45 protein-coding genes are annotated in these 57,629 nt (G+C 56.1%); 34 read left to right on the top strand and 11 right to left on the bottom strand.

Annotated features, from left to right (window positions below):
• The 4 genes from INF61_RS17780 to INF61_RS17765 form a co-directional block, all read left to right on the top strand.
• The coding region (locus INF61_RS17780) for an ABC transporter permease (protein WP_193547965.1) at positions 1-513 on the top strand (513 nt) is incomplete at its 5' end.
• Positions 510-1,415, top strand: a complete 906-nt coding sequence (locus tag INF61_RS17775; protein ID WP_015572358.1) for an ABC transporter permease — start codon at positions 510-512, stop codon at positions 1,413-1,415. The genes INF61_RS17780 and INF61_RS17775, both read left to right, overlap by 4 nt.
• Positions 1,387-2,247, top strand: a complete 861-nt coding sequence (locus tag INF61_RS17770) for an ABC transporter ATP-binding protein (protein ID WP_032104614.1) — start codon at positions 1,387-1,389, stop codon at positions 2,245-2,247. Before INF61_RS17775 ends, INF61_RS17770 begins: the two co-directional genes overlap by 29 nt.
• 9 nt (positions 2,248-2,256) lie before the next feature.
• The gene (locus tag INF61_RS17765) at positions 2,257-3,030 is read left to right on the top strand and encodes an ABC transporter ATP-binding protein (protein WP_045339123.1); all 774 of its coding nucleotides are present in this window, start codon (positions 2,257-2,259) and stop codon (positions 3,028-3,030) included.
• A 69-nt stretch (positions 3,031-3,099) separates the two neighbouring features.
• Here the strand turns inward: INF61_RS17765 and yegS are convergent, their stop codons facing one another.
• The 9 genes from yegS to yegD form a co-directional block, all read right to left on the bottom strand.
• Positions 3,100-3,999, bottom strand: coding sequence for a lipid kinase YegS (yegS, locus tag INF61_RS17760; protein ID WP_015572360.1), 900 nt, complete (start codon positions 3,997-3,999; stop codon positions 3,100-3,102).
• A gap of 248 nt (positions 4,000-4,247) precedes the next feature.
• Positions 4,248-5,609 carry a tRNA 5-hydroxyuridine modification protein YegQ gene (gene yegQ / locus INF61_RS17755; protein ID WP_017383261.1) on the bottom strand — a complete coding sequence of 454 codons (1,362 nt, stop codon included), beginning with the start codon at positions 5,607-5,609 and terminating at the stop codon, positions 4,248-4,250.
• Positions 5,610-5,781: 172 nt separating this feature from the next.
• Positions 5,782-6,504 carry a two-component system response regulator BaeR gene (gene baeR / locus INF61_RS17750; RefSeq protein ID WP_015572364.1) on the bottom strand — a complete coding sequence of 241 codons (723 nt, stop codon included), beginning with the start codon at positions 6,502-6,504 and terminating at the stop codon, positions 5,782-5,784.
• Positions 6,501-7,904, bottom strand: coding sequence for a two-component system sensor histidine kinase BaeS (baeS, locus tag INF61_RS17745; protein WP_015572365.1), 1,404 nt, complete (start codon positions 7,902-7,904; stop codon positions 6,501-6,503). Before baeS ends, baeR begins: the two co-directional genes overlap by 4 nt.
• Positions 7,901-9,316, bottom strand: coding sequence for an MFS transporter (locus INF61_RS17740; protein ID WP_015572366.1), 1,416 nt, complete (start codon positions 9,314-9,316; stop codon positions 7,901-7,903). The genes baeS and INF61_RS17740 overlap by 4 nt, the downstream gene beginning before the upstream one ends.
• Positions 9,317-12,394: a multidrug efflux RND transporter permease subunit MdtC gene (gene mdtC, locus INF61_RS17735; RefSeq protein WP_017693079.1), complete on the bottom strand. Its 3,078-nt coding sequence runs from the start codon at positions 12,392-12,394 to the stop codon at positions 9,317-9,319. It abuts the gene before it with no gap.
• Entirely contained in the window at positions 12,395-15,517 is a 3,123-nt protein-coding gene (locus INF61_RS17730; protein WP_193547964.1) for an MdtB/MuxB family multidrug efflux RND transporter permease subunit, read from the bottom strand.
• Complete coding sequence (locus INF61_RS17725; RefSeq protein ID WP_017693081.1) at positions 15,517-16,719, bottom strand: MdtA/MuxA family multidrug efflux RND transporter periplasmic adaptor subunit; 1,203 nt, start codon at positions 16,717-16,719, stop codon at positions 15,517-15,519. Before INF61_RS17725 ends, INF61_RS17730 begins: the two co-directional genes overlap by 1 nt.
• A 216-nt stretch (positions 16,720-16,935) precedes the next feature.
• Positions 16,936-18,288, bottom strand: a complete 1,353-nt coding sequence (yegD, locus tag INF61_RS17720) for a molecular chaperone (RefSeq protein WP_017383266.1) — start codon at positions 18,286-18,288, stop codon at positions 16,936-16,938.
• 130 nt (positions 18,289-18,418) lie between these two features.
• On the opposite strand from yegD, the gene alkA reads away from it, so the two are divergent.
• Positions 18,419-19,291, top strand: a complete 873-nt coding sequence (alkA, locus tag INF61_RS17715; protein ID WP_017693082.1) for a DNA-3-methyladenine glycosylase 2 — start codon at positions 18,419-18,421, stop codon at positions 19,289-19,291.
• Here the strand turns inward: alkA and INF61_RS17710 are convergent.
• Positions 19,256-22,585, bottom strand: a complete 3,330-nt coding sequence (locus INF61_RS17710) for a diguanylate cyclase (RefSeq protein ID WP_193547963.1) — start codon at positions 22,583-22,585, stop codon at positions 19,256-19,258. The genes alkA and INF61_RS17710 overlap by 36 nt on opposite strands.
• Before the next feature lie 342 nt (positions 22,586-22,927).
• On the opposite strand from INF61_RS17710, the gene udk reads away from it, so the two are divergent.
• From udk to asmA, 3 genes are all read left to right on the top strand, one after another.
• Complete coding sequence (gene udk / locus INF61_RS17705) at positions 22,928-23,569, top strand: uridine kinase (protein ID WP_000130320.1); 642 nt, start codon at positions 22,928-22,930, stop codon at positions 23,567-23,569.
• A gap of 91 nt (positions 23,570-23,660) precedes the next feature.
• Positions 23,661-24,242 carry a dCTP deaminase gene (gene dcd, locus INF61_RS17700; RefSeq protein WP_017383269.1) on the top strand — a complete coding sequence of 194 codons (582 nt, stop codon included), beginning with the start codon at positions 23,661-23,663 and terminating at the stop codon, positions 24,240-24,242.
• A gap of 23 nt (positions 24,243-24,265) precedes the next feature.
• The gene (gene asmA / locus INF61_RS17695; protein WP_039270418.1) at positions 24,266-26,116 is read left to right on the top strand and encodes an outer membrane assembly protein AsmA; all 1,851 of its coding nucleotides are present in this window, start codon (positions 24,266-24,268) and stop codon (positions 26,114-26,116) included.
• 90 nt (positions 26,117-26,206) lie between these two features.
• On the opposite strand, the gene INF61_RS17690 is transcribed toward asmA, so the two are convergent.
• Entirely contained in the window at positions 26,207-27,790 is a 1,584-nt protein-coding gene (locus tag INF61_RS17690) for a TerC family protein (protein ID WP_193547962.1), read from the bottom strand.
• Between the two features lie 693 nt (positions 27,791-28,483).
• On the opposite strand from INF61_RS17690, the gene INF61_RS17685 reads away from it, so the two are divergent.
• The 26 genes from INF61_RS17685 (at position 28,484) to INF61_RS17560 (ending at position 57,544) form a co-directional block, all read left to right on the top strand.
• Positions 28,484-29,620, top strand: a complete 1,137-nt coding sequence (locus tag INF61_RS17685; protein WP_003862079.1) for a polysaccharide export protein — start codon at positions 28,484-28,486, stop codon at positions 29,618-29,620.
• Positions 29,621-29,626: 6 nt separating this feature from the next.
• Complete coding sequence (gene wzb / locus INF61_RS17680; protein WP_003862078.1) at positions 29,627-30,070, top strand: low molecular weight protein-tyrosine-phosphatase Wzb; 444 nt, start codon at positions 29,627-29,629, stop codon at positions 30,068-30,070.
• A gap of 2 nt (positions 30,071-30,072) precedes the next feature.
• Positions 30,073-32,235 carry a tyrosine-protein kinase Wzc gene (gene wzc / locus INF61_RS17675; protein WP_015572374.1) on the top strand — a complete coding sequence of 721 codons (2,163 nt, stop codon included), beginning with the start codon at positions 30,073-30,075 and terminating at the stop codon, positions 32,233-32,235.
• Between the two features lie 109 nt (positions 32,236-32,344).
• Complete coding sequence (gene wcaA, locus INF61_RS17670; protein ID WP_017383272.1) at positions 32,345-33,187, top strand: colanic acid biosynthesis glycosyltransferase WcaA; 843 nt, start codon at positions 32,345-32,347, stop codon at positions 33,185-33,187.
• Positions 33,187-33,678, top strand: a complete 492-nt coding sequence (wcaB, locus tag INF61_RS17665; protein ID WP_003863505.1) for a colanic acid biosynthesis acetyltransferase WcaB — start codon at positions 33,187-33,189, stop codon at positions 33,676-33,678. Before wcaA ends, wcaB begins: the two co-directional genes overlap by 1 nt.
• Positions 33,675-34,892: a colanic acid biosynthesis glycosyltransferase WcaC gene (gene wcaC / locus INF61_RS17660; protein WP_017383273.1), complete on the top strand. Its 1,218-nt coding sequence runs from the start codon at positions 33,675-33,677 to the stop codon at positions 34,890-34,892. Before wcaB ends, wcaC begins: the two co-directional genes overlap by 4 nt.
• The gene (wcaD, locus tag INF61_RS17655; RefSeq protein WP_015572375.1) at positions 34,867-36,087 is read left to right on the top strand and encodes a colanic acid polymerase WcaD; all 1,221 of its coding nucleotides are present in this window, start codon (positions 34,867-34,869) and stop codon (positions 36,085-36,087) included. The genes wcaC and wcaD overlap by 26 nt, the downstream gene beginning before the upstream one ends.
• A gap of 16 nt (positions 36,088-36,103) precedes the next feature.
• Positions 36,104-36,850 carry a colanic acid biosynthesis glycosyltransferase WcaE gene (wcaE, locus tag INF61_RS17650; RefSeq protein ID WP_003863510.1) on the top strand — a complete coding sequence of 249 codons (747 nt, stop codon included), beginning with the start codon at positions 36,104-36,106 and terminating at the stop codon, positions 36,848-36,850.
• Between the two features lie 16 nt (positions 36,851-36,866).
• Positions 36,867-37,421, top strand: a complete 555-nt coding sequence (wcaF, locus tag INF61_RS17645) for a colanic acid biosynthesis acetyltransferase WcaF (protein WP_015572376.1) — start codon at positions 36,867-36,869, stop codon at positions 37,419-37,421.
• A gap of 21 nt (positions 37,422-37,442) precedes the next feature.
• Positions 37,443-38,564, top strand: a complete 1,122-nt coding sequence (gene gmd / locus INF61_RS17640) for a GDP-mannose 4,6-dehydratase (protein ID WP_003863514.1) — start codon at positions 37,443-37,445, stop codon at positions 38,562-38,564.
• A 2-nt stretch (positions 38,565-38,566) separates the two neighbouring features.
• Positions 38,567-39,532 carry a GDP-L-fucose synthase gene (locus tag INF61_RS17635; protein WP_032671736.1) on the top strand — a complete coding sequence of 322 codons (966 nt, stop codon included), beginning with the start codon at positions 38,567-38,569 and terminating at the stop codon, positions 39,530-39,532.
• A gap of 2 nt (positions 39,533-39,534) precedes the next feature.
• Complete coding sequence (locus tag INF61_RS17630; protein ID WP_193547966.1) at positions 39,535-40,014, top strand: GDP-mannose mannosyl hydrolase; 480 nt, start codon at positions 39,535-39,537, stop codon at positions 40,012-40,014.
• Positions 40,011-41,234 carry a colanic acid biosynthesis fucosyltransferase WcaI gene (gene wcaI, locus INF61_RS17625; RefSeq protein WP_022651482.1) on the top strand — a complete coding sequence of 408 codons (1,224 nt, stop codon included), beginning with the start codon at positions 40,011-40,013 and terminating at the stop codon, positions 41,232-41,234. The genes INF61_RS17630 and wcaI overlap by 4 nt, the downstream gene beginning before the upstream one ends.
• A gap of 3 nt (positions 41,235-41,237) precedes the next feature.
• Positions 41,238-42,674 (top strand): mannose-1-phosphate guanyltransferase, encoded by a 1,437-nt coding sequence (cpsB, locus tag INF61_RS17620; RefSeq protein ID WP_017693088.1) that lies wholly within the window; start codon positions 41,238-41,240, stop codon positions 42,672-42,674.
• Between the two features lie 109 nt (positions 42,675-42,783).
• Positions 42,784-44,154, top strand: a complete 1,371-nt coding sequence (cpsG, locus tag INF61_RS17615; protein ID WP_193547961.1) for a colanic acid biosynthesis phosphomannomutase CpsG — start codon at positions 42,784-42,786, stop codon at positions 44,152-44,154.
• A 114-nt stretch (positions 44,155-44,268) separates the two neighbouring features.
• A complete protein-coding gene (gene wcaJ, locus INF61_RS17610) occupies positions 44,269-45,663 on the top strand; it encodes an undecaprenyl-phosphate glucose phosphotransferase (protein WP_063151660.1) in 1,395 nt (464 codons plus the stop codon).
• A gap of 1 nt (position 45,664) precedes the next feature.
• Positions 45,665-47,143 (top strand): colanic acid undecaprenyl disphosphate flippase WzxC, encoded by a 1,479-nt coding sequence (wzxC, locus tag INF61_RS17605; protein WP_033487316.1) that lies wholly within the window; start codon positions 45,665-45,667, stop codon positions 47,141-47,143.
• 15 nt (positions 47,144-47,158) lie between these two features.
• Positions 47,159-48,439: a colanic acid biosynthesis pyruvyl transferase WcaK gene (gene wcaK, locus INF61_RS17600; RefSeq protein ID WP_006811234.1), complete on the top strand. Its 1,281-nt coding sequence runs from the start codon at positions 47,159-47,161 to the stop codon at positions 48,437-48,439.
• Positions 48,436-49,656 carry a colanic acid biosynthesis glycosyltransferase WcaL gene (gene wcaL, locus INF61_RS17595; protein ID WP_047726988.1) on the top strand — a complete coding sequence of 407 codons (1,221 nt, stop codon included), beginning with the start codon at positions 48,436-48,438 and terminating at the stop codon, positions 49,654-49,656. Before wcaK ends, wcaL begins: the two co-directional genes overlap by 4 nt.
• A 12-nt stretch (positions 49,657-49,668) precedes the next feature.
• On the top strand, positions 49,669-51,060 hold the full coding sequence (gene wcaM / locus INF61_RS17590; RefSeq protein WP_063848005.1) for a colanic acid biosynthesis protein WcaM: 1,392 nt from the start codon (positions 49,669-49,671) through the stop codon (positions 51,058-51,060).
• Positions 51,061-51,234: 174 nt separating this feature from the next.
• Complete coding sequence (galF, locus tag INF61_RS17585) at positions 51,235-52,131, top strand: GalU regulator GalF (RefSeq protein WP_017383282.1); 897 nt, start codon at positions 51,235-51,237, stop codon at positions 52,129-52,131.
• A gap of 358 nt (positions 52,132-52,489) precedes the next feature.
• Positions 52,490-53,563, top strand: a complete 1,074-nt coding sequence (rfbB, locus tag INF61_RS17580) for a dTDP-glucose 4,6-dehydratase (RefSeq protein ID WP_193547960.1) — start codon at positions 52,490-52,492, stop codon at positions 53,561-53,563.
• A 1-nt stretch (position 53,564) separates the two neighbouring features.
• Positions 53,565-54,431 (top strand): glucose-1-phosphate thymidylyltransferase RfbA, encoded by an 867-nt coding sequence (gene rfbA / locus INF61_RS17575; RefSeq protein WP_017383284.1) that lies wholly within the window; start codon positions 53,565-53,567, stop codon positions 54,429-54,431.
• A 6-nt stretch (positions 54,432-54,437) separates the two neighbouring features.
• Positions 54,438-55,865 (top strand): lipopolysaccharide biosynthesis protein, encoded by a 1,428-nt coding sequence (locus tag INF61_RS17570; RefSeq protein WP_193547959.1) that lies wholly within the window; start codon positions 54,438-54,440, stop codon positions 55,863-55,865.
• A 10-nt stretch (positions 55,866-55,875) separates the two neighbouring features.
• On the top strand, positions 55,876-56,976 hold the full coding sequence (gene vioA, locus INF61_RS17565; RefSeq protein WP_045308623.1) for a dTDP-4-amino-4,6-dideoxy-D-glucose aminotransferase VioA: 1,101 nt from the start codon (positions 55,876-55,878) through the stop codon (positions 56,974-56,976).
• Between the two features lies 1 nt (position 56,977).
• Positions 56,978-57,544, top strand: coding sequence for an acyltransferase (locus INF61_RS17560; RefSeq protein ID WP_193547958.1), 567 nt, complete (start codon positions 56,978-56,980; stop codon positions 57,542-57,544).
• Positions 57,545-57,629 lie beyond the last annotated feature (85 nt).

Raw genomic sequence — 57,629 nt, 5'->3', positions numbered from 1 at the left:
GGGCGTGTGGATCTCGGACTGGAGGGGGTAGTCCCACGCCGCACCGGACTGATGACGGTGGATGCGCTGCTGGCCGGGAACGGCGCGGTGTTCTGGAACGCCATTAACCATCTGGTTTTGCCCGCGTCGCTGCTTGGCTTCCACTCGCTGGCCTATATCAGCCGCATGACCCGCAGCTTCATGCTGGCGCAGCTGTCGCAGGAGTTCATTATCACTGCCCGGGTGAAGGGCTTAACTGAACGTCAGGTGATCTGGAATCACGCGTTTCGCAACATTCTCGTGCAGCTCCTGACGGTAGTGGCGCTGGCCTACGGCTCGCTGCTGGAGGGGGCGGTGCTGATTGAAACCGTCTTCTCCTGGCCGGGCTTCGGTTCGTATCTCACCGGCAGCCTGCTGCTCGGGGATATGAACGCGGTCATGGGCTGCGTGCTGCTGGTGGGGGTCATCTTCGTGATGCTGAACCTGCTCTCCGACATGCTGTATCAACTCTTTGACCCGAGGACGAAATCATGACCGTTTCTCTGGATTCGCCGCTGGGGACCGGGCCATCCGAACGCCGCCAGCGTATCAGACGCACGCTGGGCCGCGCCGCGGGCTTCGTCGGCAAGATGGCGCGCAATCCGCTCACCGCCATCGGCGGCGGGATTATCCTGCTGCTGCTGATTGTGGCGGCGTTTGCCCCGCTGATCGCGCCGTACAACCCGCTGGTGCAGGACCTCAATAACGCGCTGGTCGCCCCGAACGCACTGCACTGGTTCGGCACCGACGAGTTTGGCCGGGACATCTTCAGCCGGCTGGTGTACGGCGCGCGCATCACGCTCTACATCGTGCTGCTGGTCTCCGTGACCGTTGGCCCGCTGGGGCTGCTGCTGGGCGTGACCGCAGGCTACTTCGGCGGCAGGGTGGACGCGGTGCTGATGCGCGTCACCGATATCTTTATCTCCTTCCCGAGCCTGGTGCTGGCGCTGGCGTTTGTCGCGGCGCTCGGGCCGGGGCTGGAGCACGTGGTGATTGCGATTACGCTCACCGCCTGGCCGCCGATTGCCCGTCTGGCGCGCGCCGAAACTCTCTCTCTGCGCCAGGCCGATTTTATCTCCGCCGTGCGGCTTCAGGGTGCTTCCCCGGTGCGCGTACTGTGGCGTCACATCGTCCCGCTGTGCCTGCCGTCAGTGATTATCCGCATCACCATGAACATGGCGGGGATCATTCTCACCGCCGCCGGGCTGGGCTTTCTTGGCCTTGGCGCACAGCCGCCGGAGCCGGAGTGGGGAGCGATGATCTCCAGCGGTCGTACCTACATGATGGAGTGCTGGTGGGTGGTGACTATTCCGGGGCTGGCGATCCTGATCAACAGTCTGGCGTTCAACTTCTTAGGAGATGGCCTGCGTGACATCCTCGATCCTCGTAGCGAATAACCCGATGCTCGACGTGCGCGATCTCCACGTCGATTTTATCAACGGCGACGCGGTCACCCACGCGGTGCGCGGCGTCTCTTTCCAGCTCGGACGCGAAAAGCTGGCGATTGTCGGTGAATCCGGTTCCGGTAAATCCACCGTCGGGCGGGCGCTGCTACGCCTGCATCCGGCCAAAGCGCAGATCCGCGCCGCGCGGATGCAGTTTGGCGATGTCGATTTACAGGCCGTCAGCGAGGCGCAGATGCGCGGCATTCGCGGCAAGCGCATCTCAATGATCATGCAGGACCCGAAATACTCCCTTAACCCGGTGGTGTGCGTGGGCGACCAAATTGCCGAAGCCTGGCTGACCCATCATCCGGGGCGCAAGGCGGAAGCCAAAGCCAGAGTGCTGGAGATGCTCGACGTGGTGCGCATTCGCCAGCCGGAGCGGGTGTATCACCTCTGTCCGCACGAGATTTCCGGCGGGCAGGGGCAACGCATCATGATCGCCATGATGCTGATCGCCGATCCCGAGCTGGTCATTGCCGACGAGCCGACTTCGGCGCTGGACGTGTCGGTGCGTTTGCAGGTGCTGGGGTTACTGGATGACCTGGTGCAGTCCCGCGGTCTGGGGCTGATCTTTATCAGCCACGACATCAACCTGGTGCGCAGCTTCTGCGACCGGGTGCTGGTGATGTACGCCGGACGGGTGGTGGAGTCGATTGCCGCGAAGGATCTGCACAACGCCAGGCATCCCTACACCCAGGGGCTCATCAGCGCGCTACCGGAAATAAATCATCGCCGACCGACGCTGCCGGTATTACAGCGTCAGGCCAGCTGGCTCACCGAGTAAGGAGCAGAGATGATCGAGATACAACACCTTAACCTGACGTTTGGCGAGGGCGAGAAGCGTAATCAGGTGCTGGACGATGTGAATATCAGCGTGAGGGACGGCGAGATTTACGGCCTGGTGGGGGAGTCCGGTTCGGGCAAAACCACGGTGCTGAAATGCCTTGCCGGGCTGTTTACCCACTGGGAGGGCGAGCTGGCGATTAACGGCAAGCGGCTGGAAAAACGTATCAGCCCGGAACGCTGCCGCCGGGTGCAGATGGTATTTCAGGATCCGTACGGCTCTTTGCATCCGCGTCACACCATCGGCGATATTCTGGAAGAGCCGCTGCACATTCACCGCATAAAAAATCGGGAGCGGCGCGTTCACGCCCTGCTGGATAAAGTTGGGCTTAGCCGGGCGTTTCGCGATCGCTATCCGCACCAGCTTTCCGGCGGGCAGCGCCAGCGCGTGGCGATTGCCAGGGCGCTGATTCTGGAGCCGCAGGTGCTGCTGCTGGATGAACCTACCTCGGCGCTGGACGTCTCGGTGCAGGCGGAAATCCTCAACCTGCTGGCGGAACTTCAGCGTGAGTCGAACCTGACCTACCTGATGGTCACCCACGATCTGGGCGTGATTGCCCATCTGTGTCAGAAGGTGGCGGTAATGCAGTATGGCAAAATCCTTGAAAGCCTGACGGTGGACGAACTGGTCGCCGGGCAGGCCAAAACCGACTATACGCGGATGCTGGTCAATGCCTCACAGCAGTATTCCCGCGAGATGGCGCGGGAGGTGGCGGTGTATTAGGTAGCCGGGTGGCGACTACGCGATCGGTCCTGTAGGCCGGGTAAGGCGTAGCCGCCACCCGGCAAACCATCAGCGCAAGAGCTGACAATCCGGCGGTAATCGGCACTGCAACGCGCCCGGAACAACTTCGATGCGGAATTTCTCTCCGCTCAGCGGTTCGCCATCAAGGTTAAAGGTCATGCCGTGTGGGGCGATCACTTCAAACCACGCGGATTTCCCGGCGATGATATTGGGGCTCTCCTCTGGCTGCGTCAGCGTCGTAAACAGCGCGGGCAGCAGCCCGTCGCCAGTAAAAATGCGCAGCTGTAGCTGACCATCATTAATCAGGGCTTCCGGGCAAAGCTGCTGTCCGCCGCCTGCCTGACGTCCGTTGCCGATACCAATCACCAGCGCGTCGCCCTGCCAGTGGAAGTTCTCACCGTGGATTTCACAGCTGTCGGGCTTGAGGGTGTCCATGCGCATCAGGCCGTGAATGAGGTACGAGACGCCGCCCAGCGCGGCTTTCAGCTTCTCCGGCGTTTCGCTGGTGATCCGCGTGCCGAAACCGCCCGTTGCCATGTTGATAAAGCAGGTTCTTTCATTCACCTGCGCAATGTCGACGGCGGTCGCTTTCCCGAGGATAGCCAGTTGCAGCGCTTTGCCTAAATCCTCAGGTATGCCGGCGCTGGTGGCAAAATCATTGGCGGTACCGAGCGGTAAAATGCCCATCACCGGGCGATGTGCTGTGTTGAGGTCAATAAGCGCACCAGCGATCTCGTTGATTGTTCCGTCGCCGCCGCCTGAAATGATGGTCTCAGCGCCTAACCTGATGCCTTCGTCGATATAGCGTGCCGCATCGCCTTTTTCAAAGGTCACCCGCACGTGAATGCGCGCGCCATCTTCACGCAATTCGGTGATCGCCTGGCGCAACAGATCGTTGCCTGCACTTTTGCCATTGAGAATTAATAAACTGTCTGGATAGGATGCCATCCGGGTTGCTCCCTTTTTTAACTATAGAAAGAGTGTATCCCAGAGAAGGAAAAAGCGGGTAAGAACAGGATGAAAGGCAAAAAATAAGCCCGCGTAAGGGAGATTACGCAGGCTAAGGAGGTGGTTCCTGGTACAGCTAGCATTTATGGGTTATGTTTTTCAGCGGGGGGATAATACCCGTATTGAACGAAGCGGTATGTGATCCGATTCTAAGAATTATCCCGGCGTGAAAAAATCCCGTTGATTAACTATTTGCCGTGTGGATTTCGGGTATTTTCACCTTCAAAATTACGCATCAGCAGTGCAAACTCCAGCTCTACCTCTTCAGGAACCGGCAGCCAGACCACATGGCCGTCGCCAGGTGCGACCTCTATCGCCTCACCTTTTTTGTTTTCCAGGTGCTCGAGGCGGAAGTTCATGTTGCCCTGAGGCGTCATCAGCTCCAGGCTGTCGCCTTTAGTGAATTTGTTTTTTACGGCGACGGCGGCCAGCGGACCTTTACGTTCGCCGGTGAAGTCGCCTACAAACTGCTGGCGTTCGGAAATAGAGTAGCCATGCTCGTAGTTCTGGTAGTCGTCGTGGGTGTGACGACGCAGGAAACCTTCGGTATAGCCGCGATGCGCCAGACCTTCCAGCGTTTCCAGCAGGCTGGTGTCGAACGGTTTGCCGGCGGCGGCATCGTCGATGGCTTTGCGATACACCTGTGCGGTACGGGCGCAGTAGTAGTAAGACTTGGTGCGGCCTTCGATTTTCAGGGAGTGTACGCCCATCTGGGTTAAACGCTCGACGTGTGCGATGGCGCGCAGATCTTTGGAGTTCATGATGTAGGTGCCATGCTCGTCTTCGAAGGCGGTCATGTATTCGCCCGGACGTTTGGCTTCTTCGATCATAAACACGCTGTCGGTAGGCGCGCCGATACCCAGCGTTGGCTCAACGTTGGTGACCGGGATCGGCTCGTGTTTGTGCACGATATTGCCGATGTCATCTTCTTTGCCTTCCTGAACGTTATATTCCCAGCGGCAGGCGTTGGTGCAGGTGCCCTGGTTCGGGTCACGCTTGTTGATGTAGCCAGAGAGCAGGCAGCGGCCGGAGTAGGCCATGCACAGCGCGCCGTGAACGAAGATTTCGATCTCCATATCCGGCACCTGGGTGCGGATCTCTTCGATCTCTTCGAGGGACAGCTCGCGGGACAGAATGACGCGGGTCAGCCCCATCTGTTTCCAGAATTTCACCGTTGCCCAGTTGACGGCGTTAGCCTGCACCGAGAGGTGAATGTCCATCTCCGGGAAGTTCTCCCGAACCAGCATGATTAAACCCGGGTCCGACATGATCAGCGCGTCCGGCCCCATCTCCACGACCGGCTTCAGGTCGCGAATGAACGTTTTCAGCTTGGCGTTGTGCGGCGCGATGTTCACCACCACGTAGAATTTTTTGCCCAGGGCATGCGCTTCATTGATGCCGAGCTGAAGATTCTCGTGGTTGAATTCGTTGTTACGCACGCGCAGCGAGTAGCGCGGCTGGCCCGCGTAAACGGCGTCGGCACCATAGGCGAAAGCGTAACGCATATTTTGCAGCGTTCCCGCCGGGGAAAGGAGTTCCGGTTTAAACATGTTTGTTCTCGTTCTGATGACAGGTCAGATCCGCGTGCACCTGGTGCAGCGGTAAGGGGAGATCCCCCACTTTAAGGGCGGGCATTGTAGCGCTGCGGGGAAGAGAGGTAAAGCTTTGCCCCTCACCCTGCCCTCTCCCCTTTGGGGAGAGGGCAGGGTGAGGGAGGGTTATTCAGGCAATCCTGCACGCATCCGCTTCCCAGCGATAACCCACGCCGTACACCGCGCGAATAAACGACTGGTCGGCGTCCAGTGCCTCCAGCTTGCGGCGCAGGTTTTTGATGTGGCTGTCGATGGTGCGGTCGGTCACCACGCGGTAATCGTCATACAGATGGTTGAGCAACTGCTCGCGGGAAAACACTTTTCCCGGCTCGTGGGAGAGCGTTTTCAGCAGGCGGAACTCCGCTGGGGTAAGATCCAATAGTTTGCTGCGCCAGCTCGCCTGGAAGCGGCTTTCGTCGACGATCAGCGGGCTTTGCGCATCCAGCACCTGCAATTCACGCTGTGGCTTACAGCGGCGGAGGATGGTTTTCACCCGAGCGACCACCTCCCGCGGACTGTAAGGCTTGCAGATGTAATCGTCGGCGCCGATTTCGAGCCCCAGCAGACGGTCGATCTCTTCGATTTTGGCCGTCACCATCACGATGGGCACATCGGAGAAACGACGAATTTCCCGGCACAGGGTCAGGCCGTCGGTACCCGGCAGCATCAGATCCAGCAGGATCAGATCCGGCGGCGTCTGGCGCACGTAGGGCAGCACCTGGTCGCCGTGGCTGATAAGCGTTGGCGCGTAACTTGCGGCACGCAGATAGTCGATCAGCAGTTGCCCAAGTTTAGGCTCGTCTTCCACGATCAAAATACGCGGTGTGTTGTCGTCAATCGGTAACTCGGTCATGCTTCCCTCGATAAATCCCGTTCCAGAGGTAACTCTACTGTAATGCTAACCCCGCCAAAAGGCGAATGGGCGGCGCGGATGGTGCCGCCGTGGGCCTCCACAATGTTAACGCAAATCGCCAGCCCAAGGCCGGAACCGCCGCTGGCGCGGTTGCGTGAACCTTCGGTACGATAGAAGCGCTCGAACAGTTTTTCCAGCTGCGCATCTTTCACGCCAGGGGCGGAGTCCGCAAAGGTCAGGGCAAAGCGCCCGTTTTCCTGCCTGCCGGAGATATGCAGCGCGCCGCCGCCGTCGGTGTAGCGGAGGCTGTTCTCCAGCAGATTATTGAATAGCTGCATCAGGCGATCTCTGTCGCCAAATACCACCGCGCTGTCCGGCAGCGAAAGGTTGATTTTCAGGTCACGGCTGGCGAAGCGTTCGCGGAATGCGCCGGTCACGACTTCAAGGATATTGATCACGTCGACTGGGGCTTTCTGGTAGGCCAGGGCGCCTTCGTCGGACATGGAAAGCTGATGCAGATCGTCCACCAGCTTGGTCAGCGTGCCGACTTCCGCCTGAAGCGAGGCCACGGACTCGGGGGTGAACTGCCGCACGCCATCCTGAATCGCCTCCAGCTCGCCGCGCAGCACCGCCAGCGGGGTGCGCAGCTCGTGCGAAATGTCGGCCATAAAGTCGCGGCGCATCTGCTGGTTTTTTTCCAGCGTGCTGGCGAGCTGGTTGAAGTCCTGCGCCAGCTTGCCCAGTTCATCCTGGCTGCGGGTGTCCACGCGGGTCGAGAAATCACCCGCCGCCAGCTTGTGCGTGCCTTCCACCAGGCGCTTAACCGGCGCCAGCAGGCCGCGCGCCAGCGGGAAGGTGGCGAGCGCCGCAAGCAGGGTAGAAAGCGCGACAATCAGCCAGCTGGTCTGACGCTGCTGGCGGTCAAAGTTGATGTCGGTGTTGCGCGTCAGCCGCTCGACCGGCGAGGCGATAACCCAGCCCACCGTCGCGCCGTTCGAGGTGATGGCGCGCTTTGTACCGTCCGGCGGTACCGGAGAGCGTGGGCCAACGAGCACGCGCATCTCCTGATCTATCACCCAGAACTGGGTGCGCCAGCCGTGCGGCGGCATGCCCGGCCCCGGGCGGTCGTCGTCATTATCGTGCTCCAGCGAGCGCAGGATTTGAAACACAAAGCGATCGTTATTGCGCAGAAAACGCCAGTTACCGTGCAGGCTATACTGTTCGCCCAGCGCGTCGCTTAAGCCCTGTAGTCGCTGTTCGTTACCGTGCTTAATGTAGTCAATAAAGCCGCGCTCAAAGCTGACCCGCACCGCCCAGTGCATGGTAATCAGCAGAACGATACAGGTGGCGAAAATCGCCACAAAAAGCTTACCGGTGATCCCCGGACGCCAGAATTTCATGGTGCACTCCTTTTGCCGCGTCGGATCACGACGTTTTTGGTCGTGTCATTCGGTACTCTGACAAAGATAAAAGCGGGCAGGGCGATAATTACCGCCATGCTGAGGTAAGTGTATAAAAAGACCTGATGCGCGACGGGGGTGTCGGCGCTGAGATGGTGCTGCCCGTACATGCCGAGCAGCAATCCGGCGACCGTGACCCCCACGCTCATGGAGAGCTGCATGATCATCGACAGCAGGCTGTTACCACTGCTCGCCAGCTCGTCCGGCAGATCTTTCAGCGTCAGGGTGTTCATCGACGAGAAGCGCATGGAGTTGATGATCCCCTGGCAGAACAGCACCAGCGGCAGGATGTAGTACCAGCCCAGCAGCGCCACGGCCATAAACAGCAGGCAAACCAACGCCAGCCCGATCGTGGCGGTCACCAGCACCCGGCGATAGCCAAAGCGGTTCACCACCTGCACCACAATACGCTTCATCCCCATGCTGCCGAGCACCATCGGGATCATCATCAGCCCGGCGTGGAACGGCGAGAAGCCCATCCCAATCTGTAAAAACACCGGCGTCATAAACGGCAACATGCCGCTGCCGATGCGTCCGGCAAAGCTGCCGAAGAGACCAAGACGGTAGGTGGGATTTCTGAACAGATTCAGGCTGAACAGCGCGTTAGCGTTGCCTCTGGCATGCCACAGATACCAGAGAATCGCGGTGATCCCCAGCGCCACCAGCAGGGCGAGCGACAGGGAGGAGATCCCCAGCCCTTTTTGCCCGTCGAGGGCCAGGGTGAGCGTCGCCATGCCAGCCGCCAGCAGGATAAAGCCAACGAAATCAAAGCGCCGGGTCTGCATTTTATAGTTCGGCATCAGCGTCAGGGTGGCAATCGCGCCGATAATACCGACCGGCAGGTTGATCAGGAAGATCCAGTGCCAGGAGGCATACTCCACCAGAATACCGCCCAGCGCCGGGCCAAGCAGCGGGCCGACCTGACCGGGCAGGGTGACGAAGGTCATCGCCGCCATATACTGCGCGCGCGGAACAATTTTCATCACCGTTAACCGCCCGACGGGCACCATCATCGCGCCGCCGACGCCCTGTAGCACGCGCGCCATCACCAGCTGGTCGAGGGTATTGGCCTGGGCGCAAAACAGCGACCCGGTGGTAAACAGCACAATGGCGGTGAAGAAGATGTTTCGCACACCGACTTTATCCGCCAGCCAGCCGCTGGCGGGCAGCATCACGGCGACCGTCAGCACGTAGGCGACAATCACCATATGCATGTGCAGCGGGCTCTCCCCCAGGCTTTTCGCCATCGAGGGGAGGGCGGTGTTCACGATGGTCGTGTCCAGCGACTGCATAAAGAAGCCGAACGCGACGATCCACAATTGCCAGCGAACATTACTGGGTAGGTCGGTCATTTACTCGGTCACCGTGGTTCTCTTTTTACGCGAAAAACGCAGCCGCAGTCGGTCAAAGAACAGATAGACTACCGGCGTGGTGTAGAGCGTCAGCAGCTGGCTCATCACCAGGCCGCCGACAATCGTGATCCCCAGCGGCTGGCGCAGTTCAGAGCCGTCACCACCGGATATGACCAGCGGTAGCGCACCGAACAGCGCGGCCAGCGTGGTCATCATGATCGGGCGAAAACGCAGCAGACAGGCCTGGAATATCGCCTCGTCCGGCGTCAGGTTGCCGTTACGCTGGGCGTCCAGGGCAAAGTCGACCATCATAATCGCGTTTTTCTTCACAATACCTATTAATAGCATGATCCCGATGAGCGCGATTAGGCTGAACGGGGCACCGAACAGCTCCAGCGCCAGCAGCGCCCCCACGCCCGCAGAAGGCAGCGTGGAGAGAATGGTCAACGGGTGCACATAGCTTTCGTACAGCACGCCCAGCACGATATAAACCGTGGCAATAGCCGCCAGGATCAAAATGACCTGCGAGTTCATGGTGTCCTGGAACACCTGCGCCGTACCGGCAAAGCTGCCGCGCACGGAGGAGGGCACCCCGAGCTGGGTCATGGCGCGGTTGATGGCGTCGCTGGCCTCAGACAGCGACGAGCCGGTTGGCAGGTTAAACGACACGGTCGAGGCGGCGGAAAGCCCCTGGTGGTTCACCGACAGCGGCGCGTTCGACGGCTGCCAGCTGGCGAAGTACGACAGGGGGATCGCCTTGCCGTCATTATTGATCACAAACATCTTGTCCAGCGCGCTGATGTCCTGGGTGTAGCGCGGATCAACTTCCATCACCACCTTGTACTGGTTCATCGGCTGATAGATGGTGGAGACTTCACGCTGCCCGAAGGCGTTGTTAAGCAGGCTGTTGGCCGCTTCAACGTTAATGCCCAGGCGGGACATGGTTTCGCGATCGTAGGTGAGCGCCATCTCGGCGCCGTTATTCTGGCTGTCGGAGTTCACGTCCGCCAGCTGCGGCAGCGCGGCCAGCGCTTTACGGATCTTCGGCTCCCACTCGCGCAGGGCGGCTAAGTCATCTGAGAGCAGGGTGTACTGATAGCTGGCGTTAGCCTGTCGTCCGCCGACGCGGATATCCTGAACGGCCATCAAAAACAGATTTGCCCCCGGCTCTTTGGCAAGCTTCAGCCGCAGGCGGTCAATGATCTGCTGCGCCGTTTCGTGACGTTCACCGCGCGGCTTAAGGGTAATAAACATCATCCCGCTGTTAACGCGTGAGCCGCCGGTAAAGCCGGTGACGTTATCCACGGCCGGATCTTCCCGGATGATTTTCATAAAGTCTTGCAGTTTGCCCCGCATCGCCTGGAACGAAATACTCTGGTCCGCCTGAATACCGCCCATCAGCACGCCGGTATCCTGCTCCGGGAAGAAGGTTTTCGGGATGGTGATATACATCCAGACGTTGAGCACAATGGTGCCGATCAGCACCAGCCCGACAAGACGCGTGTGGTTCAGCACCCATTTCAGCGATTTGCCATAGCCTGACTGCATCGCCATCAGGACGCGGCCAAAGCCTTTCCTGCGCGGCTGCGAGTGAGGTTGGCTGCGCTTTAGCATCCAGCCGCACATCATCGGCGTCAGCGTCAGCGAAATCACCAGGGAGATACCGATGGCGACGGAAAGCGTGACGGCAAATTCGCGCAGCAGTCGCCCCGGCAGGCCGCCCATCAGCAGCAGCGGCAGGAACACCGCCACCAGCGACAGGCTCATGGACAGAACCGTGAAGCCCACTTCGCGCGTCCCCTGAAGCGCCGCCTGGAGCGGCTTCATGCCCGCTTCCAGATGGCGCGAGATATTCTCCAGCACCACGATGGCGTCATCCACTACAAACCCGGTGGCAATCGTCAGCGCCATCAGCGACAGGTTGTTAAGACTAAACCCACACAGGTACATGGCGGCAAAGGTGCCTATCAGCGATACCGGAACCGCCACCGCCGGGATCAGCGTTGCGCGCCCCGAGCGCAGGAACAGGAACACCACCAGGATCACCAGCGCGACGGAGATGATCAGCGTTTGCTCTACCTCCTCAAGCGAGGCGCGGATGGTAGGGGAGCGGTCCTGCGCAATCTGGAGGTCGATGGCCGCCGGAATCGTTTCCTGAAGCTCCGGCAGGCGCGCGCGGATGCTGTTCACCGTCTGGATGATGTTGGCTTCCGGCAGTTTGCGGATCATCAGCAAAATCGCCGGTTTGGCGTTGGTCATCCCGGCGTTACGCACGTCCTGCACCGAATCGGTGACGCTGGCGACGTCGCTCAGGCGCACCGCCGCACCGTTGTTGTAGTGAATAATCAACGGCTGATACTCGGCGGCGGTTTTCAGCTCATCGTTGGTCTGGATCTGCCAGCGGTGGCTGTTGTCCTCAATTGCGCCCTGCGGCTTACGCACGTTGGCGTTGCTGATGGCGGAACGCACGTCGTCCAGCGATACGCCCTGGTTAAACAGCGCCTGCGGATTCAGCCCCACGCGCACGGCGGGCAGAGAGCTGCCGCCGACGTCCACGTCGCCCACGCCGTCAATCTGGGCGATGGTTTGCGCCAGCTGGGTGGAGGCAAAATCATACAGCTCGCCCTGGGAGTAGGTCTCTGACGTGAGCGTCAGGATCATGATCGGCGCGTCGGACGGGTTAGCCTTGCGGTAGGTTGGACGGCTCGGCATGCCGCTTGGCAGCAGGCTTTGGGCGGCGTTTATCGCGGCCTGCACGTCACGCGCCGCGCCGTTGATGTCCCGGTCGAAGTTAAATTCCAGAATGATGCGGGTGCTGCCCAGCGAACTGCTGGAGGTCATCTCGTTAACCCCGGCAATTCGCCCAAGCGAGCGCTCAAGCGGCGTCGCCACTGATGACGCCATGGTCTCCGGCGAGGCACCCGGCAGCGAGGCGCTGACCATGATCACCGGGAAATCGACCTGCGGCAGCGGGGCCACCGGCAGCAGCCGGAAGCCCAGCACGCCGCACAGGGTAATAGCGACGGAGAGTAAAATCGTCGCCACCGGACGGTAAATGAAGAGGGCGAAAAACTTCACTTACGCCTCCTCTTCACGTTTCGGGAAGCGGTTTTTCGTCCACAGGGCCAGACGGTCAAACAGCAGGTAGATAACCGGCGTGGTAAACAGCGTCAGCACCTGGCTCACCAGCAGGCCGCCCACCATCCCGATGCCCAGCGGACGGCGCAGTTCGGCCCCCACGCCGGTGCTCAGCATCAGCGGCAGCGCGCCCAGCAGGGCGGCGAGGGTGGTCATCAGGATCGGACGAAAACGCAGCAGACAGGCCTGGTAAATGGCCTCGCGCGGCGCCATACCCTGCTCGCGCTCGGCGGCCAGCGCAAAGTCGATCATCATGATGGCGTTTTTCTTCACAATGCCGATAAGCAGGATGATGCCGATGATCGCAATGACGTCCAGCTCGCTCCCCGCCAGCATCAGCGCCAGCAGCGCCCCCACGCCCGCCGTCGGCAGGGTGGAGAGGATGGTGATCGGATGGATAAAGCTTTCATACAGCACGCCAAGCACGATATACATCGCCACCACCGCCGCGACAATCAGCCAGACGGTGCTGCCCAGCGCGGCCTGGAACGCCAGCGTACTGCCCTGGAACTGGGTCTGAATATCGGACGGGAAGCTGAGTTCTTTCTCCGCGCCCAGAATGGCCTCCACCGCTTCGCCCAGGGAATACCCGTCCGGCACGTTGAAGGAAATGGTGGTGGACGGGAACTGATCGAGATGGTTAATCGACAGTGGGGTGTGGCGCTCTTCCACGCTGGCAATGGCGCTGAGCGGCACAATCCCGCCGTCTTTGCTGGTCAGGCGCACCGTGTCCAGCGCGGCCAGCCCGGGCGTGTTTTCGGTGTTATGTTCCAGCACCACGCGATACTGGTTGGCCTGGGTATAGATGGTGGAGATCAGGCGCTGGCCAAAGGCGTTATACAGGGCGTTATCCACGTCGGACATGGTAATGCCCAGACGGCTGGCGGTGTCGCGGTTGACGTTCACGTACGCCGCCAGCCCTTTATCCTGCCAGTCGCTGCTGACGTCAGAAACCTGCGGCAGTGCTTTCAGCTTGTCCACCAGCTGCGGCACCCAGGTGCTCAGTGCCTCAAGCGAGGTGGCCTGGAGCGTAAACTGGTACTGCGTGCGGCTCACCTGCGTATCAATGGTTAAATCCTGGATCGGTTGCAGATACAGCTCAATGCCCGGCACGCGCGCCACCGCGCTTTGCAGGCGTTCAATCACCGCGTTAACGCGATCGTCGCGGTCATCGAGCGGTTTAAGGTTAATTTGCAGGCGCGCGCTGTTGAGCGACGGGTTGGTGCCGTCCACGCCCACGTAGGCAGTCAGGCTTTCCACGGCCGGATCTTTCATGATGATCTCAGACACCTGCTGCTGGCGCTGCGCCATGTTGGCGAAGGAGACCGTCTGCGGCGCCTGAAGCGTGCCCTGAATAATGCCGTTGTCCTGAATCGGGAAGAAGCCTTTCGGAATGAAAATCCACAGCATGACGCTGAGCGCCAGGGTGCCGAGCGCCACGCCGAGCGTTGCCCACGGATGGTTCAGCACTTTCGCCAGCACGCGGCCGTAGGCGGCGATAATGCGCTCGAACATCCGCTCGGAGGCGCGCGAGAAGCGGTTTTGCTTGCGCAAGGACTCGTGGCTCAGCATGCGGGCGCACATCATCGGCGTCAGCGTCAGCGACACCACGGCAGAGATCAGAATGGCGACCGCCAGCGTCACGGCAAACTCGCGGAACAGCCGCCCGACGATATCGCCCATAAACAGCAGCGGGATCAGCACCGCAATCAGCGAGAAGGTGAGCGAGATAATGGTAAAGCCGATCTCCCCCGCGCCCTTCAGCGCGGCGGCTAACGGCTTTTCACCTTTTTCGATATAGCGCGAGATGTTCTCGATTACCACGATGGCGTCGTCCACCACAAACCCGGTGGCGATGGTGAGCGCCATCAGCGTCAGGTTGTTAATCGAGAAGTCGAGGAACACCATCACCGCGAACGTTCCGACCAGCGAGAGCGGCACGGCGACGGCGGGAATGATGGTTGCCGGGACGTTGCGCAGGAACAGGTAGATGATCATCACCACCAGCGCAATCGCCAGCATCAGCTCGAACTGGGTGTCGGTCACTGACGCGCGAATATTCGTGGTGCGGTCAGAGAGCACTTTCACGCTGACCGATTTTGGCAGGCTTTCCACCAGCTGCGGCAGCATGGTGCGAATGCTGTCGGCGGTATCAATAATGTTCGCGCCCGGCTGGCGCTGAACGTTCATGACAATCGCCTGCTGCTTATTGGCCCACGCCCCGAGCCAGCTGTTTTCCGCGCCTTGTTCAACGGTTGCCACGTCGCCCAAACGGATCGGCGCGCCGTTCTGGTAGGCAATGATCAGCTGACGGTACTCATCGGCGGACTGCATCTGGTCGTTGGCGGAGAGCGTGACCGCGCGGGTCGGGCCGTCCAGCGAACCCTTCGCTGAGTTGACGTTGGCGCTGCTGATGGCGGTGCGAATGGTTTCGCTGGTTAACCCCAGCGCGGCAATGGCCTGGGCATTCAGTTTGACGCGCACGGCGGGGCGTTGACCGCCCGCCAGCGTCACCAGCCCCACGCCGGTCACCTGCGAAATCTTCTGCGCCACGCGGGTTTCAACCATGTCTTCCACCTGGGTCATCGGCATGGCGGAGGAGGTGACGGCAAGGGTCATGATCGGCGGATCCGCCGGGTTGACCTTGCTGTAAACCGGTGGATTCGGCAGGTCAGACGGCAGCAGGTTAGTGGCGGCATTAATCGCGGCCTGCACCTCCTGCTCAGCGACGTCCAGCGACAGCGTGAGCTGGAACTGAAGCGTGACGACCGAAGCGCCACCGGAGCTCTGGGAGGACATTTGCTTCAGGCCAGACATCTGGCCAAACTGACGCTCCAGCGGGGCGGTGATGGCGGACGTCACCACATCCGGACTGGCGCCCGGATAGAGGGTGACAACCTGAATGGTCGGGTAGTCCACTTCCGGCAGCGCCGACACGGGCAGCAAACGGTAGCCAATGATCCCGGCCAGCAGGATCGCCACCATCAACAGGGTCGTCGCAACCGGACGTAAGATAAACAGGCGTGATGGCCCACCTGTAGAGCTCGGCGGCAAGACCTGCATCAGGCTTTTGCTCCTGTATCCTGCGCTTCCACCACCTCGACCTGCGCCCCTTCGGTCAGACGGTCAATACCGTCGGTCACGACGCGGTCGCCAGCGGACAGCCCGGCGCTGATCACCACCGTCTGGCTGTCCTGGATGCCGGTTTTCACCAGGTGTTTGCTGACCTTGTTTTCGCTGTTCAGCACCCAGACAAAATTGCCTTCACTGCCCATTTGCAGGGCCGCCGTCGGGATCACCACCGCGTTTTCTTCGGTCGCGACCAGCATTCGCGCGTTGACGAACTGATTCGGGAACAGGGCATCGTCCTGATTGTTGAAGCGTGCTTTTAGCTTAATGGTGCCGGTGGTGGTGTCGATCTGGTTATCCAGGCTCAACAGCGAACCTTCGCTCAGCTTCTGCTTGTTGGTGCGATCCCAGGCTTCAACCACCAGCGCTTTTCCGGCCTTCTGCGCCTGTATCACCGTCGCAATGTCGCTTTCCGGCAGGGTAAAAACGAGATCGATAGGGTGCGTCTGGGTGATCACCACGATGCCCGTGGTATCGCCGCTGGAGATTTGGTTGCCGATATCAACCTGTTTCAGGCCTACGCGGCCGTCAATCGGCGCGGTGATCCGGCTCCAGTCGAGCTGGAGCTGGGCGCTGGCGACCGCGGCTTCGTCGGCCTTGATGGTGCCCTGAGATTCACTGACCAGAGACTGCTGGGTGTCCAGCTCCTGGCGCGACACGAGGTTGGTTTTTACCAGCTGCTGATAGCGGGCTAAATCGCGGCGGGCATTGGCGAGGGTGGCTTTGTCTTTCGCGAGCTGCCCCTGCGCCTGCGCCAGGGCAACCTTAAACTGGCTTGGATCGATTTCCGCCAGCAGATCGCCGGCTTTTACCTGCTGACCTTCCTGGAAATGGATGGCCATCAACTGACCGTCCACGCGGCTACGTACCGTCACGGTGTTGGCGGCGGTGATGGTTCCCAGCCCGGAGAGATAACGAGGCACCGCTTTATTCACCGCCGTTGCCGCCTGCACCGGTGCCAGCGCACCGCCGCGCATAGCGTGGCGCCCGCCGCCCGTTGAGCGTTGTGAGGGGCTATTAGCGCCAGCAGGTGCCGTGGAGTTCGCGGACTGGCTGTGCCAATACCAGGCGGCGGCCAGGACCACCACAATCAGACCAACGGCGATTGCCCAGCGGGATTTGTTACTGCCTTTCATCGTTATACGTTCTCATCCTGAAACTCTTTCGGGGAATGATACTAGTTTAGTCAGCTAACACAGCGAAAAAATGGAGGAAATATGGAAGACTGTCGGGAATTGTCTGAGTGTGGCGCAGCGGTTTCGCCTTCGCCGGGTGGCGCTGCGCTTACCCGGCCTACGGTTGGAGGATCTTGTAGGCCGGGTAAGGCGAAGCCGCCACCCGGCACAACCCCATTAGCTAAACACCACCTGCGCCCAGCGCGCCAGCCCTGCCGTAACGGAGCCAAAGTCATCGCCGCCGGCAATCGGGATCCCCGGCAGCTGTTCCGCCAGTGCTTTCTTGATCAGCGGCGAACGGGCGCTACCGCCAGTCAGGTAAATTACGTCCGGCTTCACGTTGCCGTTCTCAAGCGCCAGTTGCACCTGCTCCAGAATACGCTGAAGCGGCTGAGTCAGCGCCATTTCCAGCCCTTCCTGAGTGATAGCCGTAGCCAGATCGTCACTGATAAACGGCAGCGAAACCGCATGCTCTGGACGATCGGATAGGGCAATTTTGCTCTCTTCGGCGGTGCGCACCACGCGGTAGCTCAGGCGCTGACGCCACACCTTATACAGAAGTGCGACCTTCTCTGCATCCTGCGCATCACGCACCAGATCGTTGAGGAAACGGCCATTCGCGGTGCTGTAAAAATCACTCTGGGCAGGGACGTCGTTGATGGCAATCGCGTTCCACCACGGCAGGATCGGCAGGGCGATGCCTTTCTCGGTTTGACCGCCCATACCGAGCAGCGGCATCAGGCTCTTGAAGGCCAGGGCAATATCAAGATCGTTACCGCCCACGCGGCAGCCGCTGTGCCCCAGCAGACTATTTTCACGATCGCGACGGTGATGCCACTGGGGACCCATCAGCAGTAATGAACAGTCCGTCGTACCGCCGCCGATGTCCACCACCAGCACCCGTTTCTCTTCCGTCAGCGTGGCTTCAAAATCCAGCCCCGCCGCAACCGGCTCATACTGGAACACCACGTCACGGAAGCCTGCCCGGTGCGCTGCACGCTCAAGGATCCCCTGCGCCTGCTGGTTGGCTTCGTCGCCGCCCAGCCCCTGAAAGTTAATCGGACGGCCAATCACCGCCTGGGTGATGGCATCCGGCACCTGGGACTGCGCCTGATTGCGGATGTGCAGCATCATCGCGCAGACCAGATCTTCAAACATCGCCACCTGCTGCGGCTTCAGGCCGCTGGCGCCGAGGAAGGATTTCGGCGATTTAACGAAGTAGACCTCTTCCGGGTCTTCAATGTACTGCCCGAGGGAAGAGAGGCCGAACTGCACGCTGGACGGGGTAACGTCGATATCTTCCTCGCGGTTAAAGCTGACCGCACGGCGCAGCAGCGCCTGGGTCTCCGCCGCCGTGGCCGGAACCTGATGGTGGCGGAACAGCCACTCGCTCACCGCTTCACGCGTGGGCGCACAAAGCATTGACGGCAACAGCGTACTGCCGTTTTCCATTTTCAGGAGCTGCGGTTGTCCATTTTGCATTATCGCAACCGAGCAGTTTGCGGTGCCGTAGTCGAATCCAATAAACACAATAAATCCCCATGCCGGTGAGAAGGGGCGAGACTTTAGCGAAATGTCTGCCAGGCGACAACAGGAATATGAAAGCAAGGCGCAAGGCGATCTTTCGGTTTATGCTGAGGTAAATACAAAAGGAGAGACGATGTACACCCTGAACTGGCAACCGCCCTACGACTGGTCGTGGATGTTTGGCTTTCTTGCCGCGCGTGCGGTCACGGGGGTTGAGACCGTTACGGAGGATTACTACGAGCGCAGTTTTGGCTATGCCGGGCACCAGGGCGTTTTCCGGGTTACGCCAGACAGCGCAACCCCTACGCTGGCGGTGTCGCTCAGCCCTGGCCTGATCCCGGTGGCGGATATCTGCCTCGACCGCATCTCCCGCCTGTTTGACCTCGATTGCGACCCGCTGCACATTGCGCAGACTCTCGGCGAGCTCGGCGCGGCGCGGCCGGGCTTACGTTTGCCCGGCGCGATGGATGCATACGAGCAGGGCGTGCGCGCCATTCTCGGGCAACTGGTGAGCGTGGCGATGGCGGCAAAACTGGCGTCACGGGTGGTGGCGCTGTGCGGTGAACCCATTGAGGATGCGCCGGGCTATCTCTGCTTTCCTCCGCCAGAGGTGCTGGCCGCGGCAGATCCGCTGGCGTTGAAAGCCCTCGGGATGCCGCTCAGGCGTGCGGAGTCGTTGATTCATCTGGCGCAGTCGGTGGTGGACGGTGAATTCCCGCTGTTCCCGCCTGCGAACGTTGAGGCCGGGATGAAGGCGCTACAGCAGCGCCCCGGCATCGGGCGCTGGACCGCGAATTATCTGGCCCTGCGCGGCTGGCAGGCGAAGGATGTTTTCCTGCCGGATGACTATCTGATTAAACAGCGCTTTGCAGGTATGACGCCCGCGCAGATCCGTCGCTATGCCGAGCGCTGGCAGCCGTGGCGCTCGTATGCGCTGTTACATATCTGGTACACCGACGGCTGGTCGCCGTCAGTTGATGGCGAAATAGCTGGTATTCAGCAGTAGATCGAGCGGCTGCGCTTCCCCGATGGTGTCGCCGTAAATGAAGTCAACGCCGATACCCGATAGCGTATCCATCATGATCGACTGATGGCATGGCCCGGCAATGGTTTTTATGCCCAGACGCTGGGCGTGGCCCTGAATGATTGTCACCATCATCTCATCCATCAGATTGCCGTGGACGTTGGTCACCACGTCTGCATCCAGCAGCAGATAATCAGCGGTATTGGCGCTGAGCTGGCTGAAGACGTTCATATCGCGTCCGACCCGGGTCAGCACCACGCGACAGCCAGCCTGACGAAGCTTTTGCAGACCCTGCTGCACGTTTTCATCCGTATTGCTCAGCACATCAGCGGCGATCGCCAGATGCAGCAGCCGCGCCGGCAGCGGACCTCTGGTGATCAGGTCGAGCAGCTCATCCACCAGCGTGACGCTGGCTAAACCCACTTCTGAGAGCGGCAGCGCGACGCCCATTCCTTTGGCCGCCACCTGTGCGGCATAGGTACGGAAAAATTCACTGAATATCCGTCGGTCCAGGGCGTGCAGCAGCTCCGGCTCCGCCAGCCCGGCGCGGAAGGCATGCTCTTCCAGCACTTCTCCCTGGCTGGTCCACAGCCGCAAGGAAATCAGCCAGAAGCTACTGCTCTCGGGAATGCGCGGCGAGGCGACGCTGCGGGCGATCATCAGCAGATGGTTATCTTTAATCATGTGCCACTGCTCATCCAGCGACATCATGCTGCGCGCGCTGTGGATCCGCTCCTGCTGGGGTTCGTAGACGGTGACCACGCCGCGCCCGCTGTTTTTCGAGGCGTAGCAGGCGATATCGGCCTGAGACATCACTTCCGCAGCCTGGTAATTGGTGTCGTCAATCAGCGTAATTCCCGCGCTGGCGCCAATGCGGTGCAGGCGTCCTTCCCAGGAAAAATGATAGTTGTTGATGGCGTCGATCAACCGGCCCGCAATATAGCGTGCGCTTTCGACGTTGCAGTCCGGCAGCAGCAGGCCAAACTCGTCGCCGCCCAGACGCGCCAGCACGTCGCTGGAGCGCAGCATGGTCAGCATCAGCGAAGAGAGTTCGCGCAGGAGAGCGTCGCCCGCCGCGTGGCCTGCCGTATCGTTCACCGCCTTAAAACGGTCAAGATCGATAAAGACCAGCGCGTGACGCTGATGGGTCTCCTGTACCGTCTGCAACAGGCGCTTAAGATGGTTTTCAAAGCTGACGCGGTTCGCCAGGTGGGTAAGGGCGTCATGGGAAGCGCTGTAGCTCAGCTGGCGCAGCATTTTGCGCGACTCGGTGACGTCCTGAATCACCAGCACCGAGCCGATGGTGTGTCCTTCCAGAGTGCTGAGGGGGGTTATGCTGTAATGAATGTCGAAACTGCCGCCATTGCGGCAGTTAAGCACCACATCCTGTTCGATATCGGTACGGGACATATCGCCGCTGTGGATGTTTTCCATTAACGGACCGTTCTCGCCGAAGGTAATGTGCAGCACCTTCAGAATGGGCTGACCCAGCGCTTCGCTTTGCGACCAGCCGCTCATCTTCTCGGCGACCGGGTTCATAAAGGTGATGTTCATGTCGATGTCGGTACACAGCACCGCTTCGCCGATAGAGTCGAGGGTGATATGCAGGCGCTCTTTTTCCTGGAACAGCGCCTCGTTCAGCTGCTTCACCTCGGTCATATCCATGTTGATCCCTAACAGCCGCTCCACTTCGCCCTGTTTGTTCAGCACCCGGTTCGCCAGCGAACGAATGTGGCGAATGCCATCCTTGACGCGAATGCGAAATTCCAGCTTGAAAGGTACCCTGGCCTGGAGTGACTCACGCAGGACCTGTTCGGCGTGCGTACGATCTTCAGGCACCATGGCCGCATGCCAGAGCTGCCAGGTGGGTTTAATGTGCGGGGGGATTTCGTAAAGCTCAAACATCCGTTTATCCCAGCTGATCACGTCCGGCTCCAGATCCCACTCCCAAATCCCGATGCCACCGGCTTCGTTAGCGAGAGTGATACGCTCCATCAGACGCTTATTCACCCACTCGGTCTGTTTCAGATCGTTGATGTCTTCAATCTGGGCAATAAAGTAGAGCGGCGTGCCGTCGGCATGGCGCACAACGGAGACGGCCAGCAGCGCCCACACCACCTCGCCGCTGCGGGTGTAGTAGCGTTTTTCGAGGGTGTAGGTGTTGATCTCGCCGTGAATCAGCTGTTGCAACTGCTCCAGGTCGGTATTTAAATCTTCCGGCCAGGTTAACTGCTGGAACGTGAGCGACTGAAGCTCAGACTGGCTGTAACCGAGGAAATTGCACAGCGCCTTGTTGGCCTGGAGCCACTGGCCCTCAACGCCCACCAGCGCCATACCAATCGCGGAATACTCCATCGCATTGCGAAAACGTTCTTCGCTTTCCGTAATATGTTTACGCTCGGCCCTGAAGGCATACATCACCATCGTCATAATGTTGGCGGGGAGCAGCATCATCAGGAAGGGGAGCCACGGCGCGTTGAAGGTGACGATCATGCTGGAGGGCGTCATGGAGAGCGGATTTCGCGCCATCATCAGGGACACCATCATGATGGTGAATAAAAATATCAGGAACGCTTCCATACGCGGCAGACGTACCGCGCTCCACATCAGCAGAACGATAATGCAGGTGAATGGCCACGGCAGCCAGGTGATTGCCGTCCAGCTAAGAACCAGCGTGACGACCAGGGTCACCAGCGTTTCCAGCAGCAGTTTCGGGTTGCGGTGGCGCAGCAGGTAATGCGGCTTAAACAGCAGACCTAACGGCACCAGCGCCAGTGCGCCAATGGCTTCTGAAAGTACCCAGACAAGGAAATTACGCAGCGGCTCCGCGCTCGGCACCAGAAAATGAACCAGAACGCCCCCCACCAGCGGCGGCACCAGGGCACTGCCGAGGGCAAGCCGGACCCAGTCGTTGAGGTTTTGCAGCGGATTATACCAGGGGAGCAGCTTACGCAGTAACAGCGCGCCAACCGTGGCCTCAATGATATTGATCGCCGTGTAGGTGATGTTGATCGATGCCCATGAGAAGAGCATCCACGAGGCAAAAATATTGCCAAAGGAGCAGGCGAGCGCAATGCCGGGCCACATTTTTCCCGCATGGCGGTAAAACGCCACCATCATAATTGAAGTCGGGAACCATAGTGGCGCCAGCAGCGTACCGAAGCGAGTCAGCTCGAGGGAAAATAAGGTGAAGATGAACGTGACCAGACCCAGACAGACAAGCCGCAGTAAAGGATGTGGGGTAGTAACCAAAACCCGCTGGTATTGTTTATTCATTACCGCTCTATCCAGGGACGCCATGTTGTCAGGAGCCAGGTCCGGACGCGTGAAATTAATAATTTGGTTTATGCTAGTACAAACATTTTACAATTCATATGCTGAGTGGTCAGATTTTGACTTCATAGACTTATAAAATAGTTACTCTGCGAAGAAGGGTGATGAAATGGCGAAAAACCGCGCGTAAAAATTTTGCTAAAGGCGTGAAACAGCGCTTTTCAGCCCGCCTCGCATAACCTGCGCATTCGACTGGTATCACGCCCCCGAAATCCCTATAATTGCCGCGTTTGACGCTCCGGCGTCGTCCTTCCTTACATCCAGGTTAATCAGGTCGCTAAATTTATGACTGATAAGTCTCATCAGTGCGTCATCATAGGCATCGCCGGCGCATCGGCTTCAGGTAAAAGTCTCATTGCCAGTACGCTTTATCGCGAACTGCGTGAACAAGTGGGTGATGAGCATATCGGTGTTATTCCCGAAGATAGCTATTACAAAGATCAATCCCATCTTTCGATGGAAGAGCGCGTAAAAACCAACTACGACCACCCCAGTGCGATGGATCACAGCCTGCTGTTCCAGCATCTGGAAGCGCTGAAGCGCGGCGAGGCGATTGAGCTGCCCGTCTACAGCTACGTGGAACATACCCGCACCCAGGAAACGATCCGTATCGAGCCCAAGAAGGTGATTATCCTTGAAGGGATTTTGCTGCTCACCGACGCCCGTCTGCGCGAATCTATGAACTTCTCGATTTTCGTCGACACTCCGCTGGATATCTGCCTGATGCGGCGTATTAAACGCGACGTTAACGAACGCGGCCGCTCCATGGACTCCGTGATGGCGCAATATCAGAAAACCGTTCGCCCAATGTTCCTGCAATTTATTGAGCCTTCGAAACAATACGCCGATATTATCGTGCCTCGCGGCGGTAAAAACCGTATTGCCATTGATATCTTAAAAGCGAAAATCAGTCAGTTTTTTGAATAAGCCGTGTGAATTGTGTACCGTTCAGAGATAACCTGGTTTTGCCCTGACGCCGTAAGGCTTCAGGGCGCGATGCACGAAAGGAGAAAGTGCCATGCGTCTTTGTGACCGCGATATAGAAGCCTGGCTGGATGAAGGCCGCCTGTCTATCACCCCGCGTCCGCCGGTTGAGCGTATTAACGGCGTGACCGTCGATGTGCGTCTGGGGAATAAATTCCGCACCTTCAGCGGCCACACGGCACCGTTTATCGACCTCAGCGGGCCGAAAGACGAAGTCAGTGCGGCGCTGGATCGCGTCATGAGCGACGAAATCGTCATCGAAGAAGGAGAGGCGTTTTATCTCCATCCTGGCGAACTGGCGCTGGCGGTGACCTTTGAATCGGTCACGCTGCCTGCGGACCTGGTCGGCTGGCTTGACGGACGCTCTTCCCTGGCGCGTCTGGGCCTGATGGTGCACGTCACCGCGCACCGTATCGATCCGGGCTGGTCTGGCCGTATCGTGCTGGAGTTCTTTAACGCCGGTAAATTGCCGCTGGCGCTTCGTCCGGGAATGATGATTGGTGCGTTGAGCTTTGAACCGCTGACCGGCCCGGCAGACCGTCCTTATAACCGCCGTCAGGACGCAAAATATCGCAACCAGCAGGGTGCGGTTGCCAGTCGTATCGATAAAGACTGATCTGTGAGTTCACTGAGGAAGCCATGAGAAGAGTTCTGACAACGCTGATGATTTTGCTGGTGGTGCTGGTGGCTGGCCTTTCAGCGTTGGTGCTGCTGGTTAACCCGAATGACTTCCGGGCCTACATGGTGCGGCAGGTGGAAGCGCGCAGCGGGTATGAACTCAAGCTGGACGGGCCGCTGCGCTGGCACGTCTGGCCTCAGCTCAGCATTCTCTCCGGACGTATGTCCCTCACCGCGCCGGGTGCCGCGCAGCCGCTGGTCACGGCGGATAACATGCGTCTTGATGTCGCGCTCATCCCGCTCTTATCCCATCAGCTCCAGGTTGAACAGGTGATGCTGAAAGGGGCGGTAATTCAGCTTACGCCGCAAACCGAAGCCGTTCGTCAGGCGGATGCTCCGGTCGCACCGCGTGAAAACACCTTACCTGACGTCCCGTCTGACACCGGCTGGTCGTTCGATATTGGTAATCTGAAAGTTGCTGACAGCGTGCTGGTTTTCCAGCATGAAGATGACGAACAGATCACCGTACGCAATATCAACCTCAGGATGGAGCAGGACGCCAACCATCACGCCACCATGGAGTTCTCCGGGCGGATCAACCGCAATCAGCGCGATCTCAACCTGTCGATGAACGCGAACGTGAACGCCTCTGATTATCCGCACCAGCTGACGGCGGACGTTCAGCAGCTTAACTGGCAGCTGACCGGCGCGGATTTACCCGCGAAGGGGATTGCCGGCCAGGGCACGATGCAGGCGGTGTGGCATGAAGAGCGCAAACAGCTCGAACTGAACGCGCTCAACCTCCAGGCCAACGACAGTGCCCTGAAGGGGCAGGCGAGCGTCACGCTTGATGAGAAACCTAAGTGGGTGCTGGATCTGCAATTCGACAAGCTGAACCTCGAGAACCTGCTTCCGCCCCAACCGGTGAACGCGACCGATGAGGGAGCCACGCAGGTGGGGCAAAGCCAGGTCACGCAGTCGCGTCCGGTGATCTCCTCAAATCTCGATCAGCCTGACTACAACGGCCTGCGCGGATTTACCGCCGACATTCTGCTGAAAGCGAACAGCGTGCGCTGGCGTGGGATTGATTTTACTGACGTCAGCAGCCAGATGTTCAACCACAACGGCCTGCTGGTCATCTCCGAGCTCAGCGGAAAAATGGGAGCAGGGAACCTCTCCCTGCCGGGCTCGCTGGATGTGCGCAAAGACGTTGCCAGCGCCGCGTTCCAGCCGCGTCTGGAAAACGTTGAGATTGGCACCATCCTGAAAGCCTTTAATTACCCGATTGCCCTCACGGGGCAGCTGTCGCTGGCAGGGGATTTCTCTGGTACGAAGATTGATGCGGACGCTTTCCGTCGTAGCTGGCAGGGGCAGGCGCACGTTGAGCTGAAAGATTCGCGCATGGAAGGGCTGAACTTCCAGCAGCTGGTGCAGCAGGCGGTAGAGCGCAGCAGCAGCGTGAAAGCGAATGAAAACTACGACAGCGCAACCCGTCTCGACAGCTTTACCAGCGAGCTTGCCCTCGACAACGGTCAGCTCTCGCTTGACGACATGCAGGGGACGTCGTCACTGCTGGCGCTGACCGGAACCGGCGCGCTGGATCTGGTGAAAGAGACGGCAGACACCCGCTTCAACGTCCGCGTGAAGGCTGGCTGGGAAGGCGAAGGACAGCTTGTGGAGTTCCTGAAAGAGACGCCGATACCGCTGCGCGTGTACGGAAAATGGCAGGAGTTGAATTACAGTTTGCAGGTCGATCAGATCCTGCGTAAGCACCTTCAGGATGAAGCGAAACGTCGGCTGAATGACTGGGCGGACCGCAATAAAGAGTCTCAGTCAGGTAAGGACGTGAAAAAGCTGCTCGATAAGCTGTGATGCCTGTTGTGCCGGGTGGCGGCTTTGCCTTACCCGGCCTACAAAAGCCAGACACCGTAGGCCGGGTAAGCGAAGCGCCACCCGGCTTTTTTACACCTCAAAATCCATCTCATCTTCACCGCGCAGCGGTATCAGCTGCACCTTCTGCACGCGATGGCTCTCTACCTGCAAGGTTTTGATCATGTAATCCCCCACCTGAACCTCTTCGCCCGGCTGCGGAATACGTTGCAGATATTCCATCAGCAAACCGGCGATGGTGTGGTATTCGCGCTTCTCGTCCAGCGGAAGCGGAACGAACTGCACCAGATCTTCGAGCGGCATGTGGCCGTTGGCGGTCCAGCTGCCGTCGGCGTTTTTCTGAATATCGTGACGCGCATCGATCTCATCCACCTCATTAGGCAGATTACCGGCGATGGTTTCCATCACGTCGCTGAGCGTCACCAGCCCTTCCACAGAACCAAACTCATCAACGACAAACGCGAAGTGGGTACGCGCGTTGCGGAACTGCTCCAGCGCGGAGAGCAGCGGCAGCGCTTCCGGGAAGACCAGCGGCTGGCGCACCAGCGCCCGCAGGTTGAGCGGCTCGCCGTGAAGCTGCTGTTGCAGGAGGTCAATCACGTGTACCACGCCCAGCAGCTCTTCTTCCTCTTCACCGCCGGTGACAACCACGCGGGTGTGCTGGTTTTTATCCAGCAGGGCACGGATCTGCTCTTCCGGCGCCGTCAGGTCAATATGCTCAATGTCATGGCGGGAGGTCATGATACTGCTCACCGAGCGCTGGTTGAGGTTAAGCACGCGCTCTATCATCCGGCGTTCCTGCGGGTTGAAGATCTGCCCGTCGCTGTGGTCGGCAAGCATCGCCGCGGATTCAGCATCCAGCTCGGCATCCTCTTTTTTGCCGCTCAGCAGGCGCATCACCGTATCTGCGGTGCGCTGTCGTAATGTCTGGTTCGCGGAGAGAAAACGGCGACGGTTGAAAATGGCCAGCTGGTTGAGAAACTCAATCAGCACCGAGAAACCAATGGCGGCGTACAAATACCCTTTCGGGATATGGAAGCCAAAACCATCCGCCACCAGGCTAAAGCCAATCATCAGCAGGAAGCTCAGACAGAGGATGACAATTGTCGGGTGACTGTTCACGAAGCGCGTCAGGGCTTTACTGGCGAGCACCATCAGGGTGATGGCAATGATCACCGCGGCCATCATCACCGCCAGATGGTCAACCATCCCGACGGCCGTGATCACGGAGTCGAGAGAAAAGACGGCGTCCAGCACCACGATCTGTGCGACCACCGGCCAGAATTTAGCGCCGCGTCGCTGGGTGGGGTTTTCACTGTCTTTTCCTTCCAGCCGCTCATTAAGCTCAACCGTGGCTTTGAACAGCAGGAACAATCCGCCGAAAAGCATGATCAGGTCGCGGGCGCTAAAGCTCAGACCCTGCACGCTGAATAAGGGTTTGGTCAGCGTCACCAGCCAGGAGATTGAGGCCAGTAACAGCAGACGCATCAACATGGCGAGCAGAAGACCCGTCACGCGGGCGCGGTCGCGTTGTGAAGGGGGTAATTTATCGGCAAGGATGGCGATAAACACCAGGTTATCAATGCCGAGCACTAATTCGATGACGACCAGCGTCACCAGCCCGGCCCAGATTGATGGATCGGCAATCCATTCCATAGTAAATGCAATACCTTCTGTTATATGACTAATGTCACACTTCGATCATGGATAAAGCCGACGGAAATTGCAATGCCGGGGTGAGATTTCTCTTAATGCTACACTCAGGTAAACCCCATTTGCCGGGCGGTGTAAATAAGTTAATTGCGAAGATTTAATTACATAAGACGATATTTAGGATATATCGCAATAAATGGTCTGGCGATCTATTTTGTCAATATAAAGAAAATCCGAAAACCTTAAAACTTTGCTCTTAATATTAATCTTAAAAACGAATATTAGGACGGTTGTCTCCTTGCCTGCTATTAGGTTAGCTGCAACAATTCTTCCAGCATCAAATGTTAAATCTCCTTGTTGCTATTTTTGTTTCGGTCTTTGGTGAAGGTTATACATTATCAATCGCCCCTGTGAGGCGTTTGATATATTTCGAAAAAGGCCTTATCCAAGAGGGTGTCTAACCATAACGCATTGTTTAGTCAGTGGATTGGTAACTGAAAGCCAAGGGCGGTAGCGTGCCTGAAAGCGTGTGAATCAGCCTCAATTATTCTGTCAATAGCCAATGGATGAATAAGCTTTTTTTAGGACTGATGCCAGTTATATTGCTAAATGATTAACTGCATTCTGATTGTCACCACGACCCGCGCTTATTTTAATTGCACAGGATAATTACTCTGCCAAAGTGATAAATAATCAATGATGAAATCCAAAATGAAATTGATGCCATTATTGGTGTCTGTGACCTTGATGAGTGGTTGCACGGTCTTTCCCGGCAGCAATATGTCGACAATGGGCAAGGATGTGATTAAACAGCAGGATGCTGATTTTGATCTCGACAAAATGGTGAATGTGTATCCATTAACCCCACGTCTGGTGGAACAATTACGCCCACGTCCAAATGTTGCTCAGCCAAATATGTCTCTGGACCAGGAAATTGCCTCTTACCAGTATCGCGTGGGTCCGGGTGACGTCATTAACGTGACCGTCTGGGATCACCCTGAACTGACCACGCCTGCGGGCCAGTACCGCAGCTCAAGCGACACCGGTAACTGGGTACAGTCCGATGGCACCATGTTCTATCCCTACATTGGCAAAGTGCACGTCGCGGGCAAAACGCTTGCTGAGATCCGTAGTGATATTACCGGCCGCCTGGCGCAGTACATTGCTGACCCGCAGGTGGACGTTAATATCGCCGCGTTCCGATCCCAGAAAGCCTATATCTCTGGCCAGGTCAATAAATCCGGCCAGCAGGCGATCACCAACGTCCCGCTCACCGTTCTCGATGCGATCAATGCCGCAGGCGGCTTAACCGACGGCGCTGACTGGCGCAACGTGGTGCTGACCCACAACGGCAAAGAGCAGCGCATTTCGCTTCAGGCGCTGATGCAAAACGGTGACCTGACCCAGAACCGCCTCCTTTATCCGGGCGATATTCTGTACGTGCCGCGCAACGACGATCTGAAAGTGTTCGTGATGGGTGAAGTGAAGAAACAGAGCACCCTCAAGATGGACTTCAGCGGTATGACCCTGACCGAAGCGCTGGGCAATGCGGAAGGCATCGATCTGACCGCCTCCAACGCCAGCGGTATCTTCGTGATCCGTCCTATCAAAGGCGAAAACGCGAAGGGCAAGATTGCCAACATCTACCAGCTGGATATGTCCGACGCGACGTCCCTGGTCATGGCAACGTCGTTCCGTCTCCAGCCGTACGATGTGGTCTATGTCACCACCGCGCCGGTTGCCCGCTGGAACCGTCTGATCAACCAGTTGCTGCCTACCATCAGTGGCGTTCGCTACATGACGGATACGGCGAGCGACGTTCATAACTGGTAAGCCGCGATGTTTAACAAAATTCTGGTGGTGTGCGTGGGGAACATTTGCCGTTCCCCCACGGCTGAAAGGCTGTTGAAAAATTACCAGCCTGCGTTAACGGTCGACTCCGCAGGGCTGGGCGCGCTGGTCGGAAAAGGTGCCGACGAACGTGCCGCAAGCGTTGCCCTTGAGCATAACCTCTCACTCGACGGGCACGTTGCCCGTCAGGTCTCTGGCCGGATGTGCCGGGAATATGACCTGATCCTCGCGATGGAAAAACGCCACATTCACGCGCTGTGCGATATCGCACCGGAGATGCGCGGCAAGGTGATGCTGTTTGGTCACTGGGATGGTGAGCGCGAAATTCCCGATCCGTATCGCAAGAGCCGCGAGGCCTTTGAGGCGGTATACACCTTACTAGACCAGTCTGCCCGTCAGTGGGCGCAGGCACTGAAAGCTCAGCAGGGATAACAATGACAGAAAAAACAAGACCTTCTGCCGCCCCGACGTCGGGCAGTGATGAAATCGATATCGGTCGCCTGGTCGGGACCGTTATTGAAGCGAAATGGTGGGTGCTGGGTATTACCGCCATCTTTGCCGTGGCGGCGATCGTTTATACGCTGTTCGCGACGCCTATTTACAGCGCCGACGCGCTGGTGCAGATCGAACAAAATACCGGAAACTCGCTGGTTCAGGATATCGGCTCGGCGCTGGCCAACAAGCCGCCGGCATCGGAAGCCGAAATTCAGCTGATCCAGTCGCGCCTGGTACTGGGCAAAACGGTTCACGATCTGGGGCTGGATATCGCGGTCACCAAAAACACCTTCCCGGTATTTGGCGCAGGCTGGGATCGCCTGATGGGGCGCAGTAACGATACGGTAAAAGTGACCGACTTCGTGATCCCAAAAGGGGCAGGGGACCAAACCTTTACCCTGACCGTGCTGGGACCAAAACAGTATCAACTGACCAGCGACGCGGGCTTCAGCGCACGCGGTGAGGTGGGGCAGATGCTGACCAAAGAGGGCGTCAGCATCAAGGTCAGCGCAATTCAGGCGCATGAGGGCGGGGAGTTTACGGTCACCAAATTCTCGACGCTCGGGATGATCAACAACCTGCAAAACAACCTGACCGTCACCGAAAACGGCAAGGACACCGGCGTCCTGAGCATGACATTCACCGGTGAAGACAAGGATCAAATTCGCGACATCCTCAATAGCATCACCCGCAACTATCTGGAGCAGAACGTTGAGCGTAAGTCAGCGGAAGCCGCAAAAAGTCTGGCGTTTCTCAGTAAACAGCTGCCGGAGGTGCGCGCCCGTCTGGATGATGCAGAGAACAAGCTGAACGCATACCGTCAGGACAAGGATTCCGTCGATCTGCCGCTGGAGGCGAAATCGGTTCTCGACTCCATGGTGAATATTGATGCGCAGCTGAACGAGCTGACCTTCAAAGAGGCGGAGATTTCCAAGCTCTATACCAAACGTCACCCGGCGTACCGCACGCTGCTGGAGAAACGTCGTACCCTGGAAGAAGAGAAGGCGAAGCTGAATGACCGCGTGACCGCGATGCCGAAGACGCAGCAGGAAATTGTACGCCTGACGCGTGATGTGGAATCCGGCCAGCAGGTTTACATGCAGCTGCTGAACAAACAGCAGGAGCTGAAAATCACCGAAGCCAGCACCGTCGGCGACGTGCGTATCGTTGACCCGGCGATTACCCAGCCGGGCGTGCTGAAGCCGAAGAAAGCGCTGATTATCCTCGGCAGCATTATTCTCGGCCTGATGCTTTCCATTGTCGGCGTGCTGCTGCGCTCGCTGTTCAACCGCGGTATCGAAAGCCCGCAGGTGCTGGAAGAGAACGGGATCAGCGTGTACGCCAGCATCCCGCTTTCAGAGTGGCAGAAGTCCCGTGACAGCGTCAAAACCGTTAAGGGCGTCAAGCGTTACAAACAGAGCCAGCTGCTGGCCGTGGGTAACCCGACTGACCTGGCGATTGAAGCGGTGCGCAGCCTGCGTACCAGCCTCCACTTCGCCATGATGCAGGCCAAAAACAACGTCCTGATGATGACCGGTGTCAGCCCGTCAATCGGTAAAACCTTCGTCTGCGCCAACCTGGCGGCGGTGGTGAGCCAGACCAACAAGCGCGTGCTGTTGATCGACTGCGATATGCGTAAGGGCTACACCCATGAGCTGCTGGGGACCAACAACGTTAACGGTCTGTCGGAAATCCTGCTCGGTAAAGGGGAAATCAGCGAGAGCGCCAAGCCGACGTCGATTCCGAAATTTGACCTGATCCCGCGTGGCCAGGTGCCGCCGAACCCGTCTGAACTGCTGATGAGCGAGCGCTTCACGCAGCTGATTGAGTGGGCGAGCAAAAACTATGACCTGGTGCTGATCGATACCCCACCAATTCTGGCGGTCACCGACGCTGCCGTGGTAGGGCGTCATGCGGGCACCACGCTGATGGTCGCACGCTATGCGGTGAACACCCTGAAGGAAGTGGAAACCAGCCTGAGCCGCTTTGAGCAGAACGGTATTGAGGTGAAGGGGGTCATTCTGAACTCCATCTTCCGCCGCGCGACCGGGTATCAGGATTACGGCTACTACGAGTACGAATACAAGTCTGACAGTAAATAATAATCCCCCTCATCCTAACCTTCTCCCCAGGGGGAGAGAGGACTGCATGGTGCAGCTTTTCTCCCTCTCCCTCCGGGAGAGGGTCGGGGTGAGGGATAAGGGGAAGACCATGACCACACAACGCCCTTTGATTTCTATCTATATGCCGACATGGAATCGTCAGCAGCTGGCGATCCGCGCGATTAAATCGGTCCTGCGTCAGGATTACGATAACTGGGAACTGATTATCGTGGATGACTGTTCCTCCTCTTACGAACAACTGCAAAAGTTTGTTGAAGACCTGAACGACCCGCGCGTGGTGTACACCCACAACGCCATCAACTCCGGGGCGTGTGCGGTGCGCAACCAGGCGATTATGCAGGCGAAAGGGCAGTATCTGACCGGTATCGACGACGATGACGAATGGACGCCAAACCGTCTGTCAATCTTCCTGTCGCACAAAGCGCAGCTGGTGACCCACGCGTTTCTGTATGCCAATGACTATGTTTGCCAGGGCGAGGTCTATTCGCAGCCGGCCAGCCTGCCGCTGTATCCGAAATCACCGTATTCCCGCCGCCTGTTCTACAAGCGCAACATTATCGGCAATCAGGTGTTTACCTGGGCATGGCGCTTTAAGGAGTGCCTGTTCGATACCGAGCTGAAGGCCGCGCAGGATTACGACATCTTCCTGCGGATGGTGGTGGAGTACGGCGAGCCGTGGAAGGTGGAAGAGGCCACGCAGATCCTGCACATCAATCACGGGGAGATGCAAATCACCTCGTCGCCGAAGAAATTCTCGGGTTACTTCCATTTTTACCGCAAGCACAAGGACAAGTTTGACCGTGCCAGCCGGAAGTATCAGCTCTTCACCCTGTATCAGATCCGTAATAAGCGCATGAACTGGCGCACGCTGCTGACGCTGCTTTCCGTGCGTAACGGCAAGCGTCTGGCTGACGGGCTTCGGGGGAAATAATGTTTCTGGAAGATTGCCGCGCTAACAGCTGGAGCCTGCGCCCGTGCTGCATGGTTCTGGCCTACCGTATTGCGCACTTTTGCTCGGTGTGGCGCAAAAAAAATGTGCTGAACAATATCTGGGCCGCGCCGGTGCTGGTGCTGTACCGCATCATCACCGAATGCTTTTTTGGCTATGAAATTCAGGCCGCTGCCACCATTGGCCGCCGCTTTACCATTCATCACGGCTATGCGGTGGTCATCAACAAGTTCGTCGTCGCGGGTGATGATTTCACCATTCGCCACGGGGTGACAATCGGCAACCGCGGGCCAGACAGCCTGGCCTGCCCGGTGATTGGCAATAACGTCGAGCTGGGCGCCAACGTGGTGATGATCGGGGACATTACCGTGGGCAATAACGTGACGATTGGCGCAGGCAGCGTGGTGCTGGACAGCATTCCGGACAACGCGCTGGTGGTGGGCGAGAAAGCCCGCGTGAAGGTGATTAAATGAACATTCTGCAATTTAACGTACGCCTCGCAGAGGGCGGGGCGGCAGGCGTAGCGCTGGATCTGCACCAGCGCGCGCTGCAAAAAGGACTCCAGTCGCGCTTTGTTTACGGTTACGGTAAAGGCGGCAAGAAAAGCGTCAGCCATGATAACTATCCGCAGGTGCTGAAGCAGACGCCACGTCTGACCTCCATCGCCAATATTGCGCTGTTCCGCCTGTTTAACCGCGACCTGTTCGGCAACCTGAATAATCTCTACCGCACCGTCACCCGCACTCGCGGCCCGGTTGTGCTGCACTTCCACGTGCTGCACAGCTACTGGCTGAATCTGGAAGAGGTGGTGGCGTTTTGTGGCAAGGTGAAGGCGCACAAGCCGGATACCCGATTTGTCTGGACGCTGCACGACCACTGGAGCGTGACCGGACGTTGCGCCTTTACCGACGGCTGCGAAGGCTGGAAAGATAACTGCCAGAAATGCCCTACGCTCAGCAACTACCCGCCTGTGAAGGTCGATCGCGCGCATCAGCTGGTTGAGGGTAAGCGTCAGCTGTTCCGCGATATGCTCTCGCTCGGCTGCACCTTTATCTCCCCAAGCCAGCACGTGGCGGACGCTTTTAATAGCCTGTACGGAGCAGGGCGCTGCCAGATCATCAACAACGGTATTGATGTGGCAACGGAAGCGATCCTGGCCGAACTGACGCCCGTAGCCGTTACCCCCGGTAGGCCGAAAATTGCGGTCGTCGCCCATGACCTGCGCTACGACGGCAAAACCAACCAGCAGCTGGTGCGCGACATGATGGCGCTCGGCGACAAAATTGAGCTGCATACCTTTGGCAAATTCTCGCCGTTTGATGGCGCTAACGTGGTGAACCACGGGTTTGAAACCGACAAGCGCAAACTGATGAGCGCGCTGAACGGTATGGACGCGCTGGTGTTCAGCTCCCGCGTGGACAACTACCCGCTGATCCTGTGCGAAGCGCTCTCCATCGGCGTACCGGTGATCGCCACCCACAGCGACGCCGCGCGGGAAGTGCTGGAGAAATCCGGCGGTAAAACCTTCAGTGAAAATGAGGTGCTGCCGCTGGTGCAGTTGTCGAAGGCCGATATCGCGCAGGCTGTTTTTGGCACGGACCTGGAATCGTTCCGCAACCGTAGCCGCAAAGCGTACAGTGGACAACAGATGCTGGAGGAGTATGTCTCGTTCTATCAGAATCTGTAGTTATCTGCTGCTGCCGCTGATCTACCTGCTGGTCAACGTTAAGATTGCCCAGCTCGGTGAAAGCTTCCCGATCACTATCGTCACCTTCCTGCCGGTTCTGCTGTTGCTTTACGTTGACAAGCTTAACCTCAAAAAGCTGATGATTTCACTGGGCATCGGGTTTGGTCTGACGGCGTTTAACTACATCTTTGGTCAGTCGCTGGACGCCAGCAAATATGTCACCTCCACCATGCTGTTTGTTTATATCGTTATCATTATTGGCATGGTGTGGAGTATTCGCTTTAAAACTATTTCTCCGCACAATTATAGGAAAATCCTCAGATTCTTTTATATTGTCGTCGGGCTGATTGTTGTGCTTGCGGCAATGGAGATGGCGCAAATTATTCTCACAGGCGGCAGTAGCCTGATGGAAATAATTTCGAAATATCTTATATACAGTAACAGCTATGTACTGAACTTCATTAAGTTTGGTGGCAAGCGTACAACCGCGCTCTATTTTGAACCGGCGTTTTTTGCTCTGGCATTAATCTCAATTTGGCTCAGCATCAAACAGTTCGGTATCAAAACCCCCAAGACCGATGCTATGATTCTTGCAGGAATCGTTCTGTCAGGGTCGTTCTCCGGGGTAATGACGTTTATTCTGTTTTACCTGCTGGAGTGGGCGTTCCAGTACCTGAACAAAGAGGCGATTAAGAAAAAACTGCCGCTGGCGATAATCTCTCTGACGGTATTTTTAGTGGGCGTAATATTTGCGTTTCCGTACATTTCTGAACGTCTGGGTGATTTGGGAACGGAAGGTTCGTCGTCCTATTATCGCATCATTGGTCCACTGGTGATGGTGGGTTATTCCTTAACCCATATTGATGGCGTAGTAAGATTCGGCTCACTTTACGAATATGTTGCATCATTCGGAATCTTTAACGGTGCGGATGTCGGTAAAACCATAGACAATGGTCTGTATCTGTTAATTATCTATTTTTCCTGGTTCGCCGTACTGTTGACACTGTGGTATCTGTTTAAAGTTTTCAAAATGATGATTAACGCGTTTGGTGATAACCAGAACTTTCGCGTGCAACTTTATCTGTTCACACCGGTGTCGTTGTTTTTTACCGGGTCAATATTTAGCCCGGAATATGCATTCTTAATTGTATGTCCGTTTATTTTGCGCAAAGCGCTGAATATTACGAGCGTATGACGAAATGAGGTGATTTATGTTTCTTAGCGTCATTACTGTCGCCTTTCGTAACTACGAAGGGGTGGTAAAAACCTGGCGCTCGCTGCGCAACCTGGCGCGCGATCCGAGCCTCACTTTTGAGTGGATCGTGGTCGATGGCGGCTCGAACGACGGCACGGCGGAGTTCCTGGAAAAACTCAACGGTGAGTTCAACTTACGTTACATCAGCGAGAAAGATAAAGGTATTTACGATGCCATGAATAAAGGCATCAACATGGCGCAGGGGCGTTACGCGATCTTCCTCAATTCCGGCGATGTGTTCCATGAAGATGTGGCGCTGTTTGCCCGTCAGCTGGCGCGCCAGAAAGAAGATGCCATGTTTATCGGTGATGCGCTGCTTGATTTCGGCGAGGGGAAAAAAGTGCTGCGCGGCGCGAAACCAGGCTGGTATATCTACCACAGCCTGCCGGCCAGCCATCAGGCTATTTTCTTCCCAATGAGCGGCCTGAAAAAACAGCCTTACGATTTGCGCTATAAAGTGTCATCAGATTATGCCCTGGCCGCCAGCCTGTACAAATCTGGCTACCCGTTCCGTCGAATTAAAGGACTGGTATCTGAATTTTCAATGGGTGGCGTGTCAACCTCGAATAATCTGGAACTGTGCCAGGATGCCAAAAACGTGCAGCGTAAAATATTACGCGTGCCGGGGTTCTGGGCGGAATTATCTTATTTCTTACGTCTGAAAACGACGGGTAAAGCGAAAGCCTTATATAACAAAGCCTGAGATATAAGGAAACGTAATGCAGGAATTAAATGGATTCTCCGTGCCGAAAGGTTTTCGGGGCGGGAGCGGTATTAAAGTTCAACTGTGGTGGGCTGTACAGGCAACGTTATTTGCCTGGTCGCCGCAAATACTGTACCGCTGGCGCGCATTTTTACTGCGTCTGTTTGGCGCAAAAATAGGAAAAAACGTAGTCATTCGACCTTCGGTGAAAATTACTTATCCCTGGAAATTAACGCTTGGGGATTACGCCTGGGTTGGGGATGACGCGGTGTTATATACCCTTGGCGAGATTACGATTGGCGCAAATTCGGTGGTTTCACAGAAGTGTTATTTGTGCACCGGCAGCCACGATTTTATGAGCCCGCATTTTGATATTACCGCTTCGCCTGTTGTGATCGGTGAAAAATGCTGGCTGGCAACAGACGTCTTTGTTGCACCCGGTGTTTCTGTTGGCGATGGCACGGTAGTCGGTGCCCGCAGCAGCGTTTTTAAATCGCTTCCGGCAAATAAAATTTGCCGTGGCAACCCCGCAGTGGTGATACGCGAACGCGTTGAAACTGAAAAACTTTGATAAGTACAGAGGAATATAAACATGTCTAAAGTCGCTCTCATCACCGGCGTTACCGGACAAGATGGTTCTTACCTGGCAGAATTGTTACTGGAAAAAGGGTATGAAGTTCACGGTATTAAGCGTCGTGCCTCTTCATTCAACACCGAGCGTGTCGATCACATTTACCAGGATCCGCATGCGGCAAACCCGAAATTCCATCTGCACTACGGCGACCTGACCGATACCTCCAACCTGACCCGCATCCTGCAAGAAGTACAGCCGGATGAAGTGTACAACCTGGGGGCAATGAGCCACGTTGCGGTTTCCTTCGAGTCCCCGGAGTACACCGCTGACGTGGATGCGATGGGTACGCTGCGTCTGCTGGAAGCGATTCGCTTCCTTGGTCTTGAGAAGAAAACCCGCTTCTACCAGGCATCTACCTCTGAGCTGTACGGTCTGGTGCAGGAAATTCCGCAGAAAGAGACCACGCCGTTCTACCCACGTTCTCCGTACGCTGTGGCGAAACTGTACGCTTACTGGATCACCGTGAACTACCGTGAATCCTACGGCATGTACGCCTGTAACGGCATTCTGTTCAACCACGAATCTCCGCGTCGCGGCGAAACCTTCGTGACCCGCAAAATCACCCGCGCGATCGCCAACATCGCTCAGGGCCTGGAGTCTTGCCTGCACCTCGGCAACATGGATTCCCTGCGTGACTGGGGCCATGCGAAAGACTACGTGAAAATGCAGTGGATGATGTTGCAGCAGGAACAGCCAGAAGACTTCGTGATCGCGACCGGCGTGCAGTACTCCGTGCGTCAGTTCGTTGAGATGGCTGCGGCACAGCTGGGCATCAAGCTGCGCTTCGAAGGCACCGGCGTGGAAGAGAAGGGTATCGTTGTTTCCGTGACCGGCCACGACGCACCGGGCGTGAAGCCAGGCGACGTGATTGTCCAGGTTGATCCGCGTTACTTCCGTCCTGCTGAAGTGGAAACCCTGCTGGGCGACCCAACCAAAGCGCACGAGAAGCTGGGCTGGAAACCAGAAACCACCCTGCAAGAAATGGTATCCGAGATGGTGGCCAAAGATCTTGAAGCAGCGAAAAAACACTCCCTGCTCAAGTCTCATGGCTACGAGGTTGCCATCGCGCTGGAGTCCTGAGAATGACAAAACAACGTATTTTTGTCGCCGGTCATCGCGGAATGGTGGGTTCCGCGATTGTTCGCCAGCTGGAACAGCGCGGCGACGTTGAGGTGATTGTTCGCACCCGCGACGAGCTGAACCTGCTTGATAGCCTTGCGGTGCAGGACTTCTTCGCCAGCGAACGTATCGACCAGGTGTATCTGGCGGCGGCGAAGGTGGGCGGCATTGTCGCTAACAACACCTACCCGGCGGATTTCATCTACGAGAACATGATGATTGAGAGCAACATCATTCACGCGGCGCATCTGCACAACGTGAATAAGCTGCTGTTCCTCGGCTCATCCTGTATCTACCCGAAAATGGCGAAGCAGCCGATCGCCGAGAGCGAACTGTTGCAGGGCACGCTTGAAGCCACCAACGAGCCGTATGCGATTGCCAAAATTGCCGGGATCAAGCTGTGTGAATCCTACAACCGTCAGTATAACCGCGACTATCGCTCGGTGATGCCGACCAACCTGTACGGACCGCACGACAACTTCCACCCGAGCAATTCGCACGTGATCCCGGCGCTGCTGCGTCGTTTCCACGAGGCGACTGCCGAAAACGCCCCGGACGTGGTGGTGTGGGGCAGCGGTACGCCAATGCGTGAGTTCCTGCACGTGGACGACATGGCGGCGGCCAGCATTCACGTCATGGAGCTGGATCGCGAGGTGTGGCAGGAAAACACCGAGCCGATGCTGTCGCACATTAACGTCGGGACCGGCGTGGACTGCACCATTCGCGAGCTGGCGCAGACCATCGCGCAGGTGGTGGGCTACAAAGGACGCGTGGTGTTTGACGCCACCAAACCGGACGGCACGCCGCGCAAGCTGCTGGACGTGACCCGTCTGCATCAGCTGGGCTGGTATCACGAGGTCTCACTGGAGCAGGGGCTGGCCAGCACCTACCAGTGGTTCCTGGAAAACCAGCACCGCTTCCGGGGGTAATGATGTTTTTAAGTCAGGAAGATTTTGCCACGGTAGTGCGTTCCACTCCGCTGATCTCAATTGATTTGATCGTGGAGAACGAACGCGGCGAGTTCTTGCTGGGGAAACGAACCAATCGTCCTGCACAGGGCTTCTGGTTCGTGCCCGGCGGGCGCGTGCAGAAGGATGAGACGCTTACCGATGCGTTTGAGCGTCTCACTCTGGCGGAACTGGGCCTGCAACTGCCGATGGCAGCGGGCCAGTTTTACGGGGTCTGGCAGCACTTCTATGACGATAACTTTTCAGGCACCGGGTTCACCACGCACTACATCGTGCTGGGGTTCCGCCTGAAGGTGAGTGAGGCAGACCTGCTTCTGCCTGATTCTCAGCATGACGATTACCGCTGGTTAACGCCAGAGGCGCTGCTGGCAAGCGACAACGTCCATGACAACAGTCGGGCGTACTTCCTTGCGGAACGTCAGGCCGAGGTGCCAGGTCTATGAAAATCCTCGTCTACGGAATTAACTACTCGCCGGAGCTTACCGGTATCGGGAAATACACCGGCGAGATGGTCGAGTGGATGGCGAGCCAGGGACATGACGTGCGGGTGATTACTGCCCCGCCGTATTACCCGGAGTGGAAGGTAGGCGAACGCTATTCCAGCTGGCGCTACCGCCGCGAAGAAGGCGCCGCGACCGTCTGGCGCTGCCCGCTCTACGTGCCGAAACAGCCCTCGACGCTGAAACGTTTAATTCATCTGGGCAGCTTTGCCCTGAGCAGTTTCTTCCCGCTGATGGCGCAGCGACGCTGGAAGCCGGATCGCATCATCGGCGTGGTGCCGACGCTGTTCTGCACGCCAGGCATGCGCCTGCTGGGCAAACTCTCCGGCGCGCGCACCCTGCTGCACATTCAGGATTATGAAGTGGACGCCATGCTCGGGCTGGGGATGGCCGGGAAAGGCAAGGGCGGCAAGGTGGCGAAGCTCGCCAGCGCCTTTGAGCGCAGCGGTCTGCACAACGTGGATTACGTCTCGACCATTTCGCGCTCAATGATGAACAAGGCGCAGGAGAAGGGCGTCCCGGCGGAAAAAGTGATCTTCTTTCCGAACTGGTCCGAAGTGGCGCGCTTCCGCGATGTGACAGACCAGGATGCGCAGGCGTTACGCGCGCAGCTCGGGTTGCCTGCTGAGCAAAAAATCATTCTTTACTCAGGCAACATCGGCGAAAAACAGGGGCTGGAGAGCGTGATTGACGCCGCGCTTCAGCTGAGCGAACACCCGTGGATGTTCGTGATAGTCGGGCAGGGCGGCGGTAAAGCGCGGCTGGAAAAAATGGCCAGCGAGCGCGGACTGACCAACATCCGCTTCTTCCCGCTTCAGTCTTATGACGCGCTGCCCGCGCTGCTGAAAATGGCGGATTGCCATCTGGTGGTGCAAAAACGCGGCGCGGCGGATGCGGTGCTGCCGTCCAAGCTGACAAACATTCTGGCAGTGGGCGGAAACGCGGTGATTACGGCAGAAGCCGCAACAGAATTAGGCCAGCTGTGCAACAGCTACCCGGGCATTGCCGTTTGCGTGGAGCCGGAATCGGTTCCTGCGCTGGTGACCGGAATTGAGCAGGCACTCGCCATGCCAAAAGAGAACACGGTGGCACGTGAATATGCCGAACGCACGCTCGAGAAAGAGAACGTGCTGAGCCAATTTATTGCAGATATACGGGGATAAATCATGAGTCAAACCACTTTGTATCCGGTCGTAATGGCGGGTGGATCCGGGAGCCGGTTGTGGCCACTGTCCCGCGTGCTTTATCCAAAACAATTTCTGTGCCTGAAAGGCGACCTCACCATGCTGCAAACGACGGTTAACCGTCTGCACGGCGTGGAGTGTGAAAGCCCGGTGGTGATCTGTAACGAACAGCACCGCTTTATCGTTGCCGAGCAGCTGCGCCAGCTGAACAAACTGACCGAAAATATCATTCTGGAGCCTGCCGGACGCAACACGGCGCCTGCCATTGCCCTTGCGGCGCTGGCGGCAAAACGCAGCAGCCCGGACTGCGACCCGCTGATGCTGGTGCTGGCGGCTGACCACGTCATCCAGCAGGAAGAGGCCTTCCGCGATGCGGTACGCGCCGCGATTCCTTACGCTGAGAACGGCAAGCTGGTGACCTTCGGCATCGTGCCGGATCTCCCGGAAACCGGCTATGGCTACATTCGCCGCGGCAGCGTTACGCCTGGTGAAGGCGACAGCGTGGCCTTTGACGTGGCGCAGTTTGTCGAAAAACCGAATCTGGAAACCGCGCAGGCGTACGTGGCCAGCGGGGAATACTACTGGAACAGCGGTATGTTCCTGTTCCGCGCCGGTCGCTACCTGGAAGAGCTGGAAAAATATCGCCCGGATATCTTGCGCGCCTGCGAAAAAGCGATGGCGGTGGTGGATCCGGATCTCGATTTTATCCGCGTGGACGAAGAAGCCTTCCTCGCCTGTCCGGAAGAGTCCATTGACTATGCGGTAATGGAACGTACGGCAGATGCGGTAGTGGTACCGATGGATGCGGGCTGGAGCGACGTCGGCTCCTGGTCGTCACTGTGGGAGATCAGCGCGCATACCCCGGAGGGTAACGTCCATCACGGGGATGTGATCAGCCACAAAACGGAAAACAGCTACGTCTACGCCGAATCTGGCCTCGTCACCACGGTAGGGGTGAAGGATCTGGTGGTCGTGCAGACCAAAGACGCGGTGCTGATTGCCGACCGTAATGCCGTGCAGGACGTTAAAAAAGTGGTGGAGCAGATCAAGGCCGATGGCCGCCACGAACACCATATTCACCGCGAAGTCTACCGCCCGTGGGGCAAATATGACTCCATCGACGCCGGCGAGCGTTACCAGGTGAAACGCATCACCGTGAAGCCGGGAGAAGGGCTATCGGTGCAGATGCACCATCACCGCGCCGAACACTGGGTGGTGGTGGCGGGGACCGCCAAAGTGACCATCGACGGTGAAGTGAAGCTGCTCGGTGAAAACGAGTCCATTTATATTCCGCTGGGCGCCACGCACTGTCTGGAAAACCCGGGGAAAATTCCGCTCGACTTAATTGAGGTGCGTTCCGGCTCCTATCTGGAAGAGGACGACATCATCCGCTTCCAGGATCGCTACGGGCGCGTGTAGCACTCCGCATCATGCCCGGTGGCGCTGCGCTTACCGGGCCTACGAATGACAAAAATAAATTTGGCCATTACATGGTCAGGGCCAACTGTTGCCTGAAAAAGGGGTCATCATGGAAAAATTAACCTGTTTTAAAGCCTACGATATTCGCGGCAAGCTGGGCGAAGAGCTGAACGAAGACATTGCGTGGCGCATCGGCCGCGCGTACGGCGAATACCTGAAACCAAAAACTATCGTGCTGGGCGGCGACGTGCGTCTGACAAGCGTTTCCCTGAAGCTGGCGCTGGCGAAAGGGCTACAGGACGCGGGCGTCGATGTGCTGGACATCGGCCTTTCCGGTACCGAAGAGATCTATTTTGCCACCTTTCACCTGGGCGTGGACGGCGGTATCGAAGTGACGGCCAGCCATAACCCGATGGACTACAACGGCATGAAGCTGGTGCGCAAGGGCGCGCGTCCTATCAGCGGCGACACCGGCCTGCGTGACGTGCAGCGTCTGGCCGAGGCCAACGACTTCCCGCCGGTGAATGAAGCCACACGCGGCAGCTATAAGCAGATTAACCTGCAAAAAGAGTACATCGACCACCTGCTGGGCTACATCAACGTGGCGAACCTCAAACCGCTGAAGCTGGTGATTAACTCCGGCAACGGCGCGGCAGGCCCGGTTGTCGATGCACTTGAAGCCCGCTTTAAGGTGCTGAACGTGCCGGTGACCTTCGTCAAAGTGCACAACACGCCTGACGGCAACTTCCCGAACGGTATTCCTAACCCGCTGCTGCCGGAGTGCCGCGACGACACCCGCAACGCGGTGATTGAGCACGGCGCCGATATGGGTATCGCCTTTGACGGCGATTTCGACCGCTGCTTCCTGTTCGACGAGAAAGGGCAGTTTATCGAAGGCTACTACATCGTTGGCCTGCTGGCGGAAGCGTTCCTCGAGAAAAACCCGGGGGCGAAAATCATTCACGATCCGCGTCTTTCCTGGAACACCGTCGACGTGGTGAAGGCCGCGGGCGGCGAGCCGGTGATGTCCAAAACCGGCCACGCGTTTATCAAAGAGCGTATGCGTGAGGAAGACGCCATCTACGGCGGCGAGATGAGCGCCCACCACTATTTCCGTGATTTTGCCTACTGCGACAGCGGGATGATCCCGTGGCTGCTGGTGACTGAGCTGCTGTGCCTGAAAGGGAAGAGTCTGGGCGAACTGGTGCGCGACCGCATGGCGGCGTTCCCGGCGAGCGGCGAGATCAACAGCAAACTGGCGCAGCCCGCTGAGGCCATTGCCCGCGTAGAGCACCACTTTGCCATTCATGCGCTGGAGATTGACCGTACCGACGGTATCAGCATGGCGTTCCCGCAGTGGCGCTTCAACCTACGCTCCTCCAACACCGAGCCGGTGGTGCGCCTGAACGTGGAGTCCCGCGCCGATACCGCGCTGATGGAAGCCCGAACGAAGGACATTCTGGCGCTGTTGAATCAGTAAAAACTGCCCCTCATCCCAGCCCTCTCCCCAAAGGGGAGAGGGTGTTCAAGTTCCCTCTCCCCTTTGGGGAGAGGGGTAGGGTGAGGGGTAAGGTTTAGAACTAAAGGAACAACGATGACAAATCTAAAAAAGCGCGAACGAGCGAGAACGAATGCATCGTTAATCTCTATGGTGCAGCGTTTTTCTGATATCACCATCATGGTCGGCGGACTGTGGGCGGTGTGTTGGGTCAGCGGGCAGTCGTTCTTATACATGCACTTGCTGATGGCGTTGATTGCGCTGGTGGTGTTTCAGATGATCGGCGGCATGACCGATTTTTATCGTTCATGGCGCGGCGTCAAAATGACCACCGAACTGATGCTGCTGCTCCAGAACTGGACCTTAAGCCTGGTTTTCAGCGCAGGCCTGGTGGCGTTCAGCCATGATTTTGATAACCGTATTGTGACCTATCTCTGCTGGTATCTGTTAACCAGCATTGGCATGGTGGTCTGCCGCTCGCTGATCCGCTTTGGCGCGGGCTGGCTGCGCAACCGTGGGTATAACCGTCGCTTCGTTGCCGTGGCGGGCGACCTGCCGGTGGGACAGGTGTTGCTCGACAGCTTCCGCAAAGAGCCGTGGTTAGGTTTTGAAGTGGTCGGGATTTATCACGACGCGAAGCCCGGCGGCGTGCCGTCCGACTGGGCAGGTAACTACGAACAGCTTATTGACGATGCGAAAGCCGGCAAAATTCATAACGTCTACATCGCCATGCAGATGAAAGATGAATCCCGCATCAAGAAACTGATGCGCGAGCTGGCGGATACCACCTGCTCGGTGATCCTCATCCCGGATGTCTTCACCTTCAATATTCTCCACTCCCGTATTGAAGAGGTGAACGGGGTACCGGTTGTTCCACTGTACGACACGCCGCTGTCGGGGATTAACCGCGTGCTGAAGCGCGTGGAAGATATCGTCCTTTCGTCCCTGATCCTGCTGCTCATCTCCCCGGTGCTGTGCTGCATTGCGCTGGCGGTGAAGCTCAGCTCGCCGGGGCCGATCATCTTCCGTCAGACCCGCTACGGCATGGACGGTAAGCCGATCATGGTGTGGAAATTCCGCTCCATGAAGGTGATGGAGAACGACAAGGTGGTGACCCAGGCGACGCAGAACGATCCGCGCGTCACCCGCGTGGGCAACTTCCTGCGCCGTACCTCGCTCGATGAGCTGCCGCAGTTCATCAACGTGTTCACCGGCGGGATGTCCATCGTCGGGCCTCGTCCTCACGCCGTGGCCCATAACGAGCAGTACCGCACCCTGATTGAAGGCTACATGCTGCGCCATAAGGTGAAGCCAGGCATCACCGGCTGGGCGCAGATCAACGGCTGGCGCGGCGAGACCGACACGCTGGAAAAAATGGAAAAACGTATCGAGTTCGATCTGGAGTACATCCGCGAGTGGAGCCTCTGGTTCGATATCAAGATTGTTTTTCTGACCATTTTCAAAGGCTTCGTGAACAAAGCGGCGTACTAAGATGAGCTTACGAGAAAAAACCATCAGCGGCGCGAAATGGTCAGCCATGGCCACCATAGTCATCATTGGCCTCGGCCTGGTGCAGATGACGGTGCTGGCGCGCATTATCGATAACCACCAGTTTGGTCTGCTGACCGTCTCGCTGGTGATTATCGCCCTGGCCGATACGCTGTCGGACTTTGGTATCGCCAACTCCATTATCCAGCGCAAAGAGATCAGCCATCTGGAGCTGACCACCCTCTACTGGCTGAACGTCGGGCTGGGTATCTTCGTCTTTGTGCTGGTGTTCCTGCTGAGCGATGTGATTGCCGGCGTGCTGCATAACCCGGACCTGGCGCCGCTGATGCGCACCCTGTCGTTCGCTTTCGTGGTGATCCCGCACGGGCAGCAGTTCCGCGCGCTGATGCAGAAAGAGCTGGAGTTCAACAAAATCGGCATGATTGAAACCAGCGCCGTACTGGCGGGCTTTACCTTCACCGTGGTCAGCGCCCATTTCTGGCCGCTGGCGATGACCGCCATCCTCGGCTACCTGGTTAACTCTGCCGTGCGCACGCTGCTGTTTGGCTTCTTTGGCCGTAAGATTTATCGCCCGGGGCTGCATTTTTCACTGGCGTCTGTTTCATCCAACCTGCGCTTCGGCGCGTGGCTGACGGCAGACAGCATTATCAACTACGTGAATACTAACCTCTCCACGCTGGTGCTGGCGCGCATTCTGGGCGCGAGCGTCGCGGGTGGCTACAACCTGGCGTATAACGTCGCGGTTGTCCCGCCGATGAAGCTCAACCCTATCATTACCCGCGTGCTGTTCCCGGCGTTCGCCAAAATTCAGGACGATACCGAAAAGCTGCGCGTGAACTTTTACAAGCTGCTCTCCGTTGTGGGGATCATCAACTTCCCGGTGCTGCTGGGGCTGATGGTGGTTGCCAGCAATTTCGTACCGCTGGTGTTTGGCGAGAAGTGGAACAGCATCATCCCGATCCTGCAACTGCTGTGCGTCGTGGGGCTGCTGCGCTCGGTGGGGAACCCGATTGGTTCTCTGCTAATGGCGAAGGCGCGCGTGGATATCAGCTTCAAGTTCAACGTGTTTAAAACCTTCCTGTTTATTCCGGCAATTATTGTGGGCGGCCACACGGCGGGCGCCATTGGCGTGACGCTCGGCTTCCTGCTGGTGCAAATCGTCAATACCGTGCTGAGCTACTTCGTGATGATCAAACCGGTGCTGGGCTCCAGCTACCGTCAGTACATTCTCAGCCTGTGGCTGCCGTTCTATCTCTCCTTACCGACGCTTGCGGTGAGCTACGGCCTGGGCGTGGTGCTCAACGGGCATCTGCCGCTGGCGGCGCTGCTTGCGGTGCAGGTCGCGGCAGGCGCGCTGGCGTTCGGCGTGATGATTGTGCTGTCACGCAATGCGCTGGTGGTCGAGATGAAGCGCCAGTTTTGCCGTAACGAAAAAATGAAAACGCTGCTTCGCGCAGGCTAATTTTACGAGGCCATTATGAAATTACTTATTCTTGGCAACCATACCTGCGGCAACCGTGGCGACAGCGCCATCCTGCGCGGTTTACTGGATGCAATTAACACCCTTAAGCCTGAGACAGAAGTGGATGTGATGAGCCGTTATCCGGTCAGCTCATCCTGGTTACTGAACCGCCCGGTGATGGGCGACCCGCTCTACAGCCAGATGAAACAGCACAACAACGCCGCGGGCGTGATGGGGCGCGTGAAGAAAGTGCTGCGTCGCCGCTACCAGCATCAGGTGCTGCTTTCTCGCGTGACCGACACCGGCAAGCTGCGCAACATTGCCATCGCGCAGGGCTTTACCGATTTTGTTCGTCTGCTGTCCGGCTATGACGCCATTATTCAGGTGGGCGGTTCGTTCTTCGTCGATCTGTACGGCGTGCCACAGTTTGAGCATGCACTTTGTACGTTCATGGCGAAAAAGCCGCTGTTTATGATCGGCCACAGCGTCGGGCCATTCCAGGATCCGCAGTTTAACCAGCTGGCGAACTATGTCTTCGGCCACTGCGACGCGCTGATCCTGCGTGAATCGGTCAGCCTCGACATGATGAAACGCAGTGAAATCGACACCACCAAAGTGGAGCACGGTGTGGACACCGCCTGGCTGGTGGATCATCAGGATGACAGTTTCCAGGCCAGCTACGCGGTACAGCACTGGCTGGACGTGGCGGCAAAGCAGAAAACCGTCGCCATTACCCTGCGTGAACTTGCGCCGTTCGATAAACGCCTCGGCACGACCCAGGCGGCGTACGAGAAAGCCTTTGCCGACGTGGTGAACCGCGTGCTGGACAGCGGTTACCAGGTGCTGGCGCTTTCCACCTGTACCGGTATCGACAGCTACAACAAAGATGACCGTATGGTGGCGCTCAACCTGCGCAACCTGGTGAACGATCCGTCCCGCTATCACGTGGTGATGGACGAGCTGAACGATCTGGAGATGGGCAAGCTGCTCTCCGCCTGCGACCTGACCGTGGGCACGCGTCTGCACTCGGCCATTATCTCGATGAACTTCGGCACGCCAGCCATCGCCATTAACTACGAACACAAGTCCGCGGGTATTATGCAGCAGCTCGGCATGCCGGAAATGGCCGTCGATATTCGTCATCTGCTGGACGGGTCGCTGGGGGCGATGGTGGGCGACACGCTCGGCCAGCTGCCTGCGATCAACGAACGTCTGGCGGTGGCGGTAAAAGCCGAACGCGAAAAAGGTATTGGCATGGTGAAATCCGTACTCGACCGCGTCCGGGAGGGGAAATGAAGGTTGGTTTCTTCTTACTGAAATTTCCGCTGTCGTCTGAAACCTTTGTGCTGAACCAAATCACCGCGTTTATCGATATGGGGTATGACGTGGAGATTATCGCCCTGCAAAAGGGCGATACGCAAAACACCCATGCGGCGTATACCCGGTATGGGCTGGAGGCGAAAACCCGCTGGTTGCAGGATGAACCCGCCGGACGATTGAACAAACTGCGCCATCGCGCCAGCCAGACGCTGCGCGGCCTTCATCGCGCCTCGACGTGGCGGGCGCTGAATATGTCGCGCTATGGGGCGGAGGCCCGCAACCTGATCCTTTCCGCCATTTGCGGGCAAACGGCCCAGCCGTACCGGGCCGATGTCTTTATCGCCCACTTTGGCCCGGCGGGCGTCACTGCGGCAAAACTGCGTGAGCTGGGGGTGATTGACGGCAAAATCGCAACCATTTTCCACGGTATCGACATCTCCAGCCGGGAAGTACTGAACCACTACACGCCGGAATATCAGCAGCTGTTTCGCCGTGGCGACATGATGCTGCCAATAAGCAACCTGTGGGCCGGACGCCTGAAAACCATGGGGTGCCCGAGCGAGAAAATCACCGTTTCACGCATGGGCGTGGATATGGAACGTTTCACTCAGCGACCGGTCAAGGTGCCGGGCAAGCCGCTGCAAATTATCTCTGTTGCCCGCCTGACCGAAAAGAAAGGGCTGCACGTAGCCATCGAAGCCTGTCGCCAGCTGAAGGCGCGCGGAGTGGACTTCCACTACCGCATCCTGGGCATCGGGCCGTGGGAGCGTCGCCTGCGCACGCTGATTGAACAGTATCAGCTGGAAGACGTGGTCGAGATGCCGGGCTTCAAGCCGAGCCACGAAGTGAAAGCCATGCTTGATGATGCGGATGTGTTCCTGCTGCCTTCCGTAACCGGCGCTGACGGCGATATGGAAGGCATTCCCGTGGCGCTGATGGAGGCGATGGCGGTCGGCATTCCGGTGGTCTCGACCCTGCACAGCGGGATCCCGGAGCTGATCACCTCTGAACACTCCGGCTGGCTGGTCCCTGAAAACAATGCGCTGGCGCTGGCGGATCGTCTGGCTGCGTTCAGTGATATCGATCAGCAGACGCTGATCCCTGTGCTGCAAAATGCGCGGCAAAAAGTTGAAGCAGAATTCAATCAGCAGGTGATTAATCGCCAGTTAGCGAGCCTGCTGCAAACGCTGTAACGCTGAGGTTGTATGCTGAAAAAGATTACCCGACGCCGATTTGTCTCTTCTTTATCCGTCCTGGCTGCCATGCCACTGCTGTCGCCCCGCGCTGTGCGGGCGGCAACCGGGAAGACGGTTTCTGTCGATCGCTACAACAATAACGACTGGATCGCCGCCTTTAAGCAGGCATTTACCGAGGGCGATACCGTTGTTGTTCCCGCCGGGTTAACCTGTGAAAACATCAATACCGGCATTTTCATTCCTGATGGCAAAACCCTGCTGATCCGCGGTGCGCTGAAGGGCAACGGCCGCGGGCGGTTTGTGCTCCAGGAAGGCTGTAAGGTCATTGGAGAAGGAGAGGGGCGCACGCATAACATTACGCTGGACGTGCGTGGCTCCGACTGTGTCATTAAAGGGCTGGCAATGAGCGGCTTCGGCCCCGTCACCCAGATCTACATCGGCGGTAAAAAGCCGAGAGTGATGCGTAACCTGCTTATCGATCGTATTTCCGTGAGCCAGGCCAACTACGCCATTCTGCGCCAGGGTTTTCATAATCAGGTGGACGGTGCGCGCATTACCAACAGTAAATTCAGCCACTTGCAGGGGGACGCGATTGAGTGGAACGTGGCGATTAACGACCGCAATATCCTGATCTCTGACCACGTGATCGATAACATCAACTGCACAAACGGCAAGATCAACTGGGGCATAGGCATTGGGCTGGCTGGCAGCACGTACGACAATGACTATCCGGAACAGCAGACCGTTAAAAACTTCGTGGTGGCAAATATCACCGGCAGCAACTGTCGGCAGTTGGTCCATGTTGAAAACGGTAAACACTTTGTGATCCGTAATATCAAGGCCAGCAATATTACCCCCGACTTCAGTAAAAAGGCCGGAATTGATAACGCGACGGTAGCTATTTATGGCTGTGATAATTTCGTTATTGATAATATCGATATGGTGAACAGCGCCGGAATGTTAATCGGGTATGGCGTGATCAAGGGCGATTATCTGTCGATACCGCAAAACTTCAAACTTAACGATATTCGCCTGGATAACCGCCAGCTGGCCTATAAGCTGCGCGGGATACAGATTTCCTCCGGCAATGCCACCTCGTTTGTTGCCATCACCAACGTCAACATGCAGCGAGCAACGCTTGAGCTGCACAACAAGCCACAGCACCTTTTCTTGCGTGATATCAACGTGATGCAGGAGTCAGCGACGGGACCAGCGCTTAAGATGAACTTCGACTTGCGCAAAGACGTGCGTGGGAAGTTTATGGCCAAAAACGAGACGCTGTTGTCGCTCGCGAACATAAAAGCGGTTAATGAAAAGGGGCAGAGTTCGGTGGATATTGATCGGGTCGATCAACACGTGGTGAATACGGAACGGTTGAATTTTGCGCTGCCGCACAGGTAATCCTAGAGCCTATTTTGCGACTATTCCTGGTACGGAATCGCGATCTATTCAGATTACAACTACTGTAATTTGTGGTGGGGTGACCTAGGATTACTCCATATTTACGGCAAAACATGCTGGCGAAAACAGGTTTAAAAGCTATAATTCGTCAACCATTTTAAGGTGGAAGAAATAATGATTAATTTGAAAGCAGTCATACCGGTAGCGGGTTTGGGCATGCATATGTTGCCCGCCACAAAGGCCATTCCTAAAGAGATGCTGCCGATCGTTGACAAGCCGATGATTCAGTACATCGTCGACGAGATTGTTGCTGCGGGGATCAAAGAAATCGTTCTGGTGACGCACTCTTCGAAGAATGCCGTTGAGAACCACTTCGACACCTCTTATGAACTCGAAGCGCTGCTTGAGCAGCGCGTTAAGCGTCAGCTTCTGGCAGAAGTTCAGTCTATCTGTCCTCCTGGCGTGACCATCATGAACGTGCGTCAGGCGCAGCCGCTGGGTCTGGGCCACTCAATCCTCTGCGCGCGCCCGGTGGTGGGTGATAACCCGTTCATCGTGGTCCTGCCGGACATCATTATTGATACCGCTTCCGCCGATCCGCTGCGTTACAACCTGGCGGCAATGGTCGCGCGCTTCAACGAGACGGGCCGCAGCCAGGTGCTGGCGAAACGTATGAAGGGCGATCTCTCTGAGTATTCCGTTATTCAGACCAAAGAGCCACTGGAGACGGAAGGGCAGGTGAGCCGGATCGTTGAGTTTATCGAAAAACCCGATCAGCCGCAGACGCTAGACTCCGACCTGATGGCGGTAGGCCGTTATGTGCTGAATGCGGATATCTGGGCTGAGCTGGAAAAAACTGAGCCGGGCGCCTGGGATCGTATCCAGCTGACCGATGCGATTGCTGAGCTGGCGAAGAAGCAGTCGGTTGATGCCATGCTGATGACCGGCGACAGCTATGACTGCGGTAAGAAAATGGGGTATATGCAGGCCTTTGTGAACTATGGCCTGCGTAACCTGAAGGAAGGGGCGAAGTTCAGAAGCCGGATTGAGAAGCTGCTGGCTAACGACTAATACTTCTTCCGCAGCCTGAAAGACTTCATGCGCGGCAGCCATCATCTTGTTATGTTGTTACATAACTAAAATGATGGCTGCCGCTTTTTGCTATTAATTCCTATAATAACAGAGAGTTATCTGCTTCAAATCTGGGCTGATTTGTAACGATTTGTGCTTGTTTCCGAATCCATTTAGGACGACAATTAACGCCAGTTTTTGTCTGAAATCAGACAGTCAATCTTATATTCAACACGCGCTCAGTGCACTGGTAGCTGTCAAGCCAGGGGCGGTAGCGTGCAAAATTTCTGAAACCTGAATTAATACCAGGGTTCAGAACGCCAATATCTCGACATATCTACAAAACGGAATAGATAACGTGAAAATTCTTGTGACGGGTGGAGCCGGCTTTATCGGCTCAGCGGTTGTACGACATATTATTACAAATACCCATGACCAAGTCGTCAATGTGGATAAACTCACGTATGCCGGCAACCTCGAGTCCCTTAACGATGTCAGCGCCAGTGAACGTTATGTGTTTGAGCATGCAGATATTTGTGATAAAGCGGCTATGGATCGTATTTTTGCTGAGCATAATCCGGATGCGGTAATGCATCTGGCGGCAGAAAGCCATGTAGACCGTTCCATTACCGGCCCGGCGGCATTCATTGAAACCAACATTGTTGGGACATATGTGCTTCTGGAAGCTGCCCGTGCTTACTGGTCAACGCTCGATGACGCGGCGAAAAAAGCGTTTCGCTTCCATCATATCTCCACCGATGAAGTATACGGCGATCTGCCGCACCCGGATGAACACCCGGTATCCTCAGAGCTTCCGCTGTTCACTGAAACCACGGCCTACGCGCCAAGCAGCCCATACTCTGCCTCCAAAGCGTCCAGCGACCATCTGGTTCGCGCCTGGCTGCGCACCTACGGTTTCCCGACAATTGTCACCAATTGTTCAAACAACTACGGTCCGTATCATTTCCCGGAAAAGCTGATCCCGCTGGTGATCCTGAACGCGCTGGACGGAAAAGCGCTGCCGATTTACGGCAAAGGCGATCAGATCCGTGACTGGCTCTATGTTGAAGACCATGCCCGTGCGCTTTACACCGTTGTGACGCAGGGTAAACCGGGGGAAACTTACAACATCGGCGGTCATAACGAAAAGCAGAACCTGGACGTTGTGCACACTATTTGCGATTTGCTGGATGAGATCGTGCCGAAAGAAGGCTCTTACCGCGATCAAATTACGTATGTTGCCGATCGCCCAGGACATGACCGCCGCTATGCGATTGATGCGCATAAAATTGGGGTGGAACTGGGCTGGAAGCCTGAAGAGACGTTCGAAAGCGGAATTCGTAAGACCGTGGAATGGTATCTGAAAAATAAAAATTGGTGCATGCGAGTGCAGGATGGTAGTTATCAACGTGAGCGTCTGGGGTTAGTATAAAATGAAAGGAATTATTCTTGCGGGTGGCTCGGGAACGCGTCTGTATCCTATTACAATGGGGGTTTCTAAGCAGTTATTACCTATTTATGATAAACCGATGATTTATTATCCATTATCGGTATTAATGCTGGCAGGCATAAGAGATATTTTAATTATTACGACGCCTGAAGATCAGGAAGGATTTATTCGTCTTCTTGGTAACGGGGCAACTCTGGGCCTGAATTTACAGTATGCGATTCAGCCTTCACCAGACGGATTGGCACAAGCATTCATTATTGGTGAAGAATTCATCGGTACTGATCCCGTTTGTCTGGTTTTAGGCGATAATATTTTCTATGGTCAGGGGTTCTCTCCTAAGTTAAAAGAAGCCGCGGTCCGTGCGACCTCTAAAGCAACGGTGTTTGGTTATCAGGTTAAAGATCCAGAACGCTTTGGCGTCGTTGAGTTCGATGAAAACCGCAATGTGCTATCGATAGAAGAGAAGCCTTTAAAACCAAAAAGTAATTATGCTGTCACTGGGCTTTATTTCTATACAAACGAAGTGGTTGAATTTGCAAAACGGGTGAAACCTTCAGAACGGGGGGAGCTTGAAATTACCTCAATCAACCAGATGTATCTTGAAAAGGGTAACCTCGTTGTAGAAATGCTGGGACGTGGCTTTGCCTGGCTAGACACAGGGACGCATGAAAGCCTTTTACAAGCGGCACAGTTTGTCGAGACAATCGAAGTCAGACAAGGGTTTAAAGTTGCTTGTCTTGAGGAGATTGCTTATAACAATGGATGGCTGGCTAAGGAAGAGGTATTAAAACAGGCTGCCTTAATGTCCAAAAATGGGTACGGTCAATATCTGTCCCAACTGATTAAGTAACGAATAGTGTCCGAACTCAAGAATAAAACCGTTAATGGTTTAAAATGGAGTGCCCTGGAGAGGATTCTCTCCCAGGGTGTACAACTTTTTCTGATGCTGATACTGGCTCGCCTATTAGGGCCAAAAGCTTTTGGTCTCATTGGAATGTTAGCCATATTTATTGCTATTGGTCAGGTGTTTATCGATAGCGGCTTTAGTTCAGCACTGATTAGAAAGACAGACCGCACGAATATCGATTACTCGACTGCGTTCTATTTCAATATTATTGTTGCTGTTTGCTGTTATACTTTGCTTTTTTTCTCAGCAGGATATATAGCAGATTTTTATCAGCAGCCTGACTTAGTGTTGTTAACTAAAGTTATTGGCTTAACGCTCATAGCTAATAGTTTCTCGGTTGTGCCCAGAACGATTTTGACAGTATCGATGAATTTCAAAGCGCAGGCAAAAGCGTCGATCTGTTCAGTTACACTAGGCGGTGTCGTTGCGCTGATTTTAGCCTGGAAAGGATATGGCGTATGGGCGTTGGTTGCACAAACCCTGTCGGCGTCAGTTCTGAGTGCACTATTTCTTAATGTTATAACACGTTGGGTTCCAGCCCTCAGTTTTTCAAAAAAATCATTTGATTATCTGTTTGGCTTTGGCGGCAAGTTATTGCTATCCGGACTGCTTGATACAGCCTATAACAACGTTTATCAATTAATTATCGGCAAGAAATTCAGCGCTGAACATGTTGGTCAATTTACGCAGGCCAACCAGATATCAAGCATCCCTGCCATGACGATGACGAATATTATTCAGCGTGTAACGTATCCTATGTTTAGTCATATGCAGGAAGATAGTCATAAAATGGACGAATACTACCTGCTCACAATGAAAGTGGCTGCGTTGTTCATCTTTCCATTAATGGCTGGTGTTGCAATACTCGCACAACCTTTGCTTCAACTGGTGTTAGGTTCGCAATGGCATGAAGCAGCGGGTCTTGTGACAATCCTTGCCCTGGCTTATATGCTTTATCCAATCCATGCCATAAACCTGAATGTTTTACAGGTGAAAGGTCGTAGCGATTTGTTCCTGAAGCTGGAAATAATTAAAAAAGTGATCGGGATTTCAATAGTCGCATTAACGATGAATTACAGCATTTACATAATGTGTTTTGGTTTATTGATTCATTCTTACCTTGCACTCGTATTAAATACTTATTACACCGGAAAACTGACTGGTTTAACGGTCTGGCGACAATTTAAAGAAGTGTCGCCCATCTGGTTAATAACAATGATCTCCTGCTTTATGGCCAAATTAATTGCCATGCACCTTGCAATGCAGGATATATGGCAGATAGTAATTATGTTGACTTTAGCGCCTGGTATATATATCGGAATGATTTACCACACGCAAAGAAAATTATATAAGATTGTGTTGTCTATCAGAGAATAGAGAAAACTAAATGAAAAATATACCAGTGACTCAACCCTTTCTTCCTGAGCTAAGTGAATTTATTCCTTATCTTGAAAAAATATGGGATAATAAGTGGTTAACAAATAATGGTCCTTTCCACCAGCAACTTGAAAAAGAATTGTGCGAGTATTTAGATGTTGAGTACATTTCTCTTTTTAATAACGCAACAATCGCGTTAATCACAGCGCTTCAGGCATTACGTATTTCAGGTGAGGTGATTACCACACCGTACTCATTCATTGCCACTAGTCATTCTATTCTATGGAACGGACTGAAGCCGGTATTCGTTGATATTGATCCCGACACATTCAACATTGACCCGAAGAAAATCGAAGCGGCTATTACGCCTAATACAACCGCGATTATGCCAGTGCACTGCTATTCCAGTCCATGCGATGTAGAAGCAATTCAGGAAATTGCTGATAATTATGGGCTTCGCGTGATTTATGATGCAGCACATGCTTTTGGCGTAAAGTATAAAGGCCAGAGTATTTTACGCTTTGGTGATATGTCCATCCTGAGTTTCCATGCTACAAAGGTCTTCAACACCTTTGAAGGCGGCGCAATAATTTGTCAGGACGCCAAGACCAAGCAGCGTATTGATAGGTTGAAGAATTTTGGTATTGCTGACGAGTTGACGGTCACTGCGCCAGGTATCAACGGTAAAATGAGTGAGATCAATGCTGCTTTTGGTTTAGTACAGTTGAAACATATCAATAGTGCTATTGAGCAGCGTAAAAAAATAGATCTGGCCTACCGGCAGGAGCTTGCACAAATTAAGGGTATTACTGTTCCTGCTGCTTCTGTACACTCTAACAGTAATTATTCTTATTTTCCTGTCCTGATCGAGCCTGAGTTCCGGATGACCAGGGATGAGCTCTATCTTGAGTTAAAAAAGAATAATATTTTATCGCGTCGTTATTTCTATCCTCTGATTAGCAATATGCCAATGTACCGAGGAATTGAATCCGCAGCTGTTGAAAATTTGCCTTTGTCTAATACTGTTTCGGATAAGGTATTGTGTCTGCCAATTTTCAACGAATTGGATGACAATGATTTCTCTCGTATTATAAAAATTATCCGAGGGTAGTATGGCTATATTAACCCGTGAAGAAATTGAACAGATGGGGTTTGCCTCCGTTGGGGAAAATGTTCTCATCTCAACGAAAGCGTCTTTCTACGGTATATCTAAAATCCATATCGGGAATAATGTCCGTATAGATGATTTTTGTGTTATTTCCGCAGGAGCAGAAGGCGTTTTTATCGGTGATTATGTACATATAGCGGTATATTCGTCTCTGATTGGTGCAGGGAGAATTACGTTAATGGATTACTCAAATATTTCATCACGGGTTTCCATTTACTCAAGTAACGATGATTACTCTGGTCAATTCATGACTAATCCGATGGTTCCCTCGCAATTCACTAATGTACAGCATGCCTCAGTCTCTGTCGGTAAACACGCGATCATTGGATCAGGTACGATTGTTTTACCAGGTGTAACCATAGGTAATGGAGTTGCGATTGGAGCTCTTTCTCTTGTAAAAGAAAATTGTGAAGATTTTCATATATATGCTGGCAATCCCATAAAAAAAATTAAGCAGAGATCTCGTGATTTAATTGTCAAAGAGAATATGTTTCGCCCGTTGGCAAAATAATTAATATTATGAAAAATTAAAGGGATTCACTATGGCTGGCGACATACTAATTTCTGTTTGCTGCATTACTTATAATCAAGAGAAA

This window comes from Enterobacter cloacae complex sp. P18RS (genome assembly GCF_014982105.1).
In the GTDB taxonomy this organism is placed as follows: Bacteria; Pseudomonadota; Gammaproteobacteria; order Enterobacterales; family Enterobacteriaceae; genus Enterobacter; species Enterobacter hormaechei_C.
This window is presented reverse-complemented; position numbering and strand designations above follow the sequence as displayed.

Excerpts from the sequence above, each read along its gene's own strand:
- INF61_RS17775 (WP_015572358.1), top strand. The coding sequence starts at position 510 with ATGACCGTTTCTCTGGATTCGCCGCTGGGGACCGGGCCATCCGAACGC.
- INF61_RS17765 (WP_045339123.1), top strand. The coding sequence starts at position 2,257 with ATGATCGAGATACAACACCTTAACCTGACGTTTGGCGAGGGCGAGAAG.
- yegS (WP_015572360.1), bottom strand. The coding sequence starts at position 3,999 with ATGGCATCCTATCCAGACAGTTTATTAATTCTCAATGGCAAAAGTGCA.
- yegQ (WP_017383261.1), bottom strand. The coding sequence starts at position 5,609 with ATGTTTAAACCGGAACTCCTTTCCCCGGCGGGAACGCTGCAAAATATG.
- baeR (WP_015572364.1), bottom strand. The coding sequence starts at position 6,504 with ATGACCGAGTTACCGATTGACGACAACACACCGCGTATTTTGATCGTG.
- baeS (WP_015572365.1), bottom strand. The coding sequence starts at position 7,904 with ATGAAATTCTGGCGTCCGGGGATCACCGGTAAGCTTTTTGTGGCGATT.
- INF61_RS17740 (WP_015572366.1), bottom strand. The coding sequence starts at position 9,316 with ATGACCGACCTACCCAGTAATGTTCGCTGGCAATTGTGGATCGTCGCG.
- INF61_RS17730 (WP_193547964.1), bottom strand. The coding sequence starts at position 15,517 with ATGCAGGTCTTGCCGCCGAGCTCTACAGGTGGGCCATCACGCCTGTTT.
- INF61_RS17725 (WP_017693081.1), bottom strand. The coding sequence starts at position 16,719 with ATGAAAGGCAGTAACAAATCCCGCTGGGCAATCGCCGTTGGTCTGATT.
- alkA (WP_017693082.1), top strand. The coding sequence starts at position 18,419 with ATGTACACCCTGAACTGGCAACCGCCCTACGACTGGTCGTGGATGTTT.
- INF61_RS17710 (WP_193547963.1), bottom strand. The coding sequence starts at position 22,585 with ATGAATAAACAATACCAGCGGGTTTTGGTTACTACCCCACATCCTTTA.
- udk (WP_000130320.1), top strand. The coding sequence starts at position 22,928 with ATGACTGATAAGTCTCATCAGTGCGTCATCATAGGCATCGCCGGCGCA.
- dcd (WP_017383269.1), top strand. The coding sequence starts at position 23,661 with ATGCGTCTTTGTGACCGCGATATAGAAGCCTGGCTGGATGAAGGCCGC.
- asmA (WP_039270418.1), top strand. The coding sequence starts at position 24,266 with ATGAGAAGAGTTCTGACAACGCTGATGATTTTGCTGGTGGTGCTGGTG.
- INF61_RS17690 (WP_193547962.1), bottom strand. The coding sequence starts at position 27,790 with ATGGAATGGATTGCCGATCCATCAATCTGGGCCGGGCTGGTGACGCTG.
- INF61_RS17685 (WP_003862079.1), top strand. The coding sequence starts at position 28,484 with ATGATGAAATCCAAAATGAAATTGATGCCATTATTGGTGTCTGTGACC.
- wzb (WP_003862078.1), top strand. The coding sequence starts at position 29,627 with ATGTTTAACAAAATTCTGGTGGTGTGCGTGGGGAACATTTGCCGTTCC.
- wzc (WP_015572374.1), top strand. The coding sequence starts at position 30,073 with ATGACAGAAAAAACAAGACCTTCTGCCGCCCCGACGTCGGGCAGTGAT.
- wcaA (WP_017383272.1), top strand. The coding sequence starts at position 32,345 with ATGACCACACAACGCCCTTTGATTTCTATCTATATGCCGACATGGAAT.
- wcaB (WP_003863505.1), top strand. The coding sequence starts at position 33,187 with ATGTTTCTGGAAGATTGCCGCGCTAACAGCTGGAGCCTGCGCCCGTGC.
- wcaC (WP_017383273.1), top strand. The coding sequence starts at position 33,675 with ATGAACATTCTGCAATTTAACGTACGCCTCGCAGAGGGCGGGGCGGCA.
- wcaD (WP_015572375.1), top strand. The coding sequence starts at position 34,867 with ATGTCTCGTTCTATCAGAATCTGTAGTTATCTGCTGCTGCCGCTGATC.
- wcaE (WP_003863510.1), top strand. The coding sequence starts at position 36,104 with ATGTTTCTTAGCGTCATTACTGTCGCCTTTCGTAACTACGAAGGGGTG.
- wcaF (WP_015572376.1), top strand. The coding sequence starts at position 36,867 with ATGCAGGAATTAAATGGATTCTCCGTGCCGAAAGGTTTTCGGGGCGGG.
- gmd (WP_003863514.1), top strand. The coding sequence starts at position 37,443 with ATGTCTAAAGTCGCTCTCATCACCGGCGTTACCGGACAAGATGGTTCT.
- INF61_RS17635 (WP_032671736.1), top strand. The coding sequence starts at position 38,567 with ATGACAAAACAACGTATTTTTGTCGCCGGTCATCGCGGAATGGTGGGT.
- INF61_RS17630 (WP_193547966.1), top strand. The coding sequence starts at position 39,535 with ATGTTTTTAAGTCAGGAAGATTTTGCCACGGTAGTGCGTTCCACTCCG.
- wcaI (WP_022651482.1), top strand. The coding sequence starts at position 40,011 with ATGAAAATCCTCGTCTACGGAATTAACTACTCGCCGGAGCTTACCGGT.
- cpsB (WP_017693088.1), top strand. The coding sequence starts at position 41,238 with ATGAGTCAAACCACTTTGTATCCGGTCGTAATGGCGGGTGGATCCGGG.
- cpsG (WP_193547961.1), top strand. The coding sequence starts at position 42,784 with ATGGAAAAATTAACCTGTTTTAAAGCCTACGATATTCGCGGCAAGCTG.
- wcaJ (WP_063151660.1), top strand. The coding sequence starts at position 44,269 with ATGACAAATCTAAAAAAGCGCGAACGAGCGAGAACGAATGCATCGTTA.
- wzxC (WP_033487316.1), top strand. The coding sequence starts at position 45,665 with ATGAGCTTACGAGAAAAAACCATCAGCGGCGCGAAATGGTCAGCCATG.
- wcaK (WP_006811234.1), top strand. The coding sequence starts at position 47,159 with ATGAAATTACTTATTCTTGGCAACCATACCTGCGGCAACCGTGGCGAC.
- wcaL (WP_047726988.1), top strand. The coding sequence starts at position 48,436 with ATGAAGGTTGGTTTCTTCTTACTGAAATTTCCGCTGTCGTCTGAAACC.
- wcaM (WP_063848005.1), top strand. The coding sequence starts at position 49,669 with ATGCTGAAAAAGATTACCCGACGCCGATTTGTCTCTTCTTTATCCGTC.
- galF (WP_017383282.1), top strand. The coding sequence starts at position 51,235 with ATGATTAATTTGAAAGCAGTCATACCGGTAGCGGGTTTGGGCATGCAT.
- rfbA (WP_017383284.1), top strand. The coding sequence starts at position 53,565 with ATGAAAGGAATTATTCTTGCGGGTGGCTCGGGAACGCGTCTGTATCCT.
- vioA (WP_045308623.1), top strand. The coding sequence starts at position 55,876 with ATGAAAAATATACCAGTGACTCAACCCTTTCTTCCTGAGCTAAGTGAA.
- INF61_RS17560 (WP_193547958.1), top strand. The coding sequence starts at position 56,978 with ATGGCTATATTAACCCGTGAAGAAATTGAACAGATGGGGTTTGCCTCC.